We start from the raw sequence: 55,521 nt of genomic DNA on the forward strand, positions 1-55,521 counted from the left end.
CCGACTGCGGGTTAGCTGAGCGCTCGGCGATCGGCGTACTGGGGTCAGGCCAGTACGTCGGTCGCCTTGTGGCTGCGGTCGACGCCCTCCAGCACCATCGTGATGCCGTCCGAGTTCTTCGTGCGCAGCGGGAGAATCGCCTGGTAGGCGGGTGATTCGTACCAGCCGAGAACACTCGCCCGGTCGGGGAACTCGATCACGATCAGCGTCCCCGCCCACTCGCCTTCCAGGTACTCCGGCTGCTTGCCGTGGATGATGAAGTGGCCGTCGTACGGCGCGAGGGTGGCGTCGATGCGGGCCAGGTAGTCGGCGATGTCGGCGCCGAGCTGGACGTTCTGCAGGTTGGCGATCGCGTAGTGGGTCATGGCCTCAGCCTCCGCTGCGGAGCGCGTTCCGGCGATTACCTCCGAGGTCATCATGGCTGGTTGATCTGCTCTCGACGTACAGTCGATGGCATGTCAGTCACAGGGGGAACGCCTTCCATACCGGCTGGGGAGGTGCCTGCCGGGGAGGTACAGGAGCACATCGGGCCGTACCGGTTGATCCGGCGCCTCGGCCAAGGCGGCATGGGTGTCGTATACCTGGCCGAAGGACCGCAGCAGCAGGAGGTCGCGGTCAAGGTGCTGCGGCCGCACGTCGCCCACGACGAGACCGCCCGCGCGCGGTTGCAGCGTGAAGCGACCACATTGCAGAAGGTGAGCCACCCCGGTGTGGCCGGCATCCTCGACCACGACCTGGAAGCAGACCGCCCGTACCTGGTGACGCGCTTCGTCCCTGGCCGTCCGCTGGACGAGCAGGTAGACGACCGCGGCCCGCTGACCCCGCGCAGGTGGCTCCCGCTGGCCGGCTGCCTGGCCGAGTCGCTGCAGGCGATCCACCTCGCCGGAGTCATCCACCGCGACCTCAAGCCCGGCAACGTGATGATGCTCAACGGCAAGCCGGTCATGATCGACTTCGGCATCGCCCAGGCCGCCGACGACCTCCGCCTCACCCAGACCGGTCTGGTGATCGGTACGCCGGGCTACCTGGCGCCTGAGCTCATCGAGGGCGAGATGGTGTCCGAGTCCGCCGACTGGTGGGGCTGGGCAGCCACAGTGACGTTCGCGGCCACCGGCCGTCGCCCGTTTGGCAAGGGCCCCTTTGAGGCCGTGCTGCACCGGGTCCACACCGGCCAGGCCGACCTGGAAGGCCTCGACCCCCGCCTCAAGACTCTGCTCTCCGCTGCGCTGGCCCCCAAGAAGGCCGACCGCCCCACCCGGGCCGAGATCATGACCGGCCTCACCCGCTACGCCGAAGGCCGCGACGCTCTCCCGCCCCGTACGGCGCCCGTCGCCGACCCCACGGTCCACATGCACCCGCCCACTCGCCAGATGACGCGCGTGATGCCCACGGAAGAGCCCACGACCGCAGCGCCTGTGGAGACCGGCCCGACTCCCACCGAGGTAGCCGGCCTCGTCCCCCCGGTCATCCCGCCGCTCTCCGCCTTCTCCCCGCTGGCCGACAAGGTCCGCGACGCCGCAGCCACTCGCAAGGCCACACGCGCCGCCGCAGCAGCCGCTGCGGGTACCACCAGCGCTGGTGGGCCGGTGGCTGGACCTTTCGGCACACCGCCTATGACTCATCCGGCGACCTACAGTCCGGCACCTGTTGCGGCAGCGCCTGGCGCGATGCCGTACCAGCAGCCGGTTGCGCCTTATCAGCCTCCGTCGCGCGAGGTGGCGCCGTACAAGGCGTCGTCGAGGGAGGTGGCACCGCGGCCGCAGCCGGGGCAGTCGGTGGAACCACACCGCGCCCCAGCAACAGGACGCCGTACGGCGGTAGTGGTCGGAGCGATGGTCGGGCTGACCGGACTCATCGCGCTCTACCCCGAGCTAGGCGCAGTTGCTGCCGCAGTGTGCTTCGTCATCGCACGCACCGTCGACCGCGGCAGTACGGCGTTGATGCGCCGTCGCCAGGTCCGTGGCCGGTCCGGCAAATCCGACGGAGTAGTCGCCGTCGCCTCGTCACCCGTGCAGTTAGTGACCGCCGGGCTGATCACTCTGGTCTGTCTGATCCTGCCGCTGGTGATGGGCGCAGTAGTCGGAGGCATCGTCACCGGCATCACCGCAACAGCCAAGAGCCTCACCTGGCAGCCCTTGTCAGCAGTAGGTTTCGCCGCAGCCGGCGCCACCGCACTGTTCACTGCCTGGTGGGGCCCAGGCGGCGCAGCACTCCGCCGTGGCTCCCACATCACCGCCCGCAACATCTTCCGCCCCCGCTGGCTGGCCACCACCATGGCCGTCATCTTCCTGGCCATCGGCGGCTACACCTTCTACGAAGCCACCCAAGGCGCCGGCTCCAACTGGGCCCGCAACCCCGCCGAGAACGTCACCTACGAGCGCCCCACCCTCGGCGACCTTCGCCACGCACCACTCATCCGCGACATCCCCATCATCGGCCTGAACTGACGGGGATGTCGCCGGACCGATCCGTTAGAGCTGGACCATTTGGGAGCGTTCCGGGCCTACGCCGACCGCGGAGATGCGGGCGCCGCTGAGGGACTCGACGGCTCGGACGTAGGTCTGGGCTGCCTTGGGGAGGTCTTCGAAGCTGCGGCAGCCGGTGATGTCTTCGGACCAGCCGTCGAACTCTTCGTAGATCGGGGTGGCGTGGTGGAAGTCGGTCTGGGTCATCGGCATCTCTTCGTGCCGGACGCCGTTCACGTCGTACGCGACGCAGACCGGGATCTTGTCGCGGCCGGTGAGGGTGTCGAGCTTGGTGAGGACGAAGTCGGAGACACCGTTGACGCGGGCGGCGTAGCGCGCGATGACCGTGTCGTACCAGCCACAGCGGCGCGGACGACCGGTCGTCGTACCGAACTCGAAGCCCTGCTGGCGCAGCCACTCGCCGTCGGCATCCAGGAGCTCGGTCGGGAACGGGCCCTCACCCACACGGGTCGTGTAGGCCTTCACAACCGCCATCACGCGGTCGATGCGGGTCGGCGGGATACCTGTGCCAGTGCAGGCGCCGGCGGAGATCGCGTTCGAGGAGGTGACGAACGGGTACGTCCCGTGGTCCACATCCAGCAGTGTGGCCTGGCCGGCCTCCATGAGGACGGTCTTGCCGTCGTCCAGCGCCTTGTTCAGCAGGAGGCTGGTGTCGGCGACCATGGGACGGAGGCGGTCGGCATACCCGAGCAGCTCGTCCAGGACCTCGCGGATCTCGACAGCACGCCGGTTGTAGACCTTCACCAGCAGGTGGTTCTTCTGCTCCAGCGCCGCGGAGACCTTCTGCTCCAGGATCTTCTCGTCGTACAGGTCCTGGACGCGGATACCGATCCGGTTCATCTTGTCGGCGTACGTCGGCCCGATCCCGCGGCCCGTCGTACCGATCTTGCGGCTGCCGAGGAAGCGCTCGGCGACCTTGTCGAGGGTCCGGTTGTACGGCGGGATCAGGTGCGCGCTCGCGCTGACCACCAGCCGGGACGTGTCGACGCCGCGCGCCTCGAGCGCCTCCAGCTCCTCGAACAGCACCCCGAGGTCGACAACGACCCCGTTGCCGATCACCGGCGTCACACCGGGGGTCAGGATCCCGCTCGGCAGCAGGTGCAGCGCGTACTTCTCGGTTCCGATCACGACCGTGTGGCCGGCGTTGTTCCCGCCGTTGAACTTGACCACGTAGTCGATGACCGCCCCGGTGTTGCCGAGCAGATCGGTCGCCTTACCCTTGCCCTCATCGCCCCACTGGGCGCCGACGAGCACGATTGCGGGCATCTCAGCCCTCCTCTTCACGCGTCGGCCCGCGGCCCTCACGACGTGCGGCAGCCGGACGCTGGAAACGGTGAAGCCCGGAGACGTTCACCGGCGGTTCATCGGCAACGTACCCAGGCTCTTACGACCGAAGCCTACCGGACGCCGGTCCACCTGCTGAGTTCATCGCGCTGAGCGCGGAGGCGACCACTTGAAGTAAGTGTTTCATCGTCTGACGGGTTGCCAATTTCCGTGATCACGTGCACACTCTTAGTCAGCGGCCCGCCGAAACTGCCGCAGGGGACGGTTCCGGCGGGCCGCTTCCTTATGCCGTCTTTAGGCGAGTTCTGAAGGGTTGGCATCGAGCCATTCCTGGACCCGCCGCTCGGCCTCTTCACGGCTCACATCCTCGACCTTCGTCAGGATCGCCCAGCGATGCCCGAACGGATCGATCACCGTCCCGAACCGGTCCCCGGTCATGAAGGTCTGCACCGCCTCCACCGCCTTCGCGCCGGCCGCGATCGCCTTCGCGTACGTCGCATCCACGTCCGGCACGTAGTGGACGAGCGAGGAGTGCACCCACTCGCCGTTCGGCGCCCGCAGGCCGATCTGCGGCATCTGGTCGCTGAGCTGCAGCATCGAGTTCCCGATCAGCAGTTCGGCCTGTCCGACCCGCCCGTCCGGCATGTCCTGCCGGCTGCGCACCTGCGCCCCGAACGCTTCCTCGTAGAACGCGATCGCTTTCGGGCCGTCCGGAACCGCCAGGTACGGCGTGAGTGAGTGGTAACCGTCGGGGATGGGCTTGACTACGCTGTTTTTGTCGGTGTCCGTCGTCATGCTGGTAGTCAACCCGCCGACCGCCGGACCGGTCTTGTAAGAAAGCGACAGCCACTGTGAGCACTCCTTCGGACAGCGAGAAGGGCATCCTGCACCCGCGGGAGCAGGCCCGGCACCGCACGCTGAGCCGGCTCGCCCCCGGCCCTGGCGCTGAGCGCTTCGTGGAGTGGTACTGGATCGTCGAGTGGGATCTGGACGAGCCCTACACCGCCGAGGTGCTGCCGTTTCCCAGCGTGAACGTCACCTTCGAGCAGCCGGGCGGTGCGTTCGTGAACGGCGTCTACACGCGCAAGTTCGAGCGGCAACTGACCGGCCGCGGCCGGGTGTTCGGGGTGAAGTTCTGGGCCGGCGGATTCGGAGCCGTGACCGGGCTGGATGTCGGCTCCCTCAGCGACCAGGTGCTCCCGCTGACCGCAGTCTTCCCTGACGGCGATCGGCTGGCTGACCTCATCTTCGCCGAGGAGTCCGACGTACGGCGTCGTGCTGTGTTCGAGGCGTTCTTGCGCGACCACCTGGCTCCGCCAGACGCGTCGTACGAGCTGGTCCGCGACATCGTCACCGCCATGGCCACAGACCGCTCGCTGGCGCGAGTGGACGAGGTCACGGAGCGTTTCGGCATACCGATCCGCACCCTGCAACGCCTCTTCCGCCGGTACGTCGGCGTCGGGCCCAAGTGGGTGCTGCGCCGCTACCGCCTGCATGACGGCGCCGAGCTGCTGGCGCGCGGCGACGTCACCGAGCTCGCCGCGCTCTCGACCGCACTCGGCTACTTCGACCAGGCGCATTTCTCGAAGGAGTTCAAACAGCAGATCGGCCTGGCCCCGGCCGAGTACGCGCTCCGGGCCCAGGCCGAACGTGCCGTCACCGCCTATCGCTGAGGACTGCGAACCACGATGCTCGGCGGCTTCGGCTGCACCATGTCCTGGCCGATGAAGAAGCTCGGGTGTGGCGGCTGGTTGTACGCCGTGTTCTGCCACGCCACACCCAGCCGGTAGACCGGGTCGTGCATCAACGTGTGCAGCCGCCGATCGGTCGGATGCGGGGTGCTGTAGATCCGGAGCTCCGAGCTGTCCGCACTGCGCCAGGCAATCTCCTCACGCCAGTCGCCGAACAGGTCGGCCTGGATCACCGGCGTACCTTTCGTCCCGTTGTTGGAGCGGGCTCCAGGGTCGGCGAGCAGGACGTTGGTGGAGCTCGTTTCCCAGTCCCACTTGGCGATCGTCGGCGTCCCGGTCAGTGTGGTGGTGTTCCAGTCGTGGTCCACGATCTCGCGCAGCGGATCGCCGTCCCACCAGGCCAGGAAGTTGGCTGCCGGGATCGTCGTCGACACCAGCTCGCCGGTGGCGGACTTGAGCTGGCCGACCCGGGAGTTCCAGGCCGCATCACCGCCGACCGCCCATCCCTCGGCGCCCGGGTGGCGCGGATCGATGTCGCCGGCCGCGGCCCGGCCGGTGTCCTTGGTGGCAGGGATGTCCCAGATGATTGCGCCGGTCCGGGCGTCGCGCATCGTGGCACCACGGTTGCCACTTTGCCCCATGGACTCGTGCGCCGCGAAGACCTCCAGCCCCGGGCGGGCCGGAATCAGGTCACTGACGTGCAGCGCGTCGCCATGCCCGAGACCCGTGCTGTACAACAGTTTCCCGTTGTCGTCGACGGTCATCGAGCCGAACACGATCTCGTCCTTGCCATCGGCATCGGCATCGGCCACCGACAGGTTGTGGTTGCCCATCCCGTAGCCGCCCTCGCTGCCCTTGTCGTTGGTGTCGAACACCCAGCGCTGTTGCAGCTTCCCGCCGACGAAGTCGTACGCCGCCAGTACGGTCCGGGTGTAGTAGCCGCGGCTGAACACGACGCTCGGGTGTTCGCCGTCCAGATATGCGACACCGGCCAGGAATCGGTCGACCCGGTTGCCGTAGGCATCTCCCCAGGACCCGACATCACCCCGCGCCGGCGTGTAGTCCACGGTGTCCAGGACCTTGCCGGTCGAGCCTTCGAAGACGCTCAGGAACTCGGGTCCGGTCAGGACGTACCCGCTGCTGTTGCGGTAGTCCGCGTTCGGATCGCCGATGACAGTCCCGCGGCTGTCCGTCGTACCGTCCGCTGTCCGTAGGGTGACCTCGGCCCGGCCGTCACCGTCGAGGTCGAAGACCTGGAACTGCGTGTAGTGAGCACCGGCTCTGACGTTCGGTCCCAGGTTGATCCGCCAGAGCCGGGTGCCGTCCAGCTTGTACGCGTCGAGGTAGACAAGGCCCGTGTAGCCGGCCTGAGAGTTGTCCTTGCTGATGGACGGCGCCCACATCTGGATGATCTCGTAACTGCCGTCGCCGTCGACATCACCGACGCTGGCATCGCCGGCACTGTAGGTATACGGCTGGCCGTCCTTCGTGTAGTCGTCCGCCGGCTTGTCGAGGCGCAGCGAGAAGTAGCTCTTGGCCCAGGTGCCGAACTCGGCAGTGACCGGCGACTCCTTCTTGTTGAACACGGCAGTCACGCGGTAGCGCGACTTCGCCGTACCGGCTGGATCCAGCAGGCTTGTGGTGTGCGCCAGCGGCTTCGGGGTGATCCGGACGCCGTCGCGGTACACGTGGAACGCCATCGGCGCCGGGTCCGTCCCGAGTAGTCGCCAGCCCACCAGTACCTTGCCGTCAGCAGTCGGTACGGCGGACGGCGCGCGATCCAGGTACTCAGCCTGCCGCTTGAGCACCGTGACAGCAGGGGTTTCCAGCGTTGCGGAAGCAGCCGAGATACCGCCGGCATTCACTGCCGAGACCTGGTAGTAGTACTTGATCGTGGTGAGAACCGCACGGTCCTTGTACGACGTTGCCGTCGTCCGGCCGACCACCTTGTAGGGCCCGCCCGGGGTTTCCGCCCGCGCGACCAGGTAACTCCGCGCCGTCTTGCTCTGCTTCCAATCCACAGTGAGGTCGTGCTTGTGGATCGCCTGCACCTTGAGCTTCGTCGGCGCGACCGGGACAGCAACAGCCGGGTCGACAACCGCAGCACGGACCACCCCGGAGGGCACCGACTCCACGCCGATGTTGTCGAGCGCGGTCACGTGATACGCGTAGTCCAGCCCTGCGGTCACGGTGTTGTCAACGAAGCGCGGCGCGGCCTGATCCGCCACCTTGACCGGCTCGTCGTCGCCCGGTCCTTGCCGGTAGAGCCGGTAGCCGACAGCATCGGCTTCCGCATCCCAGCTGAGCGTCGCGCTCGGGGCCTGCGGGGCGACCGAATCGACCTTCAGGTTCGCCGGCGCGACCAGTAGTGGCGTGACGTCGATCCCGTTCAGCCGTGCACCGGTACCGCTGATCACGATGTTCAGCTGTCCGTCCGCGACCGAGACCGGACCGTTCAGCTTCTCGGTCACGCTCTCCTTGCCAGCGTTCCCGCTGCCGGCCGGGCGGCCTTCGATGGCGAAATCGGTCCGGCTACTGCCGATCCAGTCGCCGCTGTAGGTCTTGACCATGTACGTCCCGTTCGGAACGTCCAGCTTGAACTCGAACGGGTTCCCCGACAGCACGAAATCCCGCTGCAGGTCGTTGGGCACTCCGGCCGTACTACCGCGATCCCGGTCCGCCATGGCGTCCGGTGCCTGGGTGAAGCCGAAGCCCCGCTCCACGGAGTACGTCGTGGTCCTGTTGACCTCGGTGTACCCGGCAGCCACCGGTGCTCCGACCGGCTGGAGGTCGAACTTGTACTTCGCTCGCTTGGTGGTGAACGTGGTCGCCACCGAGGGCTGCGACTCGCCACGACCGTTGACTGCGCCGAGCCGGTACGAGTAGCTCTCCCCCTCGGCCAATCCCTGCACCACAGCACTAGTGGTCGTCGTAGTGCCGACGAGCCCGTACGCCATGTCTGGGGCTGCGGCGGCCTTGCGGTAGATGCGGTAGATGTCGGCACCAGCAGGCGCGGTCCAGCGCAGTACGGCGCCGGCGTTGGAAACGCTGCTTGCCACCAGGCCGGTAGGGGCCGTCGGAACGTTCGCAGGCGGCGCTACCTCGATCACTTCGTCCGCTAGCGGGACATCCAGCTTGGCGACGTCCGTGGCGACCAGACGGGCTAGCTGGATCGCGCCGTACTCCTGGAAATGCGTGTCATCGATGGTTCCGTTCGGGCGGCCGGGATAGACGCCTGGATCGACATGCAGGAAGACCGCTTTCGCTGCGTCCGGTCCGATCTGGTCGAGGTAGGCCCGGCTGGAGGCGGACAGGTCGACCAGGTCGACGTCTTCCTCGGCCGCCAGTTCGATCATCTTGGCGACGTACTCCGGGAAGCTCACGTTGAACTTGCCTGTCGTCGCGTCGAAGCTGCGCCGGGAGACCGGGGTGACCAGGACCGGCACTGCCCCGCGCTGGCGGGTGCCGTGCACGTAGGTCCGCAGGTACTCCTTGTAGTCGGCCGGTGAGGCGTAGCGGTCGTCGACGCCTTGGGTGGCGTCGTTGTGGCCGAACTGGATGAACAGGTAGTCGGCCGGCCGGATCACCCGCAGGATCTCGTCCAGGCGGCCCTGGCTGATGAAGTTCTTCGAGCTCCGGCCCCCGATCGCTTTGTTGGCGACGAGCACGTCGTCGCTGAGGAACCGGCCCAGCATCTGCCCCCAGCCTGCCTGCGGCGCGTACCCGGGGTCGTACGTCTGCACAGTCGAGTCGCCGGCCAGGAAGGCAGTCGGCTTCGGCCCGGCCGTCCTGGCCTGCAGCCGGGTAATCACCAGGGAGTTGATCTTCGCGGCAGTGCCGCTGAAGTCCAGGTTCAGCTGGCCGTCGACCAGCGAGATCGGAAAGGTCATCGCCAGGTACTCGGCGGCGGGCTTCGGGGTCAGCTGGACCTTGGCCATCTTCTCGCCGGTGATCGCGATCTCGCTCGCCTCGGTGGCGTCGCCGGCCACCAGCGCCACGGTGTAGTCGCCATTCGGCAGATCGACGACGAACGACGTACCGGCGACCGCGACGAAGTCGGTCCGCAGAGCGTCATCAGTGCCCCGGTCGACCGCTGTCACCTTGGCCGGATCGGCGAAGCCGTAACCTCGGCCGGCCTCGTAGGCGACCGGGCCGACTGCCGTGTAGCCATCCGCGACCGCGCTCTCCGAGGGGCCGAAGTCGAAGCGGTAGGCAACCTCGGCCGTGGCTGCGGCCGTCGCTGCGGTGGGCTGGATCAGCGGAACTGTCAGGGCCAGCGGAAGCAGTGCGGCGAGCGCCCTACGGAAAGTCATCATCGAACTCCTGGGGACGGCGACGGAGAGTCAATGGAAAGCGTTCTCCCGTTGAGATTGGATGAGTATCACGCCCGCTGACCGGCGAACAACGGTTCATCGATCGTCCCGGTCGGTCGCTGATGGCCACTATCGGACACGACTGAATCCTTTCAACACAGGTCGCGGAGCTCTTGACACCCGCTCTACGCCGTCCGTAGCGTGCGCGGCGTGAGAAGTTAACGCTTCTTTCCGGTGAATTCACGTCAATCGACGATATTTCCCGAGCTCAGGAGGAACCGTGGCATCCGTATTCGAGCGTCCCGTCGGCCGTCGGCATCTCTTGCAGCTGGCGGGTGGGGTGGCAGCGGCCAGCACCCTGGCGGCGTGTGGTGGCAGCTCCTCCGGCGGCGGCGACGGCCGGTTGAAGGTGATCGGCGCGGGCAGTCAGGAGGCCGGTCTCCGCAAGGCGCTGACGGAGTACAAAGCGAAGAACGCCGACTTCGACTTCAACCTGTCCTTCTCACCCGCGGACCAGCTGCAGACAGCACTGCGGGCGCAACTGGCGGCGGGAAACGCCCCGGACCTGCACGCGGTCTACCCGGGTAACGGCAGCGCGATGTCGATGGTCCAGCTGAGCAAGGCGAAGCTGCTGGCGGACCTCAGCGACCAGGCCTGGACCCAGAAGATTCCCACCGGCTTCAAGGGCGCCTACCAGCAGGACGGCAAGACCTTCATCTTCTCGCCGGGCACCAGCGTGCTCGGCGCGATCTACAACAAGAAGGCTTTCGCCACCGCCGGCGTGCAGCCGCCGACGACCTGGAGCGAGCTGCTGACGGTCTGCGAAGCGCTGAAGAAGAAGGGCATCGTGCCGCTGGCCCTGGGCGCGCAGACTCCGTGGGTGACGCAGCTGATCAACTACGCCCTGGTTCCGGGCACGGTCTACGCCAAGCAGCCCGACTTCGACGACAAGATGGCGGCGGGCTCGGCGACGTTCGCGAGTTCCGGCTGGGCCGACGCGATGAACAAGTACCTGGAGCTGCAGAAGCGCGGGTTCTTCAACGACAACCCGAACGGTACGACGTACGAGCAGGCCACCTCGATGGTCGGCACCGGCAAGGCGGCGATGGCCGTCCAGGTCTCAGCCGTCCTGCAGGCCTACCGCGCGGCAGCGCCGTCGCCGGACGACCTCGGGATGTTCCCCTTCCCGGCGACCGACACGGTCGCGGACAACTGGATTCCCGGTGGCATCGTGGTCGGCCTCGCCGTCAGCGCGAAGAGCAAGAAGGCCGACCAGGCCCGCAAGTTCATCGAGTTCTGCGCCCAGCCGGACGTCGTCGGCGCCTGGGCCGAGGCCGTCGCCTGCGTTCCCCTGTACGCCGAGGGCCAGGCCAAGGTCGACCCGGTCCTGAAGCCGTTCCTGCCTTACCTCGCGGACAACAGGGCGGTGCCGTTCATGGACCAGCGCTGGCCGAACGCCGAGGTCCAGCCCACCCACTTCGCCGTCGTCCAGGAATTGCTCGGCGGGAAGACCACGGTCGACGGAGCCTTGAAGGAGATGGACGAGGCCTACCGGAAGTCCACTTGACGTCCTCCCCGTCCGTGAAGGATGGGGATTCCAACTACTACGCGGAGGTAGCGTGTTGAGGTTCACGCTTCAGCGAGATCTGTACCGGCGTCTCTCGGCGTGCACTGACGGCCCGTCCGGCCGCGATGTTGGTTGCCGCATTCACATCCGCATTCGACCGATGGCCGCAGGCTGCGCACCGGAAGACCGCTTGGCTCTCGCGGTTTTCCGGTGCACAGTGCCCGCAGACACTGCAAGTCTGGGACGTGTACGCAGCCTTCACTTTCTCGACCCGACCCGGCGCCTTGTGCTCCAATCGGGCCACCAACTGACCCCAGCAGTTGGCGAGGATGCCACGGTTGAGTCCTGCTTTTGCGCGGCTACGGTTCGGAAGATACTCGCCTGGTCGTTCGGGGTCGGGTTTAGGCCTGGGCCGTTTGGTCATCTGGGCGATGCGCAGGTCTTCCACTCGAATGATGTCGAATCGCCGCGCCAGGTCGGTGCTGGTCTTCTCTACCCAATCTTTGCGACGGTCACCGGCACGCCCGTACAGCTTGGCGATCGCTGTCTTCACTCGCTGACGCCGACCGGAGCCACGACGGCATCGGGGCAGGCGACGTTGCAGGTGTTTGAGGCGTTTCAGTTCGGTCTTCGACAGCCCTGGACACGACAGGAGTTCGCCGGTGGACAGCGCTGCCGAGACAGTGATGCCACGGTCAACGCCGACGACCCCACCCGTTCCGGATCCGGCGATCGGTGGCGGGATCGCAGCGAATGCGAGGTGCCAGCGGCCCATTCGGTCGCGAGCGACCCGGTACGACTTCGCGTCCGGAACGGCCCGGGACAGTCGGAATCGCACCCAGCCAACTTTCGGCACCTTGACCGAGGCCCATTTTCGGCTCAGCCTGACCACCCGCGATGCCTGCGGACCGACGATGCGGAACCCCTCGTTCAGCCCGGCTCTGCGCCAGGTCGGCCGCCCGTGGATCCTGGCATAGAAGTTACCGCGAGCTTGGTCGAAGTCGCGCAACGCCTGCTGCTGAACGGTTTGCGATCCGGCCCGCAGCCAGCCGAACGCAGCCCGAGCCTCAGTCAGCTGCCGGGCCTGCTCGACATAGCCAGGGGTCCGACCTTTGTCGCGGGTCCACATCGACCACTGCTCAAGAGCGAGGTTCCACACGTATCGGGCGTGCCCGCATTGTTCCAGCAGGGCAGATTCCTGCGCTGGAGTCGGGTACATCCGGAATCGGGCCATGCCACCTATCCAATCAGCCGGGACCGACAGTCCCCGGTTTATGCAAGGAAGCAGTCGCGGCTCCTCCCCACCACGCAAGGCGGGACCTTCCCACGACCCATCCGATGACAGCGACCGTTGCTCCACCGCCTGAGTCGGTACGACGAAACGCCGTACGAGGGAAGAAGGGGCGCGGCGGGATTGCGCCGCCCTGGTTCTTCGCCGTACCGGCGCTGCTGGTTTACGCACTGGTGATGCTCTACCCGAGCATCGTCGGCGCCGGGTCGGCGTTCACGGACTGGTCCGGCGTCGGGGAGCAACGGTCGTTCGTCGGTCTGGCGAACTTCAAGCAGCTGATCCACGACGACCAGGCCCTCGGCGCGCTCCGGAACACTCTGTTCCTGACGGTGGCGATCGTCGTTGTGCAGAACGGTCTCGGGCTGCTTCTGGCGCTCGGCGTGCACACCACCATCAAGAGCCGGATGCTGCTGCGGGTGATCTTCTTCGCGCCGGTAGTGGTCAGTCCGGTGATGGTGTCGTTCCTGTGGAAGTACGTCTACAACCCGGCGCCCGATGCGGGCCTCAACGCTGCGCTCGGGGCGGTCGGTCTCGGCTCGCTGCGGCAGGACTGGTTGGGGAACCCGTCGCTGGCCATCTGGTCGGTCGCCTTCACGGTGATCTGGCAATGTGCCGGCTATTCGATGGTGATCTTCCTGGCCGGGCTGGAAGGCGTGCCGCCGGAGCTGCACGAGTCGGCGATGGTGGACGGCGCCGGGACGGTGGCGCGGTTCCGGCACATCACCTGGCCGCTGCTGGCACCGGCCGTCACGATCAACGTGATGCTGTCCACTGTCGGCGGGCTGACGTTGTTCACCCAGATCATCGCGATGACGAACGGCGGTCCCGGCTACGCCACCGACACCTTGTCGACGGTGCTCTACAAACAGGCGTTCGTGTTCGGCAAGTTCGGCTACAGCACCGCGGTCGCACTGGTGCTGGCGGTCTTCGTCGCGGCGGTGTCGTTCATCCAGATCGGCTACCTGCGTTCGAGGGAGACGGCCGCATGAGGATGGCCTACCGGCCGCGCACCTTCGTCCTGGAGCTCGTGATGGTGGCCGTCGCGGTCGCCTTCCTGTTCCCTGTCTATGCCCTTGTGACGTTGGCGTTCAAGGATCCCGGGCAGATCGCGAATGCGCCGCTGTCGCCACCTAATCCGCCGTCGGTGGACAGCTTTGGGACGGCCTGGCAGTCGGCGTCTCTTGGCTCGGCACTGCTCAACAGCACCCTGATCACCGTGTCCAGTGTGCTGGCGCTGATCGTGCTCGGGTCGCTGGCGGCCTACTTCCTCGCGCGACGGGCCTCGCGGTTGAGCTACAGCCTCTACATCCTGTTCCTGGTCGGGATCATCCTGCCGTTCCAGCTCGGCATGATTCCGCTGTACCAACTCGTCAACGACCTCGGCCTGCTCGGTACCTACCAGGGCATGATCTTGTTCTACACCGGGATTCAGCTGCCCTTCACGGTGTTCCTCTACACCGGCTTCATCCGGTCGCTGCCTGCCGACTACACCCACGCGGCACTGATCGACGGAGCCTCGCATCTGCAGGCATTCCGCCATGTGATCTTCCCGCTGCTGCGACCGATCACCGGCACCGTGCTGATCCTCAACGCCGTCCACATCTGGAACGACTTCTTCACGCCCCTGCTCTACCTGGGCGGCTCCGGCCGGGAGACCGTGCCGGTCCGGATCTTTGCCTTCGTCAACGAATACACGTCCGACTACGGGCTGGTCGCGGCCGGTCTGGTGCTCGCCGCGCTGCCGATCCTGGTCGTCTTCCTGGTCCTGCAGCGCTACGTCATCCGCGGCTTCTCCAGTGGCCTGAAGGGATAACCGGTGAGCGAAAATCTGAGACCCGCAATGAGGCTGGCCCGCCGCCGGTTCCTGACTCTGACCGGCGCCGCCACCGCAGTGGCGTTCGGGACCAACCTGCCGGGCACGGCAGTCCGGACCGGGACCACTCCGTCCGGCGGACTGACCGGAAACCCCTTCACACTCGGCGTCGCGTCCGGTGATCCGCTGGCCGGCGCGGTGGTGATCTGGACCCGTCTGGCGCCTAAGCCATTCGAGCCGCTGGGCGGAGCGCCGTACAAGCCCGTTGGGGTCGACTGGCAGGTGGCGAAGGACGAGCACTTCCGGCAGGTCGTGCGGGCAGGCAGAGCCACGGCTCGGCCGGAGTTCGCGCACAGCGTGCATGTCGACGTACAGGGACTGCAGCCCGGCCGGCACTACTGGTACCGCTTCCGCGTCGATGGCTACCTCAGCCAGACCGGACGCACCCGTACGGCGCCCGCGCCCGGCCAGCGCGGTGGGCAGTTGACGCTCGGTGTGAGCTCCTGTCAGTCCTGGCCGGACGGCTACTACACAGCACAAGGGCATCTGGCGGACGAGGACGTCGACGCGGTGGTCTTCCTCGGCGACTACATCTACGAGTACGGCATCGCTGCGGCCGGCGGGCTGCGTAATCTGACCGATCCGGTCCCGGACCAGTTCCGCACCGAGGCTGACACGCTCGACCGCTACCGCCTGCAGTATGCGCTCTACAAGTCGGACCCGAACCTGCAGGCGGCACATCTGAACGCGCCCTGGATCACCACCTGGGACGACCACGAAGTACAGGACAACTACGCCGGGCTGACGTCCAAGAGCAACGCTCCGGTCGAGGACTTCCTGGTCCGCCGCGCCAACGCGTACCGCGCGTACTGGGAACACCTTCCGCTGCGCGGACCGGCTCCTCAGGGACCGGACTACATGCTGTACCGCCGCTTCACCTTCGGACGGCTCGCCGAGCTGAGTGTGCTGGACACTCGGCAGTACCGATCCGACCAGGCCAGCGGCGACGGCTGGAAGGCGGACTCCGATGCCCGCCGCGATCCGGCGCGGGTGCTGGCCGGTCAGCAGCAGACTCAGTGGTACCTGGCTGGTCTTCAGCATTCCCGGGCCACCTGGAACGTACTGGCCAACCAGGTGATCATGAGCCGGATGGATCTCGACCCGACCCCGGCGGACCTCTACAACATGGATGCCTGGGACGGCTACGGCGCCGAGCAGAAGGTGATGCTCGACGGTCTGGCCGCGAATCGACACCGCAACCCGGTCGTCGTGACCGGCGATGTGCACGCGGGCTACGCGATGGACATGAAGCGCGACTTCGCCGACCCTTCCTCCCAGACCTACGGCGTGGAGCTCGTGCCGACCTCCTTCAGCAGCGGCGGCAACGGCGTCGAGGTCTCGGCCAACGGCACGAAGTTCCTGGCCGCGAACCCGCACTTGAAGCTGGTCAACGAGAAACGGGGGTATTGCGTCCTTCGGTTCGACGAGCGAGAGCTCCACGTCGACTTCCGTGCGGTGCCGTACATCGACCGGCCTGGCGCTCCGGTCTCCACCGTTCATTCATTCGTGGTCGAGGCCGGTAACCCCGGTCTGAACACCGTGGCTGGGGAGGCGGTTCGATGAAGTCGCAGGGTGGATGGCGGACGTTCGTCGTACTGGGTGCCGTAGTGCTGGGGGCCGTAGCTCCCGTGGGCCCGGCCACGGCGGATCGATCCGTCCAACGCGGGTTGACCCTCGCGACTGACACCGCCCAGGTCGCCGTGACTCCGGCGCCCTGTTCGAAGGCAGGTTTCGAGCTGCGTTTCGGCAACAGCGGGAAGACCGCTGTGTACGCCGATGCCTTCCTCACTGCGGGTACGCCGTTGACCCTGTCGCGCAAGCTGGTGTCCAGCTATCTCCCGCCGGGCTACACGCTGAAGGTTCCGATCAGCGTCAACGCGCCACGGGGTACCGCGCCGGGCAGCTACTCGATCGAGATCACGGCAGGCGATCAGAAGCTCACACTGCCGGTACAGGTCGGTGAATCGCCGACCGGCACGACCGGCAACCTCGCCCGCTACGTGCCGGTCAGCGCGTCCAGCGAACATCTGCCGGTCTACCCGGCCTGCGGCGCAGTCGACGGTGATCGCGACTCCGAGCACTGGGCGAAGACCACCGGCTGGAACGACGCGACCAGAGGTAACTTCCCAGACTGGCTCCAGGTGACTTTCGACCAGCCGCAGAGCGTTGGCCGAGTCGATCTCTACACGCTCGACTCGAAGCAGTACCCGGCTGCTGCCTATGGCCTGAAGGACTGGGACGTACAGGCCAAGGTCGGTGGCTCCTGGCAGACCGTCGCCGAGGTGCGAGGCAACGCGGCGGGGCTCAAGAGCTCCACCTTCACCCCGGTGACGGCCACCGCAGTACGGATCCTCACGCTCGCGAGCAACGAAGGCCTGACCTACTCAAGAATCGTGGAGCTGGAGGCCTACGGGACCTAACGACCTGCGGACTGTGAGTGCCATGAGCGCGGCAAGAAAGCTGGCGACTAGCGCAACAGCGAAACCGGCATGCGGGCTGTTCGCGTCGACTACTCGACCGGCGAAGGCTGCGCCGAGGGCGATGCCTGCGGCGCTTCCTGAGTTCAGCCACGTGAAGGCTTGGGTCAGCACTGTTGGCTCTACCGACGACTCGGTCATCACTGCCGAGAGAGTCTGGTACGGCGCGACCGCCAGCCCTGGTAGCGCCAGGGCGATCCCAACCGCCCAGGGCGCGTTGACGACGAGCAGCGGAAGTGTCGTGACTGTCAGAACCGTTAGCAGCAAGACGAACTGGTTCTCTGCCGCCATGCGCCATCGCTTGGCGCCATAGACGACTCCGGCGAACAGACTGACCAGGCTGGTGATGCTGTAGAGCGGTCCGGCCAACGCCGGCGTTCCGCGCTCAACTGCGTAGGCGGTGACCGACACTTGCATGCTGCCGAAGAACAGTCCGACTCCGATGCTCGCGGCAACCAGGACTAGGAACCGCTTGTGCAGCAAGAGACTTGAGCTCACCTGCTGTCCACGCTGGACGGGAGGAGGCGCCGTACGACGCTGTGCGGCCAGTGCGAATCCGCCGGCCAGCACGAGTCCCGTGGCGATCAGTGAGCCGGCCACCGGACTCCACAGCGAACTGATCAGGCCGATCAGCGCCGGACCGACCAGGAAGGCAACTCCGATGCTCAGTGCCTCGAGTGCGAAGGCAGATGAGAGTAGCGGTGAGCCACGTAAGGCGTAGGACCAGCGGGCTGAGGTCTGCGCACCCAACTGCGGTAGTGACGCGCCTGCGAGGACACCTGCTGCGACCAGCGCCCAGAGTGGTGACTGCGACACCGTCAGGCTGACCAGCAGCCCGATCGTCAGCGCGTGGGTCAGCAGGATGATCGGCAGCGTTCGGGGCTGGCCGAAGCGGTCGATCAGCCGGGCGACCTGTGGGCCACCCACCGCCTCGGCGACGGCGAAACCACCCGTCACGGCCCCGGCGACGGCGTACGAGTTGGTGGATCCGTGGACCAGCCAGACGATGCCGAGGCCCGTCATGGCGATCCCGATGCGAGCCGGTGCGGCCGCTAGATAGAACTTCCATGCCCCAGGCGTTTGCAGTGCTTGGGCATAGCTGAGCCGTCCGGTGAGTGCCGGCACGGTAAGGCCTTCCGCTGCCCGTCGGGGCGGGGACAGACCGTGGGCGTCCTGCTTCACCGGTCCGTCGAATCCGCCTACAACCGTCCAGTGTTGGCAGGAAGTGGGGACGCACACCGCCTGCCGGCTCTGTCAACGGGCAGAAATCATCGTTTCAGATTGACGTGGTCAGCTTACCGTCTTTCAGCACCGGCACCGAGTGACTCTCGTCTATCTCCGCCGCGATCCGGACATCGTCGGGATATCCGTACTGCGTGAGCTCCCGCCCGCCGGCGCAGTCGTGCAGCAGCTTAGGCAGCTCGTCAGCCACGGCTTCGTACGCCGCTACGGCTGCTCGGGCCTCCGGTGACAGCCCATCTGACTGCAGAGCGCTCAGGAACCCGCCTGCACCCCACAGGTCCTCGACAGCCGGTCTGAGCGAGCCATCCGGCCACCGCTCTCCGGCGGCGATCGCCACGACCCTCAGACTCGGGTCGGCGGCCAGGCGCTCATTCGCCCACGCCGCCGCAGCCAACCGGTTACGGAGCGAGACTGCGATGACAGCGGCACCGCTATCGCTGAGCCGCTGCACGATGGTCGAGCCATTGGGTGACGGCAGCACGAGCCGGGTGACTCCGGTCGCCTGCCGGATGGTGGCCGGCGAGAGGCTCACGTCACCGGGGCCGGCTTCGGAACGGCCGACGGCGAGGTGAGCGTCGTACTGGCTGGCATAGGCGACGGCGGTCTCGTCACGCCAGCGATAGGGGTAGACGTCGATGCCGAGGTCGGCGGCGACGGTCACTGCTGTGGTGAAGGAGAGCACGTCGACGACGGCTACGAGGCCGCCGGCGACCGCGTCGGCTCCGACTGGACCCCAGTCGAAGCCGACGCGAAAACCGTGCTGGGAGTAAGGGCTGGCCATCCGGCGCATCCTGCCGCCCGGTGACCAGCCCGGCAACCCGGTTTAGGCGAGCGCGTCCGCGGCGGTGGCCGACGAGTCACGCAGGAAGGTCGTGCAGCGCTCGGCCTCCTCCGTCTCGCCGATGATGCCGGCTGCCTTGCCCAGGACGGCGAGGCAGCGGAGGAAGCCGCGGTTCGGCTCGTGCTCCCACGGGACCGGCCCGTGGCCCTTCCAGCCGTTGCGCCGGAGCGCGTCCAGGCCGCGGTGGTAGCCGGTGCGTGCGTAGGCGTAGGCCTCGATGGTGTTGCCGTTGGCGAGGGCCGCCTCGGCGAGGGTTCCCCAGGCCAGCGAGGAGGCGGGATAGGTGGCCGCGACCTCCACTGCGGGGGTCCCGGCGGCGAGTTCCGCCGCGGCCGGGTCCACTGGGAGTAGTGTCTCGGGTGGGCCTGAGAGCAGATTGTTCAATTCCATAAGCACATCTTCGCCGATCACGCCGCCGACTCGGCACGTGACCGTCTGACGAAATCCGTTGACCGTTCACCGAGTGGCCACGGATGCTTGAGATCTTGCGTCAAGACCGCCGTGGTTTCCAGCTACGGCCGGAAGGAGGCACCGGATGAGCGTCATCGTCCTGAACGCGTCGTATGAGCCCCTGCACACCGTGTCGATCCAGCACGCCATCCGGATGCTGGTCCGCGAGGTCGCAGTGGTCGAAGAGGCGCACGGAGAGCACTACATCGGCCCTTTTCCGGTCCCCAGAGTGCTACGCCTGGTCCGCTACGTCGTCACCCACTGGCGCTACGCCGCCGGCCGGATGAAGTACTCCAAACACGGCGTCCTCCGCCGCGACAAGTTCCGCTGCGCCTACTGCGGCCTCGAGAACGCCAACACCATGGACCACGTCCAACCCAGGTCCCGAGGCGGCCGCACCGAGTGGCTCAACGCGGTCGCCGCCCATGCCTCCTGCAACGAGCGCAAAGGCAACCGCACCCCCGGCGAGGCCAATATGCCCCTCCTTTGGCAACCCTGGGTACCAACCCGCGCCGAGCTCGTCATAGTCACATGACGGGCATTTTTTATGCCCTTTTCCAGGTCCTGGCGCCACCACCAGGTCGAGATCACCACTGTCGCTGATCGCCCACACTTGGCCGGCGCCGCCCTGGACGCCGGCCCCTGGCCGGAGTTCATGCGCCACAACCGCGTCTCCGAGGCCTACTTCCAGCGCACCCTCACTGCCTTCCCCTCCACCTGCCTGATCGCCACCACCCCCGATGGGCAGGTCGTCGGGGATGCTCACGCTGTCCAGCTCGCCCGCCGTACCGAGTTGCCGAGCGGCGGCTGGGAGCAGACCGTCGTCTGGGCCTTCGCGGACCTCCAACGCGGTGTACGTCCCGACACGACCTGCGCCCTCAACATCAGCGTCGCTCACCACTTCCAAGGCCAAGGCCTGGCCGCTGCGCTGCTGTCCGCACTCCGCGATGCGGCCGCCGATCTGGGACACCAAGCTCTGCTTGCCCCCGTCCGTCCGAGCCAGAAGGCGGCCGAGCCGTGGACCCCACTGGCCGAGTACGCCGCTCGGACGCGACCAGACGGCTTGCCCTTTGACGCCTGGCTCCGGACGCATGTCCGTGCGGGTGGAGAGGTGGTCAGAGTCGCACCGGCGTCCTGGGTGGTGACGGGATCACTCAACGAGTGGCGTCGCTGGACAGGGCTGCCGTTCGGCGAAAGCGGTGAGATCGAGGTACAGGGTGGACTGGTGCCGGTTCGGTGTGAGGTTGCCGAGGATCGGGCGGTGTACGTCGAGCCGAATGTCTGGGTTCTCCACAGGTTGTAAATCGTCGCGAGATCGGGTGGCTGACTGCTGCACCTTCTTGGTATGAATCCTCAACTTGCAGTGATGGCCAGCCTTCGGGGTGGGGTGTTTCGCCGGGCCGATGCCCGGGCTTGTGGGTATGACGACGCGGATATCGACTATTTGCTGGCGACCGGCGGGTGGCGGCGGATCCGGCGCGGGACGTATGCGGAGCAGCGGGCGCTGGCGGTGGTGACGCCGGAGGTGTTGTATCTGCGGCGGGTGCATCGGGTGCTGCAGGCGACTGGTGGTGAGGTGTTTGCCAGCCATCAGTCGGCGGCTGCGCTGCATGCGTTGCCGGTGTGGGGGTTGGATCTGTCGACCGTGCATGTGACGGCTCCGGGCGGGCGTCAGGGGCAGGTCGGCAGTGTGCACCGGCACATCCGCGATCCGGTCGGGCCTGGCGTGCTGGTGTGGAACAAGTTGCCAATGGTGTCCGCGGCCCGGTCGGTGGCCGAGGTGGCGGCGACGGCCTCGACCATGCCGGCCATCGCCCTGGCGGACGCCGCTCTGTACGCCGGGCTTGCCACCAAACGCACCTTGCGTCGAGCCGCCGGTTTCCTCCCGTACGGCGCCGATCGTGCGCTCGCGGTGTTCACACACTGCCGCGGTTCGGCGTCGGTGGCGGAGTCGCGGCTGCGGTTCATCCTCGGCACGGCCGGGCTGCCGGAGCCGACAACTGTCCTGCCACCGGATATCGACGTACCGGAGTCGGAGGCGGCGTTGTGGTTCCCGGAGCAGCGCACGTTGGTGGAGTTCGAGCCGCACCGTCCGTACTGGTTCGTGGAGTCCGAGGAGGAGGTCGAGCCGGCCGAGCCCGTGCCCACGGCCGACGGCCCACCGCCGGTTGAGCGGTGCTGGATCACGTGGGCCGACCTCGACCACCCGCAATCCGTGCTCGACCGCATCACGAGCACGTTCACCCGGGCGGCGCGGCGGACCGACATCCGGCATGTGGACTTCGCCCGGATGTGACCGAGGGGCCCATCGCCGCAGCGATGAGCCCCTCAGAAAGACCAGACCTAGTGAAGAAAACCCAGTCCTGGAAGGAGAAACGTGATGTCAGGCGTTCAGCGAGGTGCCGGTGGAGCGGAGGCTCTCGCAGGCTTCCTTGATCCGGTCGGCCATGCCGGCCTCGGCGGCCTTGCCCCAGGCGCGCGGGTCGTAGGCCTTCTTGTTGCCGACCTCACCGTCGACCTTCAGGACACCGTCGTAGTTGCTGAAGATGTGCGCGGCGACCGGACGGGTGAAGGCGTACTGCGTGTCGGTGTCGACATTCATCTTGATGACACCGTGGTCGACCGCGGCCCGGATCTCTTCCAGGGTCGAGCCGGAGCCGCCGTGGAAGACCAGGTCGAACGGGCGGTCCTTGCCGATCTTGGCGCCGACCGCGTCCTGGATCTCCTTCAGGATCTCCGGGCGCAGCTTGACCGAGCCGGGCTTGTAGACGCCGTGCACGTTGCCGAAGGTCAGCGCGGTCAGGTAGCGACCGTGCTCACCGGCGCCCAGGGCCTCGACCGTCGCCAGGCCGTCCTCGACCGTGGTGTAGAGCTTGTCGTTGATCTCGTTGGCGACACCGTCTTCCTCGCCACCGACAACCCCGACCTCGATCTCCAGCACGATCTTCGCCGCGGCGGCCTTGGCCAGCAGGTCCTTGGCGATCTCGAGGTTCTCGTCCAGCGGCACGGCCGAGCCGTCCCACATGTGGGACTGGAACAGCGGGTTCTCGCCACGGGCGACGCGCTCGGCGGAGATCTCCAGCAGCGGCCGGACGAAGCCGTCCAGCTTGTCCTTGGGGCAGTGGTCGGTGTGCAGCGCGATGTTCACCGGGAAGTTCTTGGCGACCTCGTGCGCGTAGGCCGCCAGCGCGACCGAACCGGTGACCATGTTCTTCACCGTGGAGCCGGACAGGTACTCCGCGCCGCCGGTGGAGACCTGGACGATGCCGTCCGAGCCCGCCTCGGCGAAACCGCGCAGGGCGGCGATCAGCGTCTGCGAGGAGCTGACGTTGATGGCCGGGTAGGCGAAGCGGTTCTGCTTGGCCTTGTCCAGCATCTCTGCGTAGACCTCAGGGGTGGCAATAGGCATGTCTCGCGGTACTCCTCACAACAAAGTTCCTGTGTGTTGAGCTCCAGTATTGCCGCCGAGCACTTCGTCGTGCCCGGTGGCCCTGCTGCCGACCGGCCAGGTGACCGGGGAGCAAACGGCAGCAGAACAGACCAGTTGGTGACAGGACCGGTCCAGTATGTGTCAGGCCGATCCGGTTCGGGGGCCGCGCGGCGTGAGCGCCATGTGCAGCCGGTAGCGGTCGGCCCGGTAGGCCGACCAGGACAGCTCGACGACCTTGCGGCCGGCGAAAGTGGTGCGCTCGAGGACCAGCAGGGGTGCCCGCCTGGCCACGCCGAGGACCCGGGCGACATGACCGTCGGCGTTGTCCGCCCGGACGGTCTGCTCGCCGGAGGTGACGACAACGTCGTACTCACTGGCAAAAACGTCGTACAGCGTGCCGAGCTCACGGCCGAGCAGGCCGGGGAAGAGCGCGGACGGATAGAAGCCGACCTCGTAGGCCATCGGCGACGCGTCGGCCGTGCGCAGCCGCTCGACCCGGATCACCTTGGTGCCCTTGGGGACCCGTAAACCCTTCGCAGTCTCGTCGGAGGCCTCGATCTCGGTGGCCGAGAGCACCACCGTGCCGGGCTCCAGACCCCGCGCCCGCATCTCCCGGGAGAACGAGGTGAGGTGCAGCTGGGAGTCGACCTGCGGGCCGGTGACGAAGGTGCCCTTACCGTGCACCCGCTCCAGCGCGCCGGATTCGACCAGGTCGCTGATCGCCTGCCGCACGGTCACCCGGGAGACGTTCAGCTTGTCCACCAGGGCCCGCTCCGAGGGGATCGGGTCCCCGGGATGCAGCTCGACATCGATCAGTCGTTCCAGCACCGATCGGACCTGAGCCCGCTTCGTCGCCACCATCGAATCTCGATCCTCCAGACCTGGGCGGGACTCGGGGGTGCCCCGGGACGCCGCTCACTGCTATCGTGCGCAGCATACCTGTTAAGACCAGATAGGACCAGTGATCGTAGTGGTGTCTGTTCCCGCCCCGGAAACCCAGATGGCGCGCGAGATCGCCGAGCAACCGGCCGCGTTGGCCGCGACGTTCGAGCATGTTCTCCCGCTGCGGCACGACATCACGCGGCTTGCCGCGGGTCGCCGCAACGTCATCTTCGTGGCCCGGGGATCGTCCGACAACGCCAGTGTGTACGGCCGCTATCTGACCGAGATCCACGCGGGCCGCCAGGCCGCGCTGGCCGCTCCGTCGGTCGCGACGCTGTACGGCGCCAACCTCGACCTCTCGAACTCGCTGGTCGTGGCGGTGAGCCAGTCCGGTGCGACCCAGGAGATCGTCGAAGCCGCGGAGTGGGCCAAGCGCAACGGCGCAGCCGTCGTGGGCATCACCAACGACGGCGACAGTGCGCTCGCCTCGACCGTTGATATCGCGCTGATCACCCAGGCCGGTAAGGAACTCGCCGTCCCGGCGACCAAGTCCTACACCACGCAACTGGCCGCGATCACGGTCGCTGTCGACGCCCTCGCGCAGAAGCCGGGCACGCTGGACGCCGACATCGCCCGCGTCGCAGACGCAGCCGCGAAGATGCTCGAGGGTTCGGTCGAGGAGGCCGCCGCGCTGCTCGCCGGTGCGCACGACGTCCTCGCCAGCGGCCGCGGCCTGACCTTCGGCACCACGCTCGAGGTCGCGCTCAAGCTGGAGGAGACCTGCCTCCAGCCGGTCCGCGGTCTCTCGTACGCCGACCTCAAGCACGGGCCGATCGCGGTCGTCGACGCCGACCTGGTCACGATCCTGGTCGCGGCCGGCGAAGGCCCGGCCCTGCCCGGGATGACCGAGCTGGCCGGACTCGTCCGCGAGAAGGGCAGCAAGATCCTCGGTATCGGCGGCGACCCCGCCTTCGCCTCCCGGTGCGACGTGAACCTGCCCGGCCCGGATCTCCCCGAGACCCTGGCCCCGCTGGCGCTCATCATCCCGGCCCAGCGCGCGATCGAGGCCCTGGCCCGCAAGCTCGGCCTGGACCCCGACGCCCCCCGTGGGCTGCGAAAGGTCACCCAGACCGATTAATTCGGGACAGATTTCAGTAGCGGACAGCTCTTGTCCTCTTCTGCTGTGAAAGTAGAGACATCAGAACAGCACGAGAAGGATGTGGGCAGATGTTGCGAGGCATGGCGACGGTGAGTTTCTACGCGGACGACGTGAAGGCGGCGCGGGACTGGTACGCGGAGCTTCTCGGGGTCGAGGCGTACTTCGCGGTTCCGACCGCCGAGGACCCGCAGTACGTCGAGTTCCGGATCGGCGACTTCCAGGCCGAGCTCGGCATCATCAACGCGAAGTTCGCCCCGCACACCGTGGGCGGCGGACCGGCCGGTTCGATCCTCTACTGGCACGTGGACAACCTCGAGGAGTCGCTCGCCCGGCTGATCGAACTCGGCGCGACGCTCGTCGAGGAGATCACCGAGCGCGGCCAGGACACCGGCTTCATCACGGCCTCCGTCACGGACCCGTTCGGCAACGTGATCGGCATCATGAACAACCCGCACTACCTGGAGATCTTCGAGTCGACTCGCTCCTGAACTGACCCCCCGAGGCCCATGCCCGCTGACGAAAGTCAGCCGGTGTGGGCCTCGTCGTATGTCTGCTGCGCCGTGAGGATCGTCGGCATGCTCGTCGTCAGGTAGGCGATCAGATCCAGCAACTTCCCCGCCAGTACGGCGCCAGTCGGCGTCAGGCTGTACTCGACCTTCAGCGGGAACGTCGACTGCACATCCCGCAGCACCAGCCCGTCCCGCTCCAGCGCCTGCAGGGACTGAGCCAGCATCTTCTGGCTGACCCCGTCGACATGCCGGCGGAGCTCATTGAAGCGCATTGGACCATCGGCCAGCGCTCCGAGCGCCAGCGCTCCCCAGCGGCCGGTCACATCCTCGAGCACCGGGCGCGACGGGCATGCGGAGGAGAACACGTCGCACTCGATGTCCTCGCTCACCTGTCCAGTGTAGGTCGGGAACAGGTACCAGTTACTTGAGCGTTGTAGTATCTCGTGGTAAGCAGTATCCATCAGAAACTACAGGAGCTCGTGAGAGCTCCAGAGGAGACAGAGCATGGCGATCGATCGGCGTTCCCTGATCAAGAACAGCGGTGCGGTGGGCTTCGGGGCCTTGGCCCTGGCTGCGGTGAACAACGGCACCGCACTCGCGCACTCCGACTACCCGGCGAACCTGTCCGCCACCGAGCGCCGGCACCTGCGGATCTTCGACGAGCTCGACTTCGAGGTCTTCACCGGCCAGAAGTGGAACCGGCTGGACGAGAGTCACGCCCGCAACATCCGCGTGCACTGGCCGGACGGGCACACCACCGACGGCATCGACAAGCACATCGCAGACCTGAAGGCGATGTTCGTCTGGGCGCCGGACACCCGGATCCTGCAGCACCCGCTCCGGCTCGCAACCAACGAACTGACCGCGGTCACCGGAATCATGGAGGGCACCTTCACCCGGCCCATGCCCGACGGCAAGGGCGGCTTCATCAAGCCCACCAACAAGCCCTACAAGATCTCCATGGCCACCGTCGGCATCTGGAACCGCCGCAACACCATGGACGAGGAGTACCTCTTCTGGGACAACCAGTCTTTCTACGCCCAGATCGGCCTCGGCTGACCCACCGCGCGGGCGGCGTCCGGCACGGCTCAGGAGCCGGACGCCACCACGGTCTCGGCATACGAGCTGCATCGCTCACATCGGGTGAGCAGATCGTGCCGGCAGTCGACCACGTGCCCGAGGAATTTCTCTGCCTGCTCGAACTGCTTGCGTTGCGCCCGGATTCGATGGAGCCGACGCTCGATCACTCCGATTCGGTCGGGCTCGGTTCGGTTCAGGACCTGCCGGATCTCCGGGAGACTCATCCCGACGCCCTGGCAGGCCTGCAGAACGCGCAAGCGGTAGACGTGATCCTCGGAGTACTCGCGGTGCCCTGTCGGCGAGCGGTCGGGAACGACGACACCTGAGTCGTCCCAATGCCTGAGCACATGGGTTGCGACCCCGAGCCTGCGAGCGACCTCGCCGATTCTCACGGGGTCATCATCGCAGCTTGCCTTCAGGCCGACCTGAAGTTCTAGCGTCGCCACATGGACCAGACCCAGCTGCCAGAGCCTGTCCACGTCACGATCGGCGGGACGGCCGTCGCGACGTACATGCTGTTGCCGGCGGCACCGTCGAAGGGCGACGTCGTGCTGTGCCACGGCACCCCGTGGTCTGCTCAGGTGTGGGCAGAAGTGGCCCGGCAGCTGAGCTCCAGTCATCGGGTATTCCTCTGGGACATGCCCGGCTACGGCCGCTCAGCGAAGGACGTACCAGTCGATCTTCCCGCTCAGATGACTCGGTTCGCGGCGTTGCTCTCGCGCTGGGGCTTGGATCGGCCACATGTCGTTGCCCACGACATCGGCGGTGCCGTAGCTCTCGGGGCTCACCTGATCCACGGCGCCCAGTACGCCGACCTGTTCCTCTGGGACGTCGTGACCCTCGCCCCCTGGGGATCGCCCTTCTTTCGCTTGGTCGCGGACCACTCCGACGTGTTCGCCGAACTCCCGGCTGCGCTCCATACGGTGTTGGTGAAGGAGTACATCGCAGGGGCGGCACGTCACCGGCTACCCACCGCACAGGTGGACGCATTGGCCCAGCCCTGGCTGGGAGCGACGGGCCAACCGGCCTTCTACCGACAGATCGCCGCGCTGCGCCCCGATCACACTCGGCCAGTCGAAGAACAACTCTCAGAGGTGCGCTGCCCGGTGCGCATCGGCTGGGGCGCCGATGATCCCTGGCTCCCGGTGGATCAAGCGCTCAAACTGCAGGCCCTCCTCCCCGGAGCTCCCTCCGTGGTCACACTGAACGACGTGGGGCACTTGCCGCCCATCGAAGACCCCTCGGCGGTCTCACTCGCTCTCAGCGAGTGGCTCGCCCAAACTCACTGAAGCAGCGCAGGACGGCCCATCAGAGGTGGCCGCGGTGCTTGAGGGCGGTGGTGATGTGGTCGGCGGCGCACAACACATGCGGGAGGACCTCTTCACAGAGGGACTCTGGGGTTGAGCGGGAGGCGTGGGCGGAGACATTGAGGGCGGCTACGACTCGGCCGCGGGAGTTGTAGATGGGGGCGGCGAGGGAGCGGAGGCCTAGCTCGAGCTCTTGGTCGACCAGCGCGTAGCCGTCGGCGCGCGCCTGGTCGACGGCTGCCCGCAGCAGCGAGGCAGAGGTGACCGTGCGGGGAGTGAGTTGCTCGGTCTGCATGTTGGCGAGGTAAACGTCGAGCTCTGATGAGGAGAGGCCGGCCAGGAGGACGCGGCCCATCGATGTCGGGTAGGCGGGGAGTCGCGCGCCTACGCCGAGCGCCACGGTCATGATGCGGCTGGTCGGGACACGGGCGACGTACACGATGTCGGGGAGGTCGAGCGTCGCGATCGAGCAGGACTCGCGGGTCGCTGCGCTCAGCTCCTCCATGTAGGGACCGGCCAGCTCGCCAAGATCCAGCGAGGACAGGTAGGCCCAGCCGAGGGCGAGCACGCGTGGCGTCAGTGAGAACTGGCGGCCGTCGGTGCGCACATAGCCGAGCTGCTCCAGCGTGAGCAGGATCCGCCGCGCGGTCGCCGGCGTGAGGCCGACATCGCGCGCTACCTCGCTCAGCGTCAGCGAGGGAGCCTGCGCGGAGAACGCGCGGATCACCGCAAGCCCACGCTCGAGCCCTTGCAGGAAGGTCCCACTGGACGCTTCACCGGCCATCGGCTAGCCTACTTTTCGTTGAAAGAAGAATTTTTCGCTCAGCGAAATCATAGTGGAGCCGCGCATGCCCCGTCCAGTCCCCCTCGACGAAGCGATAGCGACGCACGTCCACGACGGTGACACCGTCGCGCTCGAGGGCTTCACCCACCTGATCCCGTTCGCCGCCGCGCACGAGATCGCCCGCCAGGGCCGTCGGCACCTGAAGCTCGTCCGGATGACGCCCGACGTCGTCTACGACCAGCTGATCGGGCTCGGCGTCGCGGACGAACTGATTTTCTCGTACGGCGGCAATCCCGGCGTCGGCTCGTTGCACCGGCTGCGCGATGCCGTGGAGAAGCACTGGCCGCACAAGGTGGTCGTCCACGAACACAGCCACGCGGGTCTTGCGAACGCGTATGTCGCCGGTGCCGGCCGACTGCCTTTCGCCGTACTGCGGGGCTACCGCGGCACGGATCTTGAGCAGCAGAGCGACATCATCAGCCGGGTCACCTGCCCATTCACCGGCGAGGAGCTGGCCGCCGTACGGGCTGTGAATCCGGACGTGACCGTCATCCACGCTCAGCTCGCAGACCGCGCAGGCAACGTGATGCTTTGGGGTCTGACCGGGGTTCAGCGGGAGGCGGTCCTTGCGGCCGACCGGGCGATCGTCACGGTCGAGGAGATCGTTGACGAGTTCCCGGAACGCACCGGTGCCGTGATTCTTCCGGAGTGGGTGCTGAAGGCGGTGAGCGTCGTACCGAATGGCGCCTGGCCGTCGTATGCACTCGGTTATTCGACGAGGGACAACGACTTCTACCAGCAATGGGATGCAGTGTCGCGGGATCGCGGCGCCTTCCTCGCCTGGGCCAAGGAGAACGGACTGGAGGCGGCTGCAGATGCCTGAGAACTGGAACAGCGCGGACATGATGAACGTCGCCGCCGCCCGCGAACTGCATGACGGCAACGTCTGCCTGGTCGGGGTCGGCCCGCCCAACCTCGCTGCGAATCTGGCCCGCCACACGCACGCACCGGACTGCCGTCTCGTCTACGAATCGGGTGCGATCGATGCGAAGCCACGCCGGTTGCCGCTGTCGATCGGGGACGACGACCTGGCCGCGACCGCGACCTCGGTCGTTTCCGTGCCGGAGATGTTCAACTACTGGGTCGGCGCCGGCCGGATCGATGTCGGCTTCCTCGGTGCCGCGCAGATCGACAAATTCGGGAACATCAACACGACCGTGATCGGCGACCATGACAACCCGAAGACGCGGTTGCCGGGTGCCGGTGGCGCGCCGGAGATCGCGGCCAACGCCGGTCGGGTGATCGTGATCGTCAAGCAGTCAACGCGAACGTTCGTGGAGAAGGTCGACTTCGTCACCTCGGTCGGTTATGGACCTACGGGTCGTGAGCGGCAGGCTCCCGGCGCCGGTCCGACGCTCGTCATCACCGACCACGGCGTCCTCGAGCCGGACCCGGAGACGAACGAATTGACGATGACGCGGCTGCATCCTGGCGTCACGGTCGAGCAGGCCCGCGCCGCCACGGGGTGGGATCTGAAGTTCGCCGCCGACATCCAAAGTGTTCCGGAACCCACCGAGACCGAGCTGGACATGCTGCGCCGACTGCGCGCCCGCGAGGTTATCGATGCCTAAGGCAACAGAATACCGCGAGTGGGGTGGCTGGGAATGATCGAAGCGTTCGCCCATACGTCGTACGCCGGACGAGTGGTCTTCGGACCGGGCAGCCTGCACCAGGTCGCCGCCGAGGTCGAGCTGCTCGGCATCCGGCGAGCGCTCGTCATCGCCACCGGTTCCGCAGGGCAGGCAGCCGGCGAAGTCCAAGCAGGGTTGAAAGAACGCTTCGCCGGACGCATCGACGGCGTCCGGCAGCACGTCCCGACCGAAGTCGCTCAAGCGGCCCGCACCAAAGCCCAAGAAGTCCAGGCAGACGGCATCATCGCGATCGGCGGTGGATCGGCCATCGGGTTGGCCAAGGCAATCGCCCTCACGGCAGACGTGCAGATCGTGGCGGTACCGACGACCTACGCCGGGTCCGAAATGACACCGGTCTGGGGTGAGACCAGCGGCGGCAGCAAGACCACCGGCACCGATGTGACAGTGCTGCCGAAGACGGTCGTGTACGACGCCCAGCTCACTCTCGGCCTCCCCCTCAACGTGACTGCGGCGAGCGTCGCCAACGCACTCGCGCATTGTGTGGAAGCCGTGTGGACGGAGAAGGCGAATCCGATCACCGAAACCACCGCCGTCGAGGCCGCCCGCGCTCTCAGCATCGGCCTTAAGCAGGTGATCCAGAGCCCCGCCGACGTAGCCGCCCGAGGCAACCTCCTGTACGGCGCCTGCCTAGCCGGATCCGCACTGGCTTCCGCAGGGACCGGCGTACATCACAAGCTCTGTCACCTCCTAGGTGGCACCTACAACCTGCCGCACGCAGAGACCCACGCGGCGGTCCTCCCCCAGGTCACGCGAGTCAAAGCCGTCGAAGTCCCCCGGGCCAAAGCCCGCCTGGAGGAAGCCCTCCAGACCGACGACCTGGCGACCGGTCTGTTCGACCTGTTCGAGGCAGCGAAAGTTCCAACCAGCCTGCAAGCGCTCGGGCTGACGCGGGAGCAGGCCGTCGAGGCCGCGCACCGCTTCCCCGGCGATGTGGAAGAGATTCTGACGAAAGCGTGGGCCGGTACCAGGCCCTGAAGGAGCAGCAGCATGAGATCGGCCTATTTGCTGGACGCCGTCCGCACCCCGGTCGGCAAACTCGGCGGTGCCCTGGCCGGCGCCCGCCCCGATGACCTCGCCGCCGCCACTCTCCAAGAGCTGGCCAAGCGCACAGACTTCGACCCCGCGGAGCTAGACGACGTCTTCCTCGGCAACGCGAACGGCGCCGGCGAAGAGAACCGCGACGTCGCCCGCATGGCCGCCCTACTGGCCGGGTTCCCCACCAACGTCCCCGGTACGACGGTCAATCGCCTGTGCGGGTCTGGTCTGGAAGCCGCGATCCAGGCCGCTCGCGCGATCGAAACCGGCGATGCCAGCCTGGTGATTGCCGGCGGCGTGGAGTCGATGAGTCGTGCCCCTTGGGTGCTTCCGAAGCCCGACCGGGCCTACCCGCATGGCGGCCTCACTGCCGAGTCGACCTCGCTGGGCTGGCGTTTCATCAACCCGCGGATGCCGAAGGAGTGGACAGTCTCACTCGGTGAGGCCACTGAGCAGCTCGCCGAGAAGTACGGCATCACGCGGGAAGCGCAAGACCTCTTCGCCCTGGAGAGCCACGAGAAGGCGGCCAAGGCCTGGGCAGCCGGTGCTTTCGACGACGAGGTGCTGCCCTGGGAGCGCCTCGCTGAGATCCTCCCCAAGAAACACACCGTGCTGACGCGCGACGAGTCGATCCGCGACGGCAGCACCCCGGAACTGATGGCGAAACTCAAGCCCGCCTTCCGCGACAACGGCACTGTCACCGCCGGCAACGCATCCACGTTGAACGACGGGGCGTCCGCCGTACTGATTGCTGATGAAGCGACGGCAGACCGCCTAGGAAAACCAAAACTGGCGAGAATCGTCAGCCGGGCGGTGCACGGCGTGGAGCCGCAGTACTTCGGCATCGGCCCGGTCGAAGCCGCCAACAAGGCGCTGGCCAAGGCCGGGATCGGCTGGAACGACCTCACCCTGGTCGAGCTCAACGAGGCGTACGCCGCCCAGAGCCTGGCCTGCCTCAGCCAATGGCCCGACCTCGACCCCACAAAGGTCAACGTGAACGGCGGAGCGATCGCCCTCGGACACCCCCTCGGCAGCTCCGGCACGCGCATTCTCACCACCCTCGCGCACGAGTTGAAGCGGCGCGGCGGCGGCTACGGACTGGCCACCCTCTGCATCGGCGTCGGGCAGGGGCTGGCCATGGTGATCGAGGCATGAAAGGTAGCGCAATGGACCTGCAGGGAGATGCTCTGACGGACGCGGTGGTGGCCAGCTTCGACGGAAGCATGGAGCCGCGCACCGCAGAGGTGATGAAGGCACTCGTGCGGCATCTGCACGCGTTCGCGCACGAGGTCGACCTCACCGAGGACGAGTACTTCACCGCGATCGACTTCCTGACCCGGACCGGCCAGATCTCGAACGACAAGCGGCAGGAGTTCGTTCTGCTCGCCGATGTCCTCGGGCTGTCGATGCTGACTGTGGGGCTGGGAAATCCAGCCCAGGACGGGGCAACGGAGTCGACGGTCTTCGGGCCGTTCTTCGTCGAGGGATCACCCGAGGTGAAGAACGGCGACGACCTCGCGAACGGCGCTCCTGGCCTGCCGTGCCTGGTGAGCGGCCGGGTCCTGGACACCAAGGGTGAGCCGATCGAGGGCGCGACCGTGGAGACCTGGCAGGCCGACGAGGACGGTTTCTACGACGTCCAGAAAGACGGCCTGACCGGACCGCAGAATCGCGGCCACCTGACAACCGATGCCGACGGCAACTATTCGTTCTGGGCAGTCAAGCCGGTCGCCTACCCGATCCCGGTCGACGGACCTGTCGGCGAGCTGCTCCGTGCCGGCGGCCGTGGCTGGATGCGGCCCGCGCACATTCACTTCATGGTCACCGCACCCGGATACCACCGGCTCATCACCCATGTGTTCGAAAAAGATGACCCCTACCTGGATCAAGACGCGGTCTTCGGCGTCAAGGACTCCCTGGTCACCGAGTTCACCGAACATCCCGATGGCCACTACTCCGTGAACTACGACCTGGTACTCGCCGAGGAGTCGCGATGATCACCACCGACGTACTGATCGTCGGCAGCGGCCCGGCTGGTGGCGCCGCCTCGCTGTTCCTGTCGACGTACGGCATCGACAACATCGTGCTCACCCGCTACGGCTGGACCGCCAACACTCCGCGCGCCCACATCACCAACCAGCGCACGGTTGAGCTGATGCGCGACATGGGCATCGAGGACCAGATCACCGGCAAGGGCACCGCGCATCATCTGATGGGCCAGACCGCGTTCTGCACCAGCCTGGCCGGCGAAGAGATCGGCCGAATCCGTACGTGGGGAACGCATCCGCGCCGGCTCGCCGACTACACCGAAGCGAGCCCAACGCTGCCGATCGACCTCCCACAGACGCTCTTCGAGCCGATCCTCGTCAGTACGGCGGCCTCCCGCGGGGCGAAGGTTCGTTTCAACACCGAGTACCTGTCGCTCGAGCAGGACGACGACGGTGTGACCGCGACTGTCCGCGACCGGCTCAGCGGCGAGACCTACCAGATCCGCGCGAAGTACTTGATCGGCGCGGATGGCGGTCGCAGCAAGGTCGCGCAGGACATCGGGCTCCCGATGGCCGGGTCGATGGACATCGAAGGCTCGATGAACATCGTCTTCGAGGCCGATCTCTCGAAGTACGTCGCGCATCGGCCGAGCGTCCTCTACTGGGTGCTCCAACCAGGCGCGCAGATCGGCGGCATCGGAGCCGGCCTGATCCGGATGGTCCGCCCGTGGAACGAATGGCTGATCGTCTGGGGCTACGACATCACGCAGCCCGCGCCTGTGGTGGACGAGGCGATGGCGACCGAGATCGTGCACAACCTGGTGGGTGACAACACGATCGACGTGAAGCTGAAGGGCACCTCGGTCTGGAGCGTCAACCACATGTACGCCGAGAAAGCGTCGAGTGGCCGGGTGTTCTGCATGGGCGATGCGATTCACCGGCATCCGCCGAGCAACGGTCTCGGCTCGAACACCTCGATCCAGGACGCGTACAACCTGGCCTGGAAACTCGCACATGTCCTCAAGGGCCAGGCGTCGCCCGACCTACTGAAGACCTACGACGACGAGCGGACTCCGATCGCGCAGCAGATCGTGGATCGGGCCAACAAGAGCCGCACCCAGTTCGGCCAGATCTTCAAGGCGCTGGGCATGACTCCGGATGCGCCGGAAGGCCGCACGATCGACTCCCGGAAGGACGACACCCCGGAAGGCATTGCCCAGCGCGAAGAACTGCGCGCTGCGATCGAGCTCAAGGACTACGAGTTCAATGCGCACGGCGTCGAACTCGGTCAGCGCTACCGATCGAGCGCGGTCGTCACCGACGGTACGCCGGAGCCGCCATACGAGCGGGATGCGGAGCTCTACTACCACCCGACTACCTGGCCGGGCGCGCGGATTCCACATGCGTGGTTGAGCGGCCACGAAGGGACCGTGAGCACGCTCGACGTCGTCGGCAAGGGCCGGTTCACCCTGCTCACCGGGATCGGTGGCGAGGCCTGGGTCAAGGCAGCACAATCCGTCGCGGAGCAACTCGGCGTACCGATCGAGCCGTTCGTGATCGGCCCCGGCCGTGAACTCGAGGACCTGTACGGCGATTGGTCGCGGGCGCGCGAGATCCCGGACCGCGGCTGCCTGCTGGTCCGCCCGGACGCGCACATCGCCTTCCGCGCGTCCGAGCTACCTGCCGACCCCACCGAAACCCTGCAACAGGCCGTCAGCCAACTGCTAGGCCGCTAACGAATCAGGCCGCTGACTGTTGCGCCTCCGCTCGCTCCCGGGCCTCGCGGAGGATCTGCTCGAGGATGGCCGAGATCTCCGCGGTCTCGGCATCCAGCAACGTGATCAGCGCCACCCGAGACGACTCGGAGCGCGCCTCCAGTGCCGCCGCGCTCAGCGCGCGGACGGTCCCCAATTCATGGATCAGTTCGTCCCACAGTGAACTCATCTACATCCCCTGTTTTCCCGTCACAAACCCAGTACGGCGCGCGTGAGGGCGCGCCGCCCCACCCGAGGGGCTGACTTTGGTCGAGAAGCCTCACTTCTGTCAGAGGGACAACGGGGCATCGGGCCCGGGGGTTACGCGTCCAGTCAACAATCTCCAGCTCTGCGCCGGAACGGACTCTCCCGCGAAGCGGAACTCCTCGTCGCTGATGTTCAGCAGGAGCAGCACCGAGTCGTCGCCGCTCACCGACCGCAGCGCCATGGTCCGGTTGGCCAGATGCTCGACGGTCGTCCGGCTCCGCGTCAGCCACGGATTGCGCCGCCGTCCGCCGATCAGTTCCTGATGCAGCCGGTACGTCGCCTCCCCGTCCGGCGCGAGCTCGTCGGGGCACGAGGGGAACGCCGGCCGGATCGCGTCGTCCCCACCCACGCGATCCTCCTTCAGCCCGCGGAACGCCTGCTCGTCACCGGAGTAGACGCTCGGCACCCCCGCGACCGTGAACAGGATCGCGAGCGCATGACCGACATGCCGCTCGTCCTCGAGCCGCGTCGCGATCCGGGTCACGTCGTGGTTGCCGACGAAGGTCTGCGGCACGAACGTGTCCAGCAACGCGTCGTGCCGGCCCAGCGCGTACGACAGCTCGAAGAAGTTGCCGTCGTTCAACGAGCTCCAGATCGCCTTCCACAGCTCGTACTGCGTGACCGAGTCGAGTCCGCTCTTCGCGACGTACTCGGCGTAGTCACCGTGAATCACCTCACCGAAGAACCAGGCGTCCGGGAACCGCTCCCGCGGCAGCACGGCCTGCCAGAACTCGGCAGGCACCGCGTACGCCGCGTCCAGCCGCCAGCCGTCGACCCCGCGCTCGAGCCAGTGAGACAGCACGCGCTTGACGTACGCCGCGACCTCCGGCCGGCTGTGGTCGAGCGCCACCAGGTGGTCGTGCCCCTCGAAGGTTCGGTCCGCCATCCATTCGGGGTGAACGAAGGAGCGAGCGACGTGGTTGAACACGCCGTCCAGCGCGACCTTCAGCCCACGCTGGTGCGCCGCCGCGATCAGCCGATCGAAGTCCGCGTCGTCGCCTAGCCGAGGGTCGATCCGGAGGTGGTCGATCGTGTCGTAGCCGTGCGTTTCCGAGGCGAAGATCGGCCCGAGCAGCAGCCCGTTGCACCCGAGCTCGATCGCGTAGTCGAGCCAATTCTCGAGCTGCGGCAACCGATGAGCGGCGGTCGAGTCCGCGCCGGTGAAACCCAGCGGATACACCTGCCACCAGATTGCGTGCTCAGCCCACCCGCTCATGCCTGCTGACCGAAAGTGTGGCGGCGGATCCACCCGTGCATGGCGATGGCCGCTGCCGCGCTGGCGTTGATCGAGCGGGTGGAACCGAACTGCGCGATCGACAGGACCGCCGTACAGATCTTGTGGGCCTCGTCGGTCAGGCCCGGTCCTTCTTGCCCGAACAGCAGCACGCAGGCGGCCGGGAGGTCGTAGGTTTCCAGCGGGACCGAGCCCGGCAGGTTGTCGATCCCGATCACCGGCAGCTCACGCTCAGCCGCGTACGACGCCAGGTCCGCGAGCTGCGGGTGGTGGCGGACGTGCTGGTAGCGGTCGGTGACCATGGCGCCACGGCGATTCCACTTCCGGTTGCCGACGATGTGGACCTCGGTGGCCAGGAAGGCGTTCGCAGTCCGGACGACCGAACCGATGTTCAGGTCGTGCTGCCAGTTCTCGATCGCGACGTGGAACGGGTTCCGCTGCTGGTCGAGGTCCTCGACGATCGCCTCGAGCCGCCAGTACCGGTACTTGTCGACGACGTTGCGCCGATCACCGGCCTCCAGCAGCTCCGGGTCCAGCCGCGGGTCGTCCGGCCATTCACCGGCCCACGGGCCGACGCCGACCTCATGGGGGCCGACCACGTCGGTCCCGCGGAGGTCCTTCTCATCACGATTGAGCTCCTGCACAGGTTGGGACGCTACCCTGTGCGCGTGCTTGTACAACTCGCGATGCTGATGCCCGACTGGATGGACCCGGAGTTCCTGCTGAACTGGCTGGGCGACTGGGCGCTGTGGGGCACGCTGCTGGTCATCTTCATCGAGTGCGGGGTGCTGTTCCCGATCCTGCCCGGTGACTCGCTGCTGTTCGCGGTCGGCCTGTTCATCGCCAAGGGCACGATCGACGTCCCGCTCTGGCTCGCCTGCGTGCTGCTGACGGTCGCGGCGTTCCTCGGCAACGTGTCTGGGTACTACATCGGCCGCGTCCTCGGGACGTCGTTGTTCACCAACCCGAACGCGAAGTTCCTGAAGCCGAAGTACATCGTGCAGACGCACGAGTTCTTCGAGCGCTACGGACCGCGGGCGCTGGTGCTGGCCCGGTTCGTGCCGATCGTCCGGACGTTCATCACGATCGTCGCGGGCGCGGGCAAGATGGACCCGAAGAAGTTCTTCCTCTGGACCGGCATCGGCGCTGTCCTCTGGGCCCCCGGCATCACACTGCTCGGGCACGCGCTGGGCAACGTGGAGTTCATCCACCAGCACCTCGAGTCCGCGCTGATCCTGCTGGTGCTGGTCTCGCTGATCCCGATGGGTGTGGAGATCGTCCTGGCCCGCCGCCGGAAGAAAAAGGCCGCCGGCGACGGTGCTAGTGATGGCGCTGCGAAGCACGCAGCGCCGAAGCACGCAGCCACCAAGGACTGACCAGCCGAAGACTGGCTCTTACTGGCCGAACGGAAAGACCGGGTCGGACCAGATCCAGTCCGTGCTCACCTCACTGAGCACGGCAATGGCCACCGGTCCGTCGAGCAATGGGCCGACCACCTGACCGGAACCGAGCGCACAAGCCACTCGGATCCGGTCCGCCGCCTGGTACCAGACCAGTGCCCCCCGTGGAGCCGTCCCTTCATGGAGAAGGGCGTGGTGATCAAGCCATTGCACTGCGTCGGCCGCATCGTGCCAGCCGCTGTCCTGCGCATAGCCGAAAGCCATTCGCTGAAACTTCAACGGCCAGTCCTGCCAGGCCGTCGACCCCAGTCGTTCCAGCTGCCAGTTCACCGCCGCCTCGGTCTCCCGCGGGTTCGTCACCCGGCCGGGAATCCGGCGTTCCACAACAACATCCCCCCAGGCCATTAGGCATCCCCCGATCCCCGTATCCGCCGGCCCTCTGTTGCCGTGGCAGGACAAAGACTGGCTGAGCCCGATACAGCCGCCGTACATTGCCCTGCGGAGCGGCCTTACTGCACCGCTGTACGGCGGTCAGCTCGCGGCAGCGTCGCCTTCGAATGCGGCCAGGTCGCGTCGGCGTCGTTCTCGAACGCGGCCAGTTCGCTGCGGCAGGCGGTGGCGCGGACCTCGTTGCCTGCCTGCTGCCAGACCCGCGCGGCGCGGTCGAAGGTGCGGCGGGCCCATTCCAGGTTGCCGGTCCGGACGTAGAGCCGGCCGAGGTGCTGCGCCGCCTGGCCCTCGACGCTGCGGTCGCCCAGCCGGCGGCCGATCTCCATCGAGTCGAGCAGCATCTTGCGCGCCGCGGCCACCTCGCCACACTCCATCAGCGCATGGCCGAGGTCAGCTCGCGCGTACGCCGCGCAGTGGTCGTCGCCGAGACTGGTGAAGGTGTTCAGCGAATGCCGCAGCTGGCGAACCGCCTGGAAGTGGCGGCCCTGGTGGATCCGCAGCTCCGCGATCCGGCGCCGTACCTTCGCGACCCGGTGCGCATCGGCCAGCCGCACGCCGAGCAGGAACGACTCGGCCAGGTAGCGACCGGCCGTGACGGTGTCGTCGCGAGCCAGCCAGATCGACGAGGCCGCCGTCCGCGCAACCGCCTCACCGTTCGCGTTGCCGACCTCCACGAAGGCCTCGATCGCCTTCTCGTACTGCGCCAGACCCTCGTCCGGCCGGCCGCGTTCGCGCAGCCAGGTCCCGAGGCCGACGGCACTGATCCCGTCGCCGAACCGGTCGCCGACCTCGGCGAAGATCGTCGCCGCCTGGTCGAGGTGGTGCGAGGCGGCGTCCCAGTCGTCCTGGTAGATCCCGAGCTGACCGAGGTTGCGATGCATGATCGCCTCACCCCACCGGTCGCCGGACTCGATCGCGCTCTGCAGGCCCTGGCGGTGTGACTCGCTCCAGTCGTCGAACCCGGCCCGCATGTCGAGGTACGGGCCCCACGCGGACGCGATGCGCCACGCATACTCATGCAGGCCGTTCTGTGCGGCCGCCCGGATCGCAGGGACGAAAGTACTGCGCTCACTGTCGAACCAGGCGATTGCATCGGTCTCGTTGAACGGCGCCGGGTCCGGTGACGTCAGTGGCCCGGTGTGCTCCAGTACGCCGAAGTACTCGACCGCGAGGGCTTTGTTGGCCCGGCGAATCTTGTTCAGGATCGCGTCGACGACAGTCGCGACGTCCTTGACCGCCTCGGCCTGCTGGCTCTCGTTGCCGACGCCGATCGCGTGCAGGCGCAGGAGATCGTGCATCCGGTAGCGCGCCGTACCGCGGTGGTCGACGGTGCTGATCCGGACCAGGTTGACCTCGATCAGCCGGTCCAGGCTGCGACGTACTGAGGACGGCGATGCGATCGCTTCCAGCGCGCGGGCGGAGAAGACGCCCACTGCGAAGTGCCCGATCAGTCTGTAGAGCCGTGCTTCTTCGGGGTTGAGCGAGTCATAGCTGAGGTCCGCACTGGTCCGTACGGCGAGCTCACCGATGCTCAGCTCGTCCAGTCGGGAGCTCTCGTCCCGCAACCGCCGGGCGAGCTCACCCGGGCTCAGATCTGGCCGCTGGGCCAGCCGGCTGCCGACGATCCGGATCGCGAGTGGGAGATTCCCGCAGGCCGCGAGGATCTCTTCGGCTGCGGATGTCGTCCGGTCGACGCGTCCGGCGCCAGCAACAGACTCCAGCAGAGTCGCGGCCTCACCGTCGTCGAACGTGTCCAGGGCCAGGCTGTCCGCACCTGCCAGGTCAGCCAGCCGGTTGCGGCTCGTCACGACGACAGCGGACGCCCCAGTGCCTGGCATCAGCGGCGTGACCTGACCTGCGGTGGCGACGTCGTCGAGGATGATCAGCACCCGCCGGCTGGCCAGCTCCGACCGCAGCATCGCTGAGCGCCGCTCGGGATCGGTGGGGATCGCATAGTCGGGCAGGTTGAGGCTGAGCAGCACATCGGTCAGTGCCGCGGCCGGGTCGCGTGGCTGTGTTGCGCCGTGCATGTCGAGGTAGATCTGCCCGTCCGGGAACGAATCCCTGACCATATGGCCCAGCCGAACGGCCAGAGAGGTCTTGCCGGTCCCCGGTGCGCCCGAGACAACCGCAATGGGCGGGCGGACCGGGTCGCGGCCGCACACCAGGTCGCGCAACTGCTCCAGGTGCTCCTCACGGCCGCTGAAGTCCGCCAGGTCGAGCGGGAGCTGACTCGGCGTGCGCAGGGGGTCCGTGAGCTCCGGAGCCGCCATCGGGCCTGGAGCGGCCTCCGCTGCGCGTTCCGCCGTACGGGCTGCTGCTGGGATGCCGGGGTTGGGCCAGTTGGCGGAGCGGCCGTTCTCCGCGCGCGCACCGGCAGCCTCGAGCTCCGCACCGGGCTTGATGTCCAGCTCATCCGCCAGCGTCTGAACAGCCTTCCCGTACGCCGCACGCGCCTCGCCGACTCGACCAGCGGCCAGGAGCGCGTCCACGAGCCGCCGCCACAGCTGTTCGTCGTACGGGTCTTCAGTGAGCCGGGCACTGATCAGTACGGCGGCGCCACCCGCATCCCCGTATTCCAGGCGCAGGTCCAGCAGGCTGTCGACCAGCCCGCGGTGTTGCGCCTCAAGGCGGTTGAGCGAGCCCTCCCAGGCGGCCGGGATGATCAGGTCCTCCAGCGGGCGCCCACGCCAGAGCGCGTAGGCCCGGGAGAGCGCCTGCATGGCCTGTCGGCCGTCACCGGCGTCTCTGAGATGACCGCCCTCGGCGAGCAGCGATTCGAAGAGGCTCGCGTCCAGCTCATCGACGCCGACCTCGATGCTGTAGCCGGCGGCGGAGGTATCGATCGGGGCCGGCAGTCCGGCGTCCTGCAGCACGCCACGCAGCGCGCGGACGTAGGTGCGGATGTTCGCCGTCGCGGAGCGTGGTGGAGTGCTCTCCCAGAGTGCATCCGCGATCAGGTCGGTGGAGACGAAACGGTTCGGGTGCAGGAGCAGAGTGGCCAGCAATTGCCGCGGTTTGGCGGCCTTCAGCGGCTGCCCCTGGACATGGCTGAGGCGCAGGGGCCCGAGGATCCCGTACCTCGGACTGTCCACTTGGCTGCCTCTCCACGATCTCGAACCGACCCATCGTCACACCTCGCTGTACTGCGCGGGAAGTCCGATGTACGCCGGATGTATCTCAGTCGGGCAGGGTTGACACAGGTACCGGGGGGAGGCAGGGCCTGGGGCACGGCGACCGACCGCCGCCGCGCCCCGGCCCAGCACCGGTGTGGAGTTCGGGATCGGGGGTCCTGAGCCACGGGGAACCGGTGCCTAGCAGGAGTGTCCGCCAGGCACTCCCGTCAGTGGCCGCCGGTGCGGTGTTAGCCCGTAAAGGGTGGTTGCCCGTCCTGTGGGCTGGGGGAACCCGCAGGCGGGCCGCCCACCGGCGGTCCCTGGGGAGCCCCGTACTGGGGCTGGTCTCCCGGCAACGGGGGCTGAATCTGCCCGGAGGACTGCACGCCCGGCTGCATCTGCGGCGGCGCCTGCTCACCGGAGACCGAGCCGATGGTCCCGAACGAGACCTGCGGAACCGCGCGGACGGACTCGTCCTTCACCTCGAAGTAGCCGGCCTTGTCGAACTTGAACGAGTTCGCGACGACGTTCGACGGGAACGCCTCGATCCGCGTGTTGTAGTCGCCGACGTTCGCGTTGTAGAACCGGCGACCGGCCGCGATCCGGTCCTCGGTGTCGATCAGCTCGCGCTGCAGGCCCAGGAAGTTCTGGTTCGACTGCACCTGCGGGTAGGCCTCGACCGAGATCATCATCTGCCGCAGTGCGCCGGACAGCTCGCCTTCGGCCGCGGCCCGCTGCTCCGGGGTCGCGCCCTGGACGTTCACCGCCTGCGTGCGCAGCCGGGCAACCTCCTCGAACACGTGCCGCTCGTGCGCAGCGAACGCCCGCACCGTCTCGACCAGGTTGGGGATCAGGTCGTAGCGGCGGTGCAGCTCGACATCGATCTGCCGCCAGGACTCCTGAATCAGGTTCCGCTGCTTCACGAACCGGTTGTACGACGTGATCAGCGCGATGGCCAGAATCACGACGATCACCACGATCGCGATGATGACAAACGTCATTGGTCTTGCTCCCGAGTGTTGGCGATGCTGCCCCGACTCTACGGCGAGGCAAGTGCCACTCGGACGTATCTCTGCCTACCGGCGTTCCACGCCCGCGTAATCACGCCACACGTACGGCGGCACCTGTCCGATGACCTGTTCCAGCAGTTGCAGGCGGTTGAGGACCTCGGTGGGCTGATGCGGTCCCGCATCCCAGCCGATCAGCGAGTTGCCCTCGATCCGCCAGCCGATCTCGCCACGCGCCAGCAGCAGTTCCATCATCCGCGGGGTGATCACGGCGTGCCCGAAGCGCTCGTCGTCCGCCTTCACCCGGAACGCGCGGTTGAACTGGTCACTCTCGAACTGCAGGTCTTGGAAGCCCAGCGCGTTCGCCACCGATCCGCCGAAGATGCCCTCGTGGGTGACTTCCAGGTGCGGAAGAGCGCCAGGCAGTTGGACGACAACAACGCCGTACTTGTGGGTGGTCGTCGTACGGCGGCCTTTGCCGTTGGAGCTGTGGGTTTGGTAGCTGTAGTCGAAGGCAACCATCTGGTGGCCGTTGTACAGCCCGGCCAGGACGTTCTTCACCTGCCAGTGGTCGCCGGTGCGGAACGGCGTTCCTTGCCAGTTGCCCGCCAACGCGTTGTTGGCGGGGGTGTACGACCAGCCGTACTGCCTCGCGAAACCGGCGAACAGCTCGCGGCGCTTCTTCGCCTGGTGCAGGCTGAACCAGATGATCCCGCCCGCGATCACCGCGAAGAGCAGGAACAGCAGGATGGGGCCGACGCTCACTACAGGCCCAGGTCCTCGAGACCGAAGACGGTCCGGTACTCCAGACCCTCCGACTCCACCTTCTCCTTGGCACCGGTGGCCCGGTCGACGATGACCGCCACAGCGACCACCTCGGCGCCGGCCTCGCGGAGCGCCTCGACGGCAGTCAGGACGGAACCGCCGGTGGTGGAGGTGTCCTCGACCGCGAGCACGCGGCGGCCCTTCACGTCCGGGCCCTCGATGCGGCGCTGCAGGCCGTGCGTCTTCTCCGCCTTGCGGACGACGAACGCGTCCAGCGTGCGGCCCTGCGCCGCGGCCGCGTGCAGCATCGACATCGCGACCGGGTCGGCGCCGAGCGTCAGCCCGCCGACAGCGTCGTACTGGAGATCCTTGGTCAGCTCGAGCAGCGCCGGGCCGATCAGCGGCGCGGCCGCCGCGTCCAGCGTGATGCGGCGCAGGTCGACGTAGTAGTCGGCTTCCTTGCCCGATGCCAGCGTCACCTTGCCGTGTACGACGGCCTTGGTCTTGACCTGCTCCAGCAGTGCGTCCCGGTCATAGCTCATGAGCGATCAGCTTAGTTCAGGCCTTCTTGCTGACTTTTACTAGCTGGCCGAAGGCGACTGAGCGGTCGGGGGAATGGAAGAGGTCCTGGCAGGTGGTGAGCGTGATGATCGACTTGGTCGCGGTCTGCTGCGGCTTGCCCGGGACCGGTTCGAGGACCCAGTTGTCGGCCGGTTTCACGGTCAGATCGCGCGGCGAGCCGTCCAGCTCGTAGGTGTAGATGGCGTCCGAGGTCTCGACGATCACCTGGTCGCCCTTGTGCAGCTCGAGCAGCTTGCGGAACGGCGAGCCGTGGGTCACCCGGTGCCCGGCGATCGCGAAGTTCCCCGGCTGACCGGGCAGCTGGGTCTGCGGGTAATGGCCGATCCCGCGGGCGAGTTCGCCCTTGCCGACACCCTCGATGACCGGCTTCTCCCAGTCCTTGCCGAACTTCGGAATCCGGATCAGCACCACCGGATCACCCTCGACCGGCTTCGCCTCGGCGGGCTTCTTCCACTGCTCGCGCAGTGCGTTCTCCGCCTCACCCATCTGCTGGTTCGAGGTGATCCCGGTCCCGAAGTACTGCCAGCCGACCCAGCCGAGCAGGCCTACGCCCGCCACCAGGAAGAGGATCCCTAGCCACCGCACGAATCCCCGCATGCGGACAAGTATGCAGTTCAACTGCAAAGGCTGTGTACGACGTGTCGATGGACGCGGGTGGTTGCCCGGGACGACGATGTGGGCGACCTATCAACGGAGGTATGCGGTGAAGGCGCTGGTCAAGGCTGAGGCGAAGCCCGGTCTGTGGTTGCAGGATGTTCCGGAGCCGAAGATCGAGGCCGACGAGGTCCTGATCAAGGTGCTGCGGACGGGCTTGTGCGGTACCGACCTGCACATCCAGAGCTGGGACACGTGGGCACAGAAGAACGTGCCGGTCCCGATGGTCACCGGGCACGAGTTCGTCGGCGAGGTCGTCGAGACCGGGGTCGGCGTCCGCGACGTCGCGGTCGGTGACCTGGTCAGCGGCGAGGGGCACCTGGTCTGCGGCCGCTGCCGCAACTGCCGCGCCGGCCGCCGCCACCTCTGCATCAAGACGCGCGGCCTGGGCGTGCATCATCCGGGCGCTTTCGCCGAGTACGTCGCTCTGCCCGCGCAGAACGCATGGGTTCACAAGGACCCGGTGGACCTCGATGTCGCCGCGGTCTTCGATCCGTTCGGGAACGCCGTACACACTGCGTTGTCGTTCCCGCTGGTCGGCGAGGACGTGCTGATCACCGGCGCCGGGCCGATCGGGGTGATGGCCGCGGCCGTCGCACTCCACGCCGGGGCGCGGAACGTCGTGATCACGGACCTGTCGGAGTACCGGCTTGATCTGGCCCGGAAGATCGGCGTCACCCGCGCGGTCAACATCGGCTCCGAGACGATTGCCGAAGCGCAGCAGAGCCTCGGGATGCGCGAGGGTTTCGACGTCGGCATGGAGATGTCCGGGCAGCCCGCCGCACTCCGCGACATGCTCGCGAACATGAACCACGGCGGCAAGATCGCGATGCTCGGCCTGCCGGCCGACGAGATCTCGATCGACTGGAGCACCGTCGTACTCAACATGCTGACCATCAAGGGCATCTACGGCCGGGAGATGTTCGAGACCTGGTACTCGATGTCGGTGATGCTCGAACGCGGCCTGGACCTGACGCCGGTGATCACGCACCGCTTCGGGTACGGCGACTTCGAGCAGGCCTTCGACGTCGCCCGCGCCGGGCTGTGCGGCAAGGTCATCTTGGACTGGACGAGCGAAGTACTGGAGGAGAAGCACTGATGTTCGGGCAGATGCGCGACGACCTGAAGGCGACGATCGGCGAGATCCGGGACGCCGGGCTGTACAAGTCCGAGCGGGTGATCACGTCACCGCAGCAGGCACTGATTTCCGTTGCCAATGGCAACGAGGTGCTGAACTTCTGCGCCAACAACTACCTCGGCCTGGCCGATCATCCGGAGGTTGTCGCCGCCGCCAAGGACGCCCTCGATCGCTGGGGATTCGGTCTGTCTTCGGTGCGCTTCATCTGCGGTACGCAGCAGATCCACAAGGACCTGGAAGGTGCCTTGAGCACCTTCCTCGGCACCGAGGACACGATCCTCTACAGCTCCTGCTTCGACGCCAACGGCGGTCTCTTCGAGACCCTGCTCGGCGCTGAGGACGCGATCATCTCCGACGAGCTCAACCACGCCAGCATCATCGACGGCATCCGCCTGTCGAAGGCCAAGCGCTTCCGCTACAAGAACCGCGACATGGCCGACCTCGAGGCCCAGCTCAAGGACGCCGCCGACGCCCGCTACCGCCTGATCGCCACCGACGGCGTCTTCTCCATGGACGGCTACGTAGCCCCCCTCGACGAAATCTGCGACCTCGCCGAGCGCTACGACGCCATCGTCATGGTCGACGACTCCCACGCCGTCGGCTTCGTCGGCCCCGACGGCGCCGGCACCCCGTCCCTGTTCGGCGTCAAGGACCGCGTCGACATCGTCACCGGCACCCTCGGCAAAGCCCTCGGCGGCGCCTCCGGCGGCTACGTCTCCGCCCGCCGCGAAATCGTCGAACTGCTGCGGCAGCGCTCCCGCCCCTACCTCTTCTCCAACTCCCTCGCCCCGTCCGTGACCGCCGCGTCCCTCAAGGCCCTGGAGCTCATCGCCACCTCCACCGCCCTCCGCGACCAGCTCAACGCCAACACGGAACTCTTCCGCACCAAAATGACCGAAGCCGGCTTCGACATCCTCCCCGGCACCCACGCCATCGCCCCGGTCATGATCGGCGACGCGGCACAGGCCGCCGTACTGGCCGAAAAGCTGCTGGAACTAGGCATCTACGTCATCGCCTTCTCCTACCCGGTGGTACCCCACGGCAAGGCCCGAATCCGGGTGCAACTGTCGGCCGCCCACTCCACCGCCGACGTAGAACGCGTCATCGAAGCCTTCATCGAGGCCCGCACCGCCCTCAACTGAATTCCGGTACCACCGACGGTACCGACGCGGTACCATGGCGGCATGGCCATGAACCTGAGACTCCCCATCGAAGCCGCCACGGCCCTCCAGGCCGAGGCCGAACGCACCGGACGATCCCAGCAGGAGATCGTCCGGGACGCCGTTGCACGCCATCTCCACCTGATCGACAGCGACGAGCCGCCGCTGTCCGCCCGCGACCGCGCCAGAGCGGCCGGCTACCTGGTCCAGCCGGCGCGCGTGCCGTACCGGAAGGTGACGCCCCGGCTGCGCCTGCCCGAGGGCACGAACAGCCTCGACGCGCTCGACCGTGAGGACCGCTTCTGATGCCGATCGTCTACGTCGACAGCAGCGCGCTGATCAAGCGCGTTGTCGTCGAAGAGGAGTCCACCGGCCTGCTGGAGTTTCTCGATGAGCACTACCAGCAGGGCGACCTCCTCGTTACGTCGTCCCTGGGCCGGACGGAGATCGCCCGCGTCGTCCTTCGCTACGCCTCCACACCGATCGTCGCCACCGACCTGCTGGACGAAGCGATGTCCGGTATCGACGAACGACCGATCACCGCTGACGTGCTCAGCCTGGGCCGGCGGATCACGCCGCCCGTCCTGCGGACCCTCGATGCGATCCACCTCGCCAGCGCGCTGATCCTCGATGCGGACGTCGTCGTCACCTACGACGATCGTCTCGCCGACGCTTGCCGTGGCAACTCGCTGGCCGTGGCGATGCCGGGCCGCGACTAGCGCCTACTGCTTGTCGGTGGGGTGCGGGACTATGCGTGCATGGCGGTGATGAGTGCACGGGCGGTGAATCGGGCGACGTTGGCTCGGCAGATGTTGGTGGAGCGGGCTGAGGTGTCGGTGGTTGAGGCGGTGGGCCGGCTTGCGGGGATGCAGGGGCAGGAGGCTAAGCATCCGTACGTCGGGTTGTGGTCTCGGGTGAGCGGGTTCGCGGAGGCGGAGCTGGATGCGGCGATCGAAGCGCGGGAGGTCGTGCGGGGGACGCTGTTTCGGGGGACTTTGCATTTGGTGACTGCCACGGACTACCTGCGATTTCGCGCGACTGTGGCTCCGGTGCTGGAGGCTGGGCTGCGGCTGCTGAAGGAGCGGGCGGAGGGGATGGAGCCTGCGAAGGTGGTTGCGGCAGCGGAGCGAATCTTGAGTGTGGAGCCGTTGACGTTTACGGAAGTCCGGGATGCGTTGCAGGCTGAGTTTCCGGCGGTGAACGAGCGGGCGTTGGGGTTCTGCACGCGGATGCTGGTGCCGCTCGTGATGTATCCGACGGGCACCAGGTGGAGCTGGCCGGCCAATGCGCGGTTCACGCCGGCTGAGGCTTGGCTCGGAAAGAACCTGCACACGAAGGAAGAGCAGGCCGAGCTCGTCCTTAGGTATCTCGGCGCGTTCGGGCCTGCGACGCCTGCTGACTTCCAAACCTGGTCCGGACTATCAAAAGCCAAGCCCATATTCGACAGCCTCGAGCTCGAGGTGTTCACCGACGACAACAACAAACCCCTGTACGACGTTCCTAGCGCCCCGAGACCCGATCCGGACACCGCGGTCCCGGTGCGGTTCTTGCCGGAGTTCGACAACCTCTTGCTGGCACACGCGAAGCGGGAGCGGATCATTGCCGACGAGCATCGCCCAGCGGTGTTCACGAAGAACCTGCGGGTGAAGGCGACGTACACGGTGGACGGGCTGGTCGCGGGGCTGTGGACAGCGACGGCCAAGCGTGGTGTGGCGACTCTCACGCTGACGCCGTTCGGGCGGTTACTGAAGAAGGATCTGGCGGCGCTGGAGCGGGAAGGGACCGCGTTGCTGGGGTTCCTGGAGCCGGCTGCGAAGACCACCGAGGTGGTTACGGGCGGTTGATGAGGTTGTTGTCACACATCAGATGACTGGGCCAGAGACCGTCGTACCGGTGAAATGGGGAGATGAACACAGTCCCCTCCATCACTCTGGACAACGGCGTCGAGATCCCGCAGCTGGGCCTGGGGGTCTGGCAGGTCGAGGACGCGCTCGCGACCGATGTGGTCACGACCGCATTCGAGGCCGGCTACCGCCACATCGACACCGCCGCGATCTACGGCAACGAGGCCGGCGTCGGGCGCGCGATCGCCGCGTCGGGCCTCCCGCGTGACGAACTGTTCGTCACCACCAAGTTGTGGAACAGCGAACAGGGGTACGACAGCACCCTGAAGGCGTTCGACCAGAGCCTGGAGCGGCTCGGCCTGGAGAGCGTCGACCTGTACCTGATCCACTGGCAGTCGCTGAAGAAGGACAAGTACGTCGACACCTGGAAGGCGTTCGAGCAGCTGTACGCCGACAAGCGGATCCGCGCGATCGGGGTCTCGAACTTCCACGAGCCGGCGCTGAAGCGGCTGTTCGACGAGACCACGATCCGCCCGGCGGTGAACCAGATCGAGCTGCACCCGGCGCTGCCGCAGGACGAGCTGCGCGCGTTCAACGCGGAGAACGACATCGTCACGCAGGCCTGGAGCCCGCTCGCCTCCGGCGAACTGATCAACAACGACGTGCTGAAGACGATCGGTGCGAAGTACGGGAAGTCGGCCGCGCAGGTGATGATCCGCTGGCACCTGCAGCTCGGCAACGTCGTGCTGCCGAAGTCGGTGACGCCGAGCCGGATCGAGGAGAACATCGCGGTCTTCGACTTCCAGCTCGACAACGACGATATGGCGGCGATCGCCGATCTGGAGACCGGCGTCCGGACCGGTGGCGACCCCGACAAGTTCGACTGACCGTCAGTCCAGGATCTCCAGGAACCGCGCAAGAACCGGGGACCGGTTGTCCGGCGACCAGGCAACACAGAGTTGCCACAGAGGTAGGTCATCGGACAACTCGCGGTACACGACCGAATTCGGGTTCGACGGGGGCGTCGGCCCGATCAGCAGCGAGATCCCGATCCCGGCGGCCACCAAGGACACAATCGTCTGTACATCGGCCGCCTCCTGCTCGATCCGCGGCGTGAACCCGGCCGCCCGGCAGAAGCCGATCAAGGTGTCGTGGACGACCGGCCCGCTCGGCCGGTTGTAGAACACGAACGGCTCGCCCCCGAGCTCGGCCAGCCGCAGCCGCTTCCGCCGCGCCAATCGGTGCCGCGCCGGCAGCGCCACCAGCACCGGATCCGACGACACCACTCGCGACGACAGACCAGGCGCCAGCTGTACGGCGGCCTTCTCGTCCGCAGGCTCAGCTGAGGGCGCACTCGGCCGCAGCAGCCCGACGTCGATCCGCCCATCCCGCAACGCCTCGGTCTGCCGCAGCGTGGTCAGCGTCTCCAGATCGAGCACGACCTCCGGGTACGCCGTCCGGAACGCCCCGAGCAACCGTGGCAGCGCCTCGAACGTCGCCGACTGCACGAACCGCAGCCGCAGCGTCCCCAGCTCACCCCGCTGCGTTCGCTGCGCAGCACGCACAGCCTCCTCCGACCGCCGCAACAGATCCTGTGCCTCTGCCAGGAACGTCGCTCCGGCGGCGGTCAGCACGAAGCGTTTCTTGATCCGGGCGAACAGTTCCACCCCGATATCCCGCTCAAGCGCCGCGATCTGCCGGCTCAGCGAGGGCTGAGTCAGGTGCAGCCGCACCGCCGCGCGCCCGACGTTCAGCTCCTCGGCCACCACCACGAACGACCGCAACTGCCGCAGCTCCATGACCGACATTATGCACAGGACGTATCAACAGTGTGGATAACTTTCATTGGACGCATCATCTACTTGGTTTCTACCGTCGAAGACATGAGCTACATCCCGTTCTCCGTCATCAAAGCCATCCACGACGACATCCACTCCGCCGAGCCGCACGCCCCCGTCCGCCCACACCGTCCGCTGCACAAGCGCCCGATCCTGCGCGTTATCCACAGGCTGTTCGCCCTCCCCGAAGAGGACGTGTGCCAAGCTGAGGACCGTGATCGAGGTACGACGGTTGCGGGTCCTGCGCGCGCTTGCTGACCATGGCACCGTGACTGCGGCCGCCGAGGTGCTGCATCTGACCCCCTCGGCGGTCTCCCAGCAACTGGCCGCCCTCGAATCCGAGGTCGGCCAGGAGTTGCTGGAGCGCCGCGGCCGCCGGGTCGCGATCACCTCCGCCGGCCGTCTGCTCCTCACCCACGCCGACACGATCCTCGGCGAAGTCGAGCGGGCCGAGGACGCGCTACGACTCTTCGCCGACGGTTCCACCGGCGAGGTCCGGATCACCGCCTTCGCGACCGCGATCAGCCTCCTGGTCGCACCGGCCCTGGCCCGGCTCCGCGACACGAGCCCCGGCCTGACCCTCGTCGTACGGGATGCCGAAGGCCATCAGGGCATCACTCAACTTCTCGACGGCGACGCGGACCTCGCGATCGCCGTCGAGCACCGCGGTTCGCCGCGCGCCGACGACCAGCGACTGACCCGAATCCCCTTGTACGCCGAGCCTTTCGTGGCAGTCATCCCGCCCATGCACCCGGCGGCCGGCCACGCAACGATCGACTTGGCGATGCTCGCCGGCGACGACTGGGTGATGACCGCGCCGGGCAATCCGATTCGGGACGTCGTACTGCTGGCTTGTGAACAGGCCGGATTCCAGCCGAGGATCGCCCACGAATCCGACGACTTCCGCGCCGTCGCCGCCTTGGTTGCCGCGGGCGCCGGCGTCTCGCTCGTCCCCCGGCTCGCGGTCCCCGCGCCGACGCTCGCGCTAATCCGCCCGCTGCCCAACCCGGCCCCAGTACGACGTGTGTACGCGGCCGTCCGGCGGAGTCGCGCCGACCACCCCCTGATCACCGCGACTCTCGACGTACTGACTGAGGTAGCCGAGAAGTTGTGACCCAGGTCACTCAACCGCCGAGCCCATCTGCCGTGTTTGCCGGGTGTGAGAGTTCAACTGAACCACCGCGATGACACGCTCAAGGCGTCCGGAAGACGGGAGGCCAGGCCGTGCGTGCACAGGATGAGCAGCAGTACATCGACTACGTGACGGCCCGCCTGCCCGAGCTGCGCCGGCTCGCCGGGTCCCTCTGCAAGGACCGCCACCGCGCGGACGACATCGTCCAGACGGCGATCACCAAGCTCTACGTGCACTGGCGCAAGGCGAAATCCGTCGACCACCTGGACGCCTACGTCCGGACCATCGTCGTCCGGACCTTCCTGAACGAGTATCGGCGGCCGTGGTCGCGGGTCAAGCTCACCGATGAACCGATCGAGCGAGCGGCACCGTCCGGCCGCGAGGTCGAGACCCGGCTCGTGGTCGCCAACGCCCTGGATCGCGTTCCGCCGAAGCTCCGGACCGTGCTGGTCCTGCGTTTCCTTTATGACCTGCCGGTGCGCGAGGTGGCCGAAACGCTCGGCTGTCCGGAGAACACCGTGAAGAGTCACACCGCCCGTGGCCTGGCCGTACTTCGCCGCCAACTGGGCCCCAACCTCGCAATCTTCGACCGAAAGGGGCAGCCGGCATGAACAAGCACGACGAGGACTACACCGGCGTTCTGAAGGTGTTGCAGCAGGCTCCCGACGAGAGCATCGACTCGATCAGCATCGACCGCGCCATCCACAACGGCCGCGGCCGCATCCGCCGGCGCCGCGTACTCGGCGGCCTGGCCGTCGTCGGCGTTGTCGGCGCCGCTGCCTTCGCAGCGCCCCCACTCGTCGACACCTTCCGCGACTCCCCGGTCGCCGGTCAGGGGCCGGCCCAGGTCCAGCCTTTCGGGGTCTGGGGCCGCGAGTTCGACATCGGCACCGGTGGCGGCTTCCAGGCAGTCAGCTACACCACCGCCAGCCGTTTCCAGGTCATCGGTCTGACCACCGCGGCAGAGCCATCACACGACGGTCCGATCGGCGACGTCACACTGCTCGCGCCGGGGCTTCGGCCGAAGTCGACGACGGGGACGAAACTCCCCGATATCGCGGGCCGTCCGGCCGTCCTGGTGAGCAGCGACGACTCCGGCACGAAGATCGTCTGGCAGTACGCCGACGACGCCTGGGGAACCGTGATGTTGTACAACACGCCCGAGAACCCAGTCGAGCGGGCGCGACAAGTTGCCGAAGGCATCCATCGCCGCGCGACGCCGGTTCCGGTGAAGGTGCCGTTCACGGCGCCGCGCCGGTTGCTGGCCGACGACCTCGACGTGGTGATGGTCCGATTCCCGTTCGTCACCCCGGACGCCAGTCAGCTGATCGAGGTGACGCTCGGCAAGACCGAGCCCGACGCCACCACCGGCCCCGGCGTGCCGCGCTTCGGTGTCCTCCGTCCCGGCAAGAACTGGAAAGGATCCACGAAGGTCAACGGCCGCCCGGCCACTGTCGACGACATCGGGGCGACGATCAGCGGGCTCGGTAGCGGTTTCGCCGCGACCATCACCGCCGACCGGCTCCCCAAGATGGTGGACGTCGCCGCCGGGATCACGCTGATCAGCGACCCGTCGGACCCCACGAAGGGGACCGACGAGCCGCTGCGCTAGCTACGGGAGTTTGGCGGCAGCCGTCTGGGTGAGAGCTTCCCAGTGGGCCGGGGCGATGCCCTTGCCCATCTCGCCGAACGCGATGACCGACACGACGGTGCCCTTGCGAGTGACGGCGTACGGGAAGCCGCCGTCCTCGCTGCCCTGGTCGCTCGGCAGCGGGTAGTCGTACCAGCGCAGGATCGCGGTGGCGTCACCGACTGCGAGGGTGCGATTCTCGGTCAGCTTGCGGGCGTGGGTCTTGCCCGGCGCCCCGGCCTTGCAGGACTTGATCGTCGCGACAATCTGCTCGTACGCCGCCTTGGCCGCAGCCGGACTCTGGTAGCGAGTCAGCCACTGACCGCCGGACGCGTCCATCCCATTGGCATACGAACGAGTCAACCGACCCTGTACGCCGTTCCCCTGGGTGGCCGCTTTGCCGCAGATCGACCGGCTCGGGGCGGACGTCGCGGCCCAGCCGCGCTTCGGGTCGGCCGAGGCGACCTCTTTGCCGGTGAGGAGCATCGCGTTCGCGAGCCGCTGCACGGCCGGCGGCTTGGTCGGACTCGTGGACGGCGTCGGAACCGGCTTGCTCGGCGTCGCCGTCGGCCCGCCGGTCGGTGTCGCGGACGGTGTGGCCGTCGGCGCGTTCGTCGACGGCTTGATCGGCGCGCTCGGCGGCGGCGTCGTACTGGGTGCAGGCGTACTGACCCCTGTCGACGGCGCTCCGCCACCGGCCGGCGCTTGGTTGCCGCAGGCTACTAATCCGGCGCTGGTGACCACCAGCGCCGCCGCGGCGATGACCCGCCGCATTCCCCGAGTATTCATGGATCCAACCTTCCCCTTAGGTGTCAGGTTGGACGTGCCTCAAGCCGCTGCGGTTGGGACACGAGTTGGTCACGGCCTGATCAGGTCCGGCGGCGCCCGTCGAGCCCGACCGTGGAGAGCCGCGCGATCAGCGTCCGCGGGGTGTACTGCGCCAAGGCGACGAGGAGCTTGTACCGGCGGCTCGGGACCGAGATCGCCTTGCCGGCCATCAGGTCCTTCCAGGCGGCGTTGACCAGATCGGTCGCCTCCAGCCACATGAACGACGGCACGACCGTCTTGTCCATGCCCATCCGCTCGTGGAACTCGGTGTGCACGAACCCCGGGCACAGCGCCATCACCGCAACACCCTTGGCATGCAACTCGATCGCCAGCCCCGCCGAGAAGTTCGTCACCCACGACTTGTGCGCGCTGTAGCTCCCCCGCTGCAAGAATCCGGCGACCGACGAAACGTTGATCACCGCGCCCGACCCACGCTCGATCATCGGCAGCACCGCCGCATGCGTCAGCCGCAGCACCACCCGCACCAACAGATCCAGCTGCTTCTCTTCAGCCTCGACAGGGTTGGCCCAGAACGGCTTCTTCTGCCCGAACCCGGCGTTGTTCACCAACACCTCGACGGGCCCACTCCGGAACCGCGCCTCCACCTTCGCGAGGTCGTCCCGGTCCGTCAGATCGACAGCCAGCACCTCGCACTCCACGCCGTACCGCTGCGCAACCTCGGCCGCAACCTCCTTCAGCCGAGCCTCGTCCCGCGACACAAGCACCAGGTCGTATCCCTCACCTGCCAACTTGTCCGCAAACGCCCGGCCGATTCCAGCCGTAGGCCCCGTGATGAGCGCAGTCGCCACGTCGTCCTCCCATCGATACCGAATCCCAGTCTGTCACTACTCTGACCAGGTGCTGACTGCGACGGACACCTGGATCTTCGACCTCGACAACACGCTCTACCCACCAAGCACCGGCATGGCCGACCAGATGAACACCCGCATCCGCGCCTACCTGGCCAACCTCTTCGACGCCGACGAGGCCGAAGCCCATCGGCTCCAGTCCGCATTGGTCGCCGAACACGGCACCACGCTGCGCGGATTGATGAACACGCGAGACATCGACCCCCACGACTACCTCGCCTGGGAACACAGCATCGACTACTCGGTCCTGGTCCCCGACCCCTCGCTCGCGGCCGCCCTCGCCGCCCTCCCGGGGCGAAAGCTCGTGTTCACGAACGGCTCGGCGTACCACGCAGACCAGGCTCTGGCGCGGCTCGCACTCGACGGCCTCTTCGAAGGCACCTTCGACATCCTCGCCGGGCAGCTTCTCCCCAAGCCGTATCCGGAGACCTACCAACGCTTCATCGAACAGT

Annotated in this window: 58 protein-coding genes (2 of these 58 only partly in view); 33 read left to right on the forward strand and 25 right to left on the reverse strand. The window is 67.2% G+C overall.

Features of this window, described 5'->3' with window-relative positions:
• A protein-coding gene (locus tag E1263_RS03490) for a sialate O-acetylesterase (RefSeq protein ID WP_165956449.1) crosses the window boundary here: on the forward strand, positions 1 to 19 show its final stretch. 2,027 nt of this gene lie to the left of the window's left edge; only the last 19 of its 2,046 coding nucleotides appear in the window; its start codon lies off the left edge, out of view; its stop codon occupies positions 17 to 19.
• A gap of 25 nt (positions 20 to 44) precedes the next feature.
• On the opposite strand, the gene E1263_RS03495 is transcribed toward E1263_RS03490, so the two are convergent.
• Entirely contained in the window at positions 45 to 416 is a 372-nt protein-coding gene (locus E1263_RS03495) for a DUF1330 domain-containing protein (RefSeq protein WP_202868706.1), read from the reverse strand.
• Positions 417 to 455: 39 nt separating this feature from the next.
• On the opposite strand from E1263_RS03495, the gene E1263_RS03500 reads away from it, so the two are divergent.
• Positions 456 to 2,447, forward strand: coding sequence for a serine/threonine-protein kinase (locus tag E1263_RS03500; RefSeq protein ID WP_132165268.1), 1,992 nt, complete (start codon positions 456 to 458; stop codon positions 2,445 to 2,447).
• 24 nt (positions 2,448 to 2,471) lie between these two features.
• Here the strand turns inward: E1263_RS03500 and E1263_RS03505 are convergent, their stop codons facing one another.
• Positions 2,472 to 3,752, reverse strand: a complete 1,281-nt coding sequence (locus tag E1263_RS03505) for an adenylosuccinate synthase (protein WP_132165270.1) — start codon at positions 3,750 to 3,752, stop codon at positions 2,472 to 2,474.
• 312 nt (positions 3,753 to 4,064) lie between these two features.
• Positions 4,065 to 4,565 (reverse strand): VOC family protein, encoded by a 501-nt coding sequence (locus tag E1263_RS03510; RefSeq protein ID WP_132165272.1) that lies wholly within the window; start codon positions 4,563 to 4,565, stop codon positions 4,065 to 4,067.
• A gap of 56 nt (positions 4,566 to 4,621) precedes the next feature.
• Between E1263_RS03510 and E1263_RS03515 the strand changes: the two genes are divergently transcribed.
• Positions 4,622 to 5,443 (forward strand): helix-turn-helix transcriptional regulator, encoded by an 822-nt coding sequence (locus E1263_RS03515; RefSeq protein ID WP_132165274.1) that lies wholly within the window; start codon positions 4,622 to 4,624, stop codon positions 5,441 to 5,443.
• On the opposite strand, the gene E1263_RS44000 is transcribed toward E1263_RS03515, so the two are convergent.
• A complete protein-coding gene (locus E1263_RS44000) occupies positions 5,434 to 9,774 on the reverse strand; it encodes a rhamnogalacturonan lyase family protein (RefSeq protein ID WP_272949640.1) in 4,341 nt (1,446 codons plus the stop codon). The genes E1263_RS03515 and E1263_RS44000 overlap by 10 nt on opposite strands.
• 280 nt (positions 9,775 to 10,054) lie before the next feature.
• Here E1263_RS44000 and E1263_RS03525 point away from each other — a divergent pair, with 280 nt between their 5' ends.
• A complete protein-coding gene (locus tag E1263_RS03525) occupies positions 10,055 to 11,341 on the forward strand; it encodes an ABC transporter substrate-binding protein (protein ID WP_132165278.1) in 1,287 nt (428 codons plus the stop codon).
• Between the two features lie 37 nt (positions 11,342 to 11,378).
• Here E1263_RS03525 and E1263_RS03530 read toward each other — a convergent pair whose 3' ends face one another.
• On the reverse strand, positions 11,379 to 12,575 hold the full coding sequence (locus E1263_RS03530) for an RNA-guided endonuclease InsQ/TnpB family protein (protein WP_132165280.1): 1,197 nt from the start codon (positions 12,573 to 12,575) through the stop codon (positions 11,379 to 11,381).
• 104 nt (positions 12,576 to 12,679) lie between these two features.
• Here E1263_RS03530 and E1263_RS03535 point away from each other — a divergent pair, with 104 nt between their 5' ends.
• Genes E1263_RS03535 through E1263_RS03550 form a run of 4 tightly spaced genes read left to right on the forward strand, consistent with a single transcriptional unit; the run spans position 12,680 to position 16,925 of the window.
• Positions 12,680 to 13,621: a carbohydrate ABC transporter permease gene (locus E1263_RS03535; RefSeq protein ID WP_132165281.1), complete on the forward strand. Its 942-nt coding sequence runs from the start codon at positions 12,680 to 12,682 to the stop codon at positions 13,619 to 13,621.
• Entirely contained in the window at positions 13,618 to 14,445 is an 828-nt protein-coding gene (locus E1263_RS03540) for a carbohydrate ABC transporter permease (protein WP_132165283.1), read from the forward strand. The genes E1263_RS03535 and E1263_RS03540 overlap by 4 nt, the downstream gene beginning before the upstream one ends.
• Before the next feature lie 3 nt (positions 14,446 to 14,448).
• Positions 14,449 to 16,068 carry an alkaline phosphatase D family protein gene (locus tag E1263_RS03545; protein WP_202868707.1) on the forward strand — a complete coding sequence of 540 codons (1,620 nt, stop codon included), beginning with the start codon at positions 14,449 to 14,451 and terminating at the stop codon, positions 16,066 to 16,068.
• Entirely contained in the window at positions 16,065 to 16,925 is an 861-nt protein-coding gene (locus tag E1263_RS03550) for a discoidin domain-containing protein (RefSeq protein ID WP_132165285.1), read from the forward strand. Before E1263_RS03545 ends, E1263_RS03550 begins: the two co-directional genes overlap by 4 nt.
• Here E1263_RS03550 and E1263_RS03555 read toward each other — a convergent pair.
• The 3 genes from E1263_RS03555 to E1263_RS03565 form a co-directional block, all read right to left on the reverse strand.
• The gene (locus E1263_RS03555; protein ID WP_132165287.1) at positions 16,890 to 18,107 is read right to left on the reverse strand and encodes an MFS transporter; all 1,218 of its coding nucleotides are present in this window, start codon (positions 18,105 to 18,107) and stop codon (positions 16,890 to 16,892) included. The two genes, E1263_RS03550 and E1263_RS03555, sit on opposite strands and share 36 nt — an antisense overlap.
• 151 nt (positions 18,108 to 18,258) lie before the next feature.
• Entirely contained in the window at positions 18,259 to 19,005 is a 747-nt protein-coding gene (locus E1263_RS03560) for a 2-phosphosulfolactate phosphatase (protein ID WP_132165289.1), read from the reverse strand.
• Positions 19,006 to 19,047: 42 nt separating this feature from the next.
• Positions 19,048 to 19,455, reverse strand: a complete 408-nt coding sequence (locus tag E1263_RS03565) for a DUF3151 domain-containing protein (protein ID WP_132165291.1) — start codon at positions 19,453 to 19,455, stop codon at positions 19,048 to 19,050.
• A gap of 145 nt (positions 19,456 to 19,600) precedes the next feature.
• On the opposite strand from E1263_RS03565, the gene E1263_RS03570 reads away from it, so the two are divergent.
• Genes E1263_RS03570 through E1263_RS03580 form a run of 3 tightly spaced genes read left to right on the forward strand, consistent with a single transcriptional unit; the run spans position 19,601 to position 21,811 of the window.
• The gene (locus tag E1263_RS03570; protein ID WP_132165293.1) at positions 19,601 to 20,050 is read left to right on the forward strand and encodes an HNH endonuclease; all 450 of its coding nucleotides are present in this window, start codon (positions 19,601 to 19,603) and stop codon (positions 20,048 to 20,050) included.
• A gap of 12 nt (positions 20,051 to 20,062) precedes the next feature.
• Positions 20,063 to 20,818 carry a GNAT family N-acetyltransferase gene (locus E1263_RS03575; protein ID WP_132165295.1) on the forward strand — a complete coding sequence of 252 codons (756 nt, stop codon included), beginning with the start codon at positions 20,063 to 20,065 and terminating at the stop codon, positions 20,816 to 20,818.
• A gap of 42 nt (positions 20,819 to 20,860) precedes the next feature.
• Entirely contained in the window at positions 20,861 to 21,811 is a 951-nt protein-coding gene (locus E1263_RS03580) for a type IV toxin-antitoxin system AbiEi family antitoxin domain-containing protein (protein ID WP_238161055.1), read from the forward strand.
• Between the two features lie 87 nt (positions 21,812 to 21,898).
• Here the strand turns inward: E1263_RS03580 and fbaA are convergent, their stop codons facing one another.
• Both fbaA and E1263_RS03590 read right to left on the reverse strand, forming a co-directional pair.
• On the reverse strand, positions 21,899 to 22,924 hold the full coding sequence (gene fbaA / locus E1263_RS03585) for a class II fructose-bisphosphate aldolase (protein ID WP_132165297.1): 1,026 nt from the start codon (positions 22,922 to 22,924) through the stop codon (positions 21,899 to 21,901).
• Between the two features lie 162 nt (positions 22,925 to 23,086).
• A complete protein-coding gene (locus E1263_RS03590; RefSeq protein WP_132165299.1) occupies positions 23,087 to 23,806 on the reverse strand; it encodes a GntR family transcriptional regulator in 720 nt (239 codons plus the stop codon).
• A 112-nt stretch (positions 23,807 to 23,918) separates the two neighbouring features.
• On the opposite strand from E1263_RS03590, the gene E1263_RS03595 reads away from it, so the two are divergent.
• Positions 23,919 to 24,965 (forward strand): SIS domain-containing protein, encoded by a 1,047-nt coding sequence (locus tag E1263_RS03595; protein WP_238161056.1) that lies wholly within the window; start codon positions 23,919 to 23,921, stop codon positions 24,963 to 24,965.
• An 89-nt stretch (positions 24,966 to 25,054) separates the two neighbouring features.
• The gene (locus E1263_RS03600; protein ID WP_132165301.1) at positions 25,055 to 25,474 is read left to right on the forward strand and encodes a VOC family protein; all 420 of its coding nucleotides are present in this window, start codon (positions 25,055 to 25,057) and stop codon (positions 25,472 to 25,474) included.
• 35 nt (positions 25,475 to 25,509) lie between these two features.
• On the opposite strand, the gene E1263_RS03605 is transcribed toward E1263_RS03600, so the two are convergent.
• Positions 25,510 to 25,884 carry a winged helix-turn-helix transcriptional regulator gene (locus tag E1263_RS03605; RefSeq protein WP_238161057.1) on the reverse strand — a complete coding sequence of 125 codons (375 nt, stop codon included), beginning with the start codon at positions 25,882 to 25,884 and terminating at the stop codon, positions 25,510 to 25,512.
• Between the two features lie 115 nt (positions 25,885 to 25,999).
• Between E1263_RS03605 and E1263_RS03610 the strand changes: the two genes are divergently transcribed.
• Positions 26,000 to 26,554, forward strand: coding sequence for an ester cyclase (locus E1263_RS03610; protein ID WP_132165305.1), 555 nt, complete (start codon positions 26,000 to 26,002; stop codon positions 26,552 to 26,554).
• A gap of 29 nt (positions 26,555 to 26,583) precedes the next feature.
• On the opposite strand, the gene E1263_RS03615 is transcribed toward E1263_RS03610, so the two are convergent.
• Positions 26,584 to 26,967, reverse strand: a complete 384-nt coding sequence (locus E1263_RS03615; protein WP_132165307.1) for a MerR family transcriptional regulator — start codon at positions 26,965 to 26,967, stop codon at positions 26,584 to 26,586.
• 54 nt (positions 26,968 to 27,021) lie between these two features.
• On the opposite strand from E1263_RS03615, the gene E1263_RS03620 reads away from it, so the two are divergent.
• Complete coding sequence (locus E1263_RS03620) at positions 27,022 to 27,864, forward strand: alpha/beta fold hydrolase (protein ID WP_132165309.1); 843 nt, start codon at positions 27,022 to 27,024, stop codon at positions 27,862 to 27,864.
• Between the two features lie 19 nt (positions 27,865 to 27,883).
• Here E1263_RS03620 and E1263_RS03625 read toward each other — a convergent pair whose 3' ends face one another.
• Entirely contained in the window at positions 27,884 to 28,666 is a 783-nt protein-coding gene (locus tag E1263_RS03625) for an IclR family transcriptional regulator domain-containing protein (RefSeq protein WP_132165311.1), read from the reverse strand.
• A 64-nt stretch (positions 28,667 to 28,730) separates the two neighbouring features.
• Between E1263_RS03625 and E1263_RS03630 the strand changes: the two genes are divergently transcribed.
• From E1263_RS03630 to E1263_RS03655, 6 genes are read left to right on the forward strand one after another with little or no spacing between them, the layout of a single operon-like run.
• Positions 28,731 to 29,549 carry a CoA transferase subunit A gene (locus E1263_RS03630; protein WP_132165313.1) on the forward strand — a complete coding sequence of 273 codons (819 nt, stop codon included), beginning with the start codon at positions 28,731 to 28,733 and terminating at the stop codon, positions 29,547 to 29,549.
• Positions 29,542 to 30,297 (forward strand): CoA-transferase subunit beta, encoded by a 756-nt coding sequence (locus E1263_RS03635; protein WP_132165315.1) that lies wholly within the window; start codon positions 29,542 to 29,544, stop codon positions 30,295 to 30,297. Before E1263_RS03630 ends, E1263_RS03635 begins: the two co-directional genes overlap by 8 nt.
• A gap of 33 nt (positions 30,298 to 30,330) precedes the next feature.
• Entirely contained in the window at positions 30,331 to 31,353 is a 1,023-nt protein-coding gene (locus tag E1263_RS03640; RefSeq protein ID WP_132165317.1) for a maleylacetate reductase, read from the forward strand.
• 12 nt (positions 31,354 to 31,365) lie between these two features.
• Positions 31,366 to 32,568 carry a thiolase family protein gene (locus E1263_RS03645; protein WP_132165319.1) on the forward strand — a complete coding sequence of 401 codons (1,203 nt, stop codon included), beginning with the start codon at positions 31,366 to 31,368 and terminating at the stop codon, positions 32,566 to 32,568.
• 11 nt (positions 32,569 to 32,579) lie between these two features.
• Entirely contained in the window at positions 32,580 to 33,410 is an 831-nt protein-coding gene (locus E1263_RS03650; protein ID WP_132165321.1) for an intradiol ring-cleavage dioxygenase, read from the forward strand.
• Positions 33,407 to 35,137, forward strand: a complete 1,731-nt coding sequence (locus tag E1263_RS03655) for an FAD-dependent oxidoreductase (protein WP_132165323.1) — start codon at positions 33,407 to 33,409, stop codon at positions 35,135 to 35,137. The genes E1263_RS03650 and E1263_RS03655 overlap by 4 nt, the downstream gene beginning before the upstream one ends.
• Positions 35,138 to 35,141: 4 nt before the next feature.
• Here E1263_RS03655 and E1263_RS03660 read toward each other — a convergent pair whose 3' ends face one another.
• The 3 genes from E1263_RS03660 to E1263_RS03670 form a co-directional block, all read right to left on the reverse strand.
• Positions 35,142 to 35,345 (reverse strand): hypothetical protein, encoded by a 204-nt coding sequence (locus E1263_RS03660; RefSeq protein ID WP_132165325.1) that lies wholly within the window; start codon positions 35,343 to 35,345, stop codon positions 35,142 to 35,144.
• 99 nt (positions 35,346 to 35,444) lie between these two features.
• Positions 35,445 to 36,638, reverse strand: a complete 1,194-nt coding sequence (locus E1263_RS03665) for an alpha-amylase family protein (RefSeq protein WP_132165327.1) — start codon at positions 36,636 to 36,638, stop codon at positions 35,445 to 35,447.
• On the reverse strand, positions 36,635 to 37,300 hold the full coding sequence (locus E1263_RS03670) for a TrmH family RNA methyltransferase (protein WP_132165329.1): 666 nt from the start codon (positions 37,298 to 37,300) through the stop codon (positions 36,635 to 36,637). The genes E1263_RS03665 and E1263_RS03670 overlap by 4 nt, the downstream gene beginning before the upstream one ends.
• A 24-nt stretch (positions 37,301 to 37,324) precedes the next feature.
• Here E1263_RS03670 and E1263_RS03675 point away from each other — a divergent pair, with 24 nt between their 5' ends.
• A complete protein-coding gene (locus tag E1263_RS03675; protein WP_272949641.1) occupies positions 37,325 to 38,032 on the forward strand; it encodes a DedA family protein in 708 nt (235 codons plus the stop codon).
• Between the two features lie 18 nt (positions 38,033 to 38,050).
• On the opposite strand, the gene E1263_RS03680 is transcribed toward E1263_RS03675, so the two are convergent.
• The 6 genes from E1263_RS03680 to E1263_RS03705 form a co-directional block, all read right to left on the reverse strand.
• Complete coding sequence (locus E1263_RS03680) at positions 38,051 to 38,440, reverse strand: hypothetical protein (protein WP_238161058.1); 390 nt, start codon at positions 38,438 to 38,440, stop codon at positions 38,051 to 38,053.
• Positions 38,441 to 38,565: 125 nt separating this feature from the next.
• Complete coding sequence (locus E1263_RS03685; RefSeq protein WP_132165333.1) at positions 38,566 to 41,601, reverse strand: AfsR/SARP family transcriptional regulator; 3,036 nt, start codon at positions 41,599 to 41,601, stop codon at positions 38,566 to 38,568.
• A gap of 269 nt (positions 41,602 to 41,870) precedes the next feature.
• On the reverse strand, positions 41,871 to 42,623 hold the full coding sequence (locus tag E1263_RS03690) for a LemA family protein (protein WP_132165335.1): 753 nt from the start codon (positions 42,621 to 42,623) through the stop codon (positions 41,871 to 41,873).
• Positions 42,624 to 42,698: 75 nt separating this feature from the next.
• Positions 42,699 to 43,394 carry a hypothetical protein gene (locus E1263_RS03695; protein ID WP_238161059.1) on the reverse strand — a complete coding sequence of 232 codons (696 nt, stop codon included), beginning with the start codon at positions 43,392 to 43,394 and terminating at the stop codon, positions 42,699 to 42,701.
• Positions 43,394 to 43,936, reverse strand: a complete 543-nt coding sequence (pyrE, locus tag E1263_RS03700; RefSeq protein ID WP_132165337.1) for an orotate phosphoribosyltransferase — start codon at positions 43,934 to 43,936, stop codon at positions 43,394 to 43,396. The genes E1263_RS03695 and pyrE overlap by 1 nt, the downstream gene beginning before the upstream one ends.
• Before the next feature lie 16 nt (positions 43,937 to 43,952).
• Positions 43,953 to 44,573, reverse strand: a complete 621-nt coding sequence (locus tag E1263_RS03705; protein WP_165956450.1) for a class E sortase — start codon at positions 44,571 to 44,573, stop codon at positions 43,953 to 43,955.
• Between the two features lie 106 nt (positions 44,574 to 44,679).
• Here E1263_RS03705 and tdh point away from each other — a divergent pair, with 106 nt between their 5' ends.
• From tdh to E1263_RS03735, 6 genes are all read left to right on the forward strand, one after another.
• On the forward strand, positions 44,680 to 45,729 hold the full coding sequence (tdh, locus tag E1263_RS03710; protein WP_132165341.1) for an L-threonine 3-dehydrogenase: 1,050 nt from the start codon (positions 44,680 to 44,682) through the stop codon (positions 45,727 to 45,729).
• Positions 45,729 to 46,910, forward strand: a complete 1,182-nt coding sequence (locus tag E1263_RS03715; RefSeq protein WP_132165343.1) for a glycine C-acetyltransferase — start codon at positions 45,729 to 45,731, stop codon at positions 46,908 to 46,910. The genes tdh and E1263_RS03715 overlap by 1 nt, the downstream gene beginning before the upstream one ends.
• A 42-nt stretch (positions 46,911 to 46,952) precedes the next feature.
• Positions 46,953 to 47,234 (forward strand): ribbon-helix-helix protein, CopG family, encoded by a 282-nt coding sequence (locus E1263_RS03720; RefSeq protein ID WP_132165345.1) that lies wholly within the window; start codon positions 46,953 to 46,955, stop codon positions 47,232 to 47,234.
• On the forward strand, positions 47,234 to 47,647 hold the full coding sequence (locus E1263_RS03725; RefSeq protein ID WP_132165347.1) for a type II toxin-antitoxin system VapC family toxin: 414 nt from the start codon (positions 47,234 to 47,236) through the stop codon (positions 47,645 to 47,647). Before E1263_RS03720 ends, E1263_RS03725 begins: the two co-directional genes overlap by 1 nt.
• 39 nt (positions 47,648 to 47,686) lie before the next feature.
• Entirely contained in the window at positions 47,687 to 48,772 is a 1,086-nt protein-coding gene (locus E1263_RS03730; protein ID WP_132165349.1) for a winged helix DNA-binding domain-containing protein, read from the forward strand.
• A gap of 62 nt (positions 48,773 to 48,834) precedes the next feature.
• The gene (locus E1263_RS03735) at positions 48,835 to 49,659 is read left to right on the forward strand and encodes an aldo/keto reductase (RefSeq protein WP_132165351.1); all 825 of its coding nucleotides are present in this window, start codon (positions 48,835 to 48,837) and stop codon (positions 49,657 to 49,659) included.
• 3 nt (positions 49,660 to 49,662) lie between these two features.
• On the opposite strand, the gene E1263_RS03740 is transcribed toward E1263_RS03735, so the two are convergent.
• Positions 49,663 to 50,571, reverse strand: coding sequence for a LysR family transcriptional regulator (locus E1263_RS03740; protein ID WP_165956451.1), 909 nt, complete (start codon positions 50,569 to 50,571; stop codon positions 49,663 to 49,665).
• Positions 50,572 to 50,655: 84 nt separating this feature from the next.
• Between E1263_RS03740 and E1263_RS03745 the strand changes: the two genes are divergently transcribed.
• From E1263_RS03745 to E1263_RS03760, 4 genes are all read left to right on the forward strand, one after another.
• Complete coding sequence (locus E1263_RS03745) at positions 50,656 to 50,868, forward strand: hypothetical protein (RefSeq protein ID WP_132165355.1); 213 nt, start codon at positions 50,656 to 50,658, stop codon at positions 50,866 to 50,868.
• Positions 50,825 to 51,724, forward strand: a complete 900-nt coding sequence (locus tag E1263_RS03750; protein WP_132165357.1) for a LysR family transcriptional regulator — start codon at positions 50,825 to 50,827, stop codon at positions 51,722 to 51,724. Before E1263_RS03745 ends, E1263_RS03750 begins: the two co-directional genes overlap by 44 nt.
• Positions 51,725 to 51,834: 110 nt before the next feature.
• Positions 51,835 to 52,353 (forward strand): SigE family RNA polymerase sigma factor, encoded by a 519-nt coding sequence (locus E1263_RS03755; protein WP_132165359.1) that lies wholly within the window; start codon positions 51,835 to 51,837, stop codon positions 52,351 to 52,353.
• Positions 52,350 to 53,354, forward strand: coding sequence for a hypothetical protein (locus E1263_RS03760; protein WP_132165361.1), 1,005 nt, complete (start codon positions 52,350 to 52,352; stop codon positions 53,352 to 53,354). Before E1263_RS03755 ends, E1263_RS03760 begins: the two co-directional genes overlap by 4 nt.
• On the opposite strand, the gene E1263_RS03765 is transcribed toward E1263_RS03760, so the two are convergent.
• Together E1263_RS03765 and E1263_RS03770 are read right to left on the reverse strand one after the other, a co-directional pair.
• Positions 53,355 to 54,161 carry a hypothetical protein gene (locus E1263_RS03765; protein WP_132165363.1) on the reverse strand — a complete coding sequence of 269 codons (807 nt, stop codon included), beginning with the start codon at positions 54,159 to 54,161 and terminating at the stop codon, positions 53,355 to 53,357. It lies immediately after the preceding gene.
• 80 nt (positions 54,162 to 54,241) lie between these two features.
• Positions 54,242 to 55,009 carry an SDR family NAD(P)-dependent oxidoreductase gene (locus E1263_RS03770; protein ID WP_132165365.1) on the reverse strand — a complete coding sequence of 256 codons (768 nt, stop codon included), beginning with the start codon at positions 55,007 to 55,009 and terminating at the stop codon, positions 54,242 to 54,244.
• 49 nt (positions 55,010 to 55,058) lie between these two features.
• On the opposite strand from E1263_RS03770, the gene E1263_RS03775 reads away from it, so the two are divergent.
• Positions 55,059 to 55,521, forward strand: the 5' portion of a protein-coding gene (locus E1263_RS03775; protein ID WP_238161060.1) for a pyrimidine 5'-nucleotidase. The gene runs 191 nt beyond the window's last position; the window shows 463 of its 654 coding nt (coding positions 1–463); its start codon is at positions 55,059 to 55,061; its stop codon lies beyond the right edge, outside the window.

The sequence above is a fragment of the Kribbella antibiotica genome (assembly GCF_004349055.1).
Lineage (GTDB): Bacteria > Actinomycetota > Actinomycetes > Propionibacteriales > Kribbellaceae > Kribbella > Kribbella antibiotica.

What these genes read in the sequence shown, in the direction of transcription:
- E1263_RS03495 (WP_202868706.1), bottom strand. Translation starts at nt 416, where the DNA reads ATGACCTCGGAGGTAATCGCCGGAACGCGCTCCGCAGCGGAGGCTGAG.
- E1263_RS03500 (WP_132165268.1), top strand. Translation starts at nt 456, where the DNA reads ATGTCAGTCACAGGGGGAACGCCTTCCATACCGGCTGGGGAGGTGCCT.
- E1263_RS03505 (WP_132165270.1), bottom strand. Translation starts at nt 3,752, where the DNA reads ATGCCCGCAATCGTGCTCGTCGGCGCCCAGTGGGGCGATGAGGGCAAG.
- E1263_RS03510 (WP_132165272.1), bottom strand. Translation starts at nt 4,565, where the DNA reads ATGACGACGGACACCGACAAAAACAGCGTAGTCAAGCCCATCCCCGAC.
- E1263_RS44000 (WP_272949640.1), bottom strand. Translation starts at nt 9,774, where the DNA reads ATGACTTTCCGTAGGGCGCTCGCCGCACTGCTTCCGCTGGCCCTGACA.
- E1263_RS03530 (WP_132165280.1), bottom strand. Translation starts at nt 12,575, where the DNA reads ATGGCCCGATTCCGGATGTACCCGACTCCAGCGCAGGAATCTGCCCTG.
- E1263_RS03535 (WP_132165281.1), top strand. Translation starts at nt 12,680, where the DNA reads ATGACAGCGACCGTTGCTCCACCGCCTGAGTCGGTACGACGAAACGCC.
- E1263_RS03540 (WP_132165283.1), top strand. Translation starts at nt 13,618, where the DNA reads ATGAGGATGGCCTACCGGCCGCGCACCTTCGTCCTGGAGCTCGTGATG.
- E1263_RS03550 (WP_132165285.1), top strand. Translation starts at nt 16,065, where the DNA reads ATGAAGTCGCAGGGTGGATGGCGGACGTTCGTCGTACTGGGTGCCGTA.
- E1263_RS03560 (WP_132165289.1), bottom strand. Translation starts at nt 19,005, where the DNA reads ATGGCCAGCCCTTACTCCCAGCACGGTTTTCGCGTCGGCTTCGACTGG.
- E1263_RS03565 (WP_132165291.1), bottom strand. Translation starts at nt 19,455, where the DNA reads ATGGAATTGAACAATCTGCTCTCAGGCCCACCCGAGACACTACTCCCA.
- E1263_RS03570 (WP_132165293.1), top strand. Translation starts at nt 19,601, where the DNA reads ATGAGCGTCATCGTCCTGAACGCGTCGTATGAGCCCCTGCACACCGTG.
- E1263_RS03575 (WP_132165295.1), top strand. Translation starts at nt 20,063, where the DNA reads ATGCCCTTTTCCAGGTCCTGGCGCCACCACCAGGTCGAGATCACCACT.
- E1263_RS03580 (WP_238161055.1), top strand. Translation starts at nt 20,861, where the DNA reads ATGAATCCTCAACTTGCAGTGATGGCCAGCCTTCGGGGTGGGGTGTTT.
- fbaA (WP_132165297.1), bottom strand. Translation starts at nt 22,924, where the DNA reads ATGCCTATTGCCACCCCTGAGGTCTACGCAGAGATGCTGGACAAGGCC.
- E1263_RS03590 (WP_132165299.1), bottom strand. Translation starts at nt 23,806, where the DNA reads ATGGTGGCGACGAAGCGGGCTCAGGTCCGATCGGTGCTGGAACGACTG.
- E1263_RS03600 (WP_132165301.1), top strand. Translation starts at nt 25,055, where the DNA reads ATGTTGCGAGGCATGGCGACGGTGAGTTTCTACGCGGACGACGTGAAG.
- E1263_RS03610 (WP_132165305.1), top strand. Translation starts at nt 26,000, where the DNA reads ATGGCGATCGATCGGCGTTCCCTGATCAAGAACAGCGGTGCGGTGGGC.
- E1263_RS03620 (WP_132165309.1), top strand. Translation starts at nt 27,022, where the DNA reads ATGGACCAGACCCAGCTGCCAGAGCCTGTCCACGTCACGATCGGCGGG.
- E1263_RS03625 (WP_132165311.1), bottom strand. Translation starts at nt 28,666, where the DNA reads ATGGCCGGTGAAGCGTCCAGTGGGACCTTCCTGCAAGGGCTCGAGCGT.
- E1263_RS03630 (WP_132165313.1), top strand. Translation starts at nt 28,731, where the DNA reads ATGCCCCGTCCAGTCCCCCTCGACGAAGCGATAGCGACGCACGTCCAC.
- E1263_RS03635 (WP_132165315.1), top strand. Translation starts at nt 29,542, where the DNA reads ATGCCTGAGAACTGGAACAGCGCGGACATGATGAACGTCGCCGCCGCC.
- E1263_RS03640 (WP_132165317.1), top strand. Translation starts at nt 30,331, where the DNA reads ATGATCGAAGCGTTCGCCCATACGTCGTACGCCGGACGAGTGGTCTTC.
- E1263_RS03645 (WP_132165319.1), top strand. Translation starts at nt 31,366, where the DNA reads ATGAGATCGGCCTATTTGCTGGACGCCGTCCGCACCCCGGTCGGCAAA.
- E1263_RS03650 (WP_132165321.1), top strand. Translation starts at nt 32,580, where the DNA reads ATGGACCTGCAGGGAGATGCTCTGACGGACGCGGTGGTGGCCAGCTTC.
- E1263_RS03655 (WP_132165323.1), top strand. Translation starts at nt 33,407, where the DNA reads ATGATCACCACCGACGTACTGATCGTCGGCAGCGGCCCGGCTGGTGGC.
- E1263_RS03660 (WP_132165325.1), bottom strand. Translation starts at nt 35,345, where the DNA reads ATGAGTTCACTGTGGGACGAACTGATCCATGAATTGGGGACCGTCCGC.
- E1263_RS03665 (WP_132165327.1), bottom strand. Translation starts at nt 36,638, where the DNA reads ATGAGCGGGTGGGCTGAGCACGCAATCTGGTGGCAGGTGTATCCGCTG.
- E1263_RS03690 (WP_132165335.1), bottom strand. Translation starts at nt 42,623, where the DNA reads ATGACGTTTGTCATCATCGCGATCGTGGTGATCGTCGTGATTCTGGCC.
- pyrE (WP_132165337.1), bottom strand. Translation starts at nt 43,936, where the DNA reads ATGAGCTATGACCGGGACGCACTGCTGGAGCAGGTCAAGACCAAGGCC.
- E1263_RS03705 (WP_165956450.1), bottom strand. Translation starts at nt 44,573, where the DNA reads ATGCGGGGATTCGTGCGGTGGCTAGGGATCCTCTTCCTGGTGGCGGGC.
- E1263_RS03715 (WP_132165343.1), top strand. Translation starts at nt 45,729, where the DNA reads ATGTTCGGGCAGATGCGCGACGACCTGAAGGCGACGATCGGCGAGATC.
- E1263_RS03720 (WP_132165345.1), top strand. Translation starts at nt 46,953, where the DNA reads ATGGCCATGAACCTGAGACTCCCCATCGAAGCCGCCACGGCCCTCCAG.
- E1263_RS03725 (WP_132165347.1), top strand. Translation starts at nt 47,234, where the DNA reads ATGCCGATCGTCTACGTCGACAGCAGCGCGCTGATCAAGCGCGTTGTC.
- E1263_RS03730 (WP_132165349.1), top strand. Translation starts at nt 47,687, where the DNA reads ATGGCGGTGATGAGTGCACGGGCGGTGAATCGGGCGACGTTGGCTCGG.
- E1263_RS03735 (WP_132165351.1), top strand. Translation starts at nt 48,835, where the DNA reads ATGAACACAGTCCCCTCCATCACTCTGGACAACGGCGTCGAGATCCCG.
- E1263_RS03740 (WP_165956451.1), bottom strand. Translation starts at nt 50,571, where the DNA reads ATGGAGCTGCGGCAGTTGCGGTCGTTCGTGGTGGTGGCCGAGGAGCTG.
- E1263_RS03745 (WP_132165355.1), top strand. Translation starts at nt 50,656, where the DNA reads ATGAGCTACATCCCGTTCTCCGTCATCAAAGCCATCCACGACGACATC.
- E1263_RS03760 (WP_132165361.1), top strand. Translation starts at nt 52,350, where the DNA reads ATGAACAAGCACGACGAGGACTACACCGGCGTTCTGAAGGTGTTGCAG.
- E1263_RS03765 (WP_132165363.1), bottom strand. Translation starts at nt 54,161, where the DNA reads ATGAATACTCGGGGAATGCGGCGGGTCATCGCCGCGGCGGCGCTGGTG.